Here is a 56495-nt window from a genome sequence, read left to right on the forward strand (position 1 = left end):
AACTCGAACCCGCCCGAGATGCACCATTCTCCGGTCCGGGCCGAGGAATGGAAGACGTCAATGTCGCTTTCATCGAAATGGATCGCGCGCGCCAGTTTCATCATCCGTTCTCCAACAATTCGGTCAGGGGGCGCAGGTGGGTTTCGGCACCGTCGCGGATCAGCATCCCGAACCGTTCGTCCGTGCCCAGAAAAACGCCCGTGTCACAGGGTTCACCGACACCGCGCAGCAAGCCCATCCATTCACCGTGCAGGGGCGCATTGCCGTCTTCCTGCCAGCGGTTGAGCCAGGTCAGCATATGCCGCGACCAGCTTTCGACCAGTTGCACCGGCGACACCTCGGCGCAGCCTTCATCATAGAGGGCCGTTACATCCGGAGTTTCACCCGGTGCCGCGCTGGTTTGCATTAGCGCCAATTCCCATCCGACCACCAACCAGTCGGGCTCTTCGTCCGCAGTTGCTGTGGACGCTACGACACGGAAAGCCCCGCATTTCGCACCGTTCACACAGATCAACCCGTCCCAGCCCAGGTGCACCGCAACTTCGGGCGGAGCCAGAGCGCCCAGCGCGTTCTGGAATCCGACGGCACAGAGGGGCAACATCGCTATTGCATCCTGCAACGGAACCTCGGGCGCGAAGACAATCGCCGCCCGCAACCGGTCGGCCTGAATGTTGTACACGACCGACCCGGCGTCACAGCCCAGCGCCGCCATGGACTGTGCGCGTTCGAACGGGTCTTCCCCACCCTGCACCGGATGGCCCGACAGCAAGGGGGGGAAAACAGGCTGGCTCATGCGTTGCCCTTGGCGATCATGTCGCGGGCGATCTTGCGGAATGCGTCGGCCTGAGGGCTGTCGGGTTTACTGACCACGATGGGCGCACCACCGTCCGCCGCGACACGGATATCCAGGTGCAGCGGGATTTCCCCCAGCAGCGGTACGCCCAGCGCTTCGGCCTCGGACTTCACACCGCCATGACCGAACACATGCTCCTCGTGCCCGCAGTTGGAACAGATATGTGTGGACATGTTCTCGATCATACCAACGATGGGCGTCTTGAGCTGGTTGAACATGTCGATCCCCTTGCGAGCGTCGATCAGGGCCACGTCCTGCGGGGTGGAAACAACAATGGCGCCGTCCACCTTGAACTTCTGGCTCAGCGTCAGCTGCACGTCGCCGGTTCCCGGTGGCAGGTCAACGATCAGCACGTCCAGCGCGCCCCATTGCACCTGATTCATCATCTGCTGCAGCGCGCCCATCAGCATCGGGCCACGCCAGACAACCGCCTGCCCTTCATTGGTCATCAAACCCATCGACATCATGGTGACGCCGTGATTGCGCAGCGGCAGGATGGTCTTGCCATCCGGGCTGGCCGGACGGCCCGAGACACCCAGCATCCGGGGCTGCGACGGTCCATAGACGTCGGCGTCCAACAGACCCACACGACGACCCTCAGCCGCCAAGGCACACGCGAGGTTGGCCGAAACGGTGGATTTACCGACACCACCTTTACCCGAGGCAACGGCGATAATCCGGTCCACGCCCGGAACGGCCTGTGGACCGGTTTGCGAGGGCTTGGGTTTGGGCTTAAGATCCGGCGGTGCCTTGTCGGAATGCGCGGTCAACATGGCCGAGACCTTAGCCACCCCGTCAACCATCTGCGCGGCTTTCTCGGCAGTCGCGCGAACCGGCTCCATCTGCTCGGCGTGCTTCGGGTCAATCTCCAGCACGAAACGCACCGTGTCGCCTTCGACGTTCAGCGCACGCACCACACCGGCGCTGACGATATCCTGTCCGGAAACAGGATCAGTGATCTTCTTCAGGTTCGCCAGAACCGCGTCACGAACACTCATGCCGTCACCCCTTTGACTTGCCCCACCACGAGGTTGCGTTTCATTGCACGTGTCTCCGTCTAGTTCAGTTCATTTGACGCATTCGGGGCCGGACCGTTAGGCTGGGCCATGCGCTTTGTCCTCTTGTGCCTGAGCCTGACGCTCTCTGCCAGTCCCTCTTGGTCGCAGGAGGCATTGGGTTTGGCCGCCCCGGCCGATGTGAAAGACTCTGGTCTGTTGCAACATATCCTTCCACGCTTCTCTCTCAAGACCGGGATACGCGTTATTGCGGATGATGGGGGTGTTTTAGTGCTGGAAACCGAGCCGCCGGGCGATCCGGTCTTTACCCGCGACGGAGTGATCTATCACCTGCGGATCGAAGGCGACGCCAGACACGAACGGTTCCGCGACTGGCTGTTGTCCGATATCGGCAAGAACACGGTCGAAAGCTTTACCCCTGAACACGGCGCGCCCTTCTCTGCCCGTTTCGAGGTCACAGCGGCGCAAACCGACACGATGATCGACGGTGACACCGCCCGAGGCGAGGAACTGTCGATGACCCATTGCGGACGCTGCCACGTGATCGGACCAAAGAACCGCATGAACGGATTGGGCTCGACCCCCTCTTTTGCCGTGCTGCGCGCAATGCCAGACTGGTCGGAACGGTTCGAGGCGTTCTTTGCGCTGAACCCCCACCCCGCCTTCACCCAAATCGACGGGCTGACCCCGCCTTTTGATCCCGCGCGCCCCTCGCCCATTCATCCGGTCGAAATGACATTGGAAGACCTGGACGCCATCCTTGCATTCGTCTCGGTCATCAAGGCGGCTGATCTGGGTGCGCCACTACAGCTTCAGTGATCCTTGCGTTTTGAGAAATAGTCCTCGGTCGTAACCACCTTGGGCTTGGGATTGGACTGGAACGGGTTGTCCTGCTGCTGGAACTGCGCGTTCACACGGCAATTGTCGCACATCTGGATCATCCGCGCCTTGTCCGAGGTGGCAAACATCGGATGCGTTCCTGCGAGTTTCTCCATGATCCGCTCGATAGTGGATTTCACGCCAAACAGGGCGCCGCATTCGACACAGGCAAAGGGTTCCTCTTCATTCAGCACCTGCTGAGACAGGGCCGCATCGCTGAGGTCAAGCTGCGGGACCAGCGTAATCGCGTCCTCGGGGCAGATACCCTTGCACAGTCCGCATTGCAGACAGGCGTCCTGCTGGAAGTTCAGTTGCGGCATGTCCGGGTTATCAACCAAAGCCCCCGACGGGCAGAGAGAGACGCAGCTGAGGCACAGCGTACAGGCATCCGTATTCACCGCCACCGCCCCGTAAGGCGCGTTTTCGGGCAAGGGCAAAGGAGCCTCCGCCTGCGGGTTCAGCGCCTGCGCCGATAGTCGCGCAATTTGTCTGCGGTTGCCCAAGGGCAGCACCGGATCGGCCAGCGGTGGCGGGACGTCCTGCGCGTATAGCAGATCCGCCATCGCGTCCGGGTCGGCTTCATCCATCAGCCCCACCTTGCCCGGCCCGGCAATCGCCTGCGCCAGTTCAAGTTCCCGGACTAGCGCGTCGCGTTCGGTGGTCGGAGCCAGCAGCACATCGACCCGCGCAAAGCCGTGCGCCAGTGCGGCCAACATCTCGGCATGGCCAAAGCCCGAGATCACGTTCAACTCCAGCGGAACGACATCCGCAGGCAGGCCGCGCCCGAACCGGGCGGCCAGCCGGATCATCTCGGCCTCGTGGGCGTCATGCACCAGCAACCGGGGTGTGGTGCCTCCGGCACGCCGATAGGTGCGCGCCAGTATATGCATTCGAGATAGCAGGGCCGAGACCGGTGGGTCTTCGTAAGTGATCGCGGTCGACGGGCACACTGCCGCGCATTCGCCGCACCCGGCGCAGATCATTGGGTCGATGGTCACATGCTCGCCAGCCGGAGTGATCGCACCCGTCGGGCAGATATCCAGACAGTTGGTGCAGGCCATCTGTTCTGCGCGGGAATGAGCGCAGAGCGTCTCTTCCATCCGCACATAGAGCGGTTTTTCGAAGGTCCCGACCAGTTGCACCGCCTCGAAGGCCAGTCGTTCGACTGCGACTGCATCCATGGGATCGGCGCGCAAATACCCCTCACGCTTGGCGGGGGCTTGCACAAACGGTGTTCCCCCAGTCAGGTCAATCACGATATCACAAGCTGATTTCGCACCGTCGCGAGGGGCAGACCAGACAAACGCACCGCGCCCGCCAGGTTCGATCTGTTGCAGGGCGTCCAGCCGCAGCGAGAACCCGCCCAGCGCACCGGTCAGCGACCGTACCCGCCCGCGTACCACGTCAAAGACCCGCGAGATCGGCTGGGCGTCATCTGTGACCAGCACCGTAACCGCCAGCGTCGTTGCCAGACGTTCGGCCAGATCAAAACACAGCTCCCCCGGTCCGATGATGAAACAGGTGCCCTCGCTGAAGACGTCCACGCTGGGTGTGATCGGTTGCGGCAGCATCGCCTCGGCGGCCAGCGCGGCCATCTTGGGCGTTGCATCCGCGCCCTGGTCGGACCAACCGGCCCGGTCGCGCAGATCCACAAACCCCGGCGCTTCGATATTCAGCTCTTCGGCAAGCGCGCGGAACACCTCCTGCTCCTGCCCGCAGGCAATCACGGTGTCCCCGTCCTGCATTAGCGAGGCCGCAGTTTCCAGCTCTGAAGTACACAGGGCCGTATGAACCCGGGAACACACAGTACCGCAGGACGACGCCATTTTCTCGGCGTCCAGATCCTGCGTCCCCGCGCAGTCACATAGCAGAATTTTTGTGCCCATGGCCTCCCCTCCCGGACGTCCTTCCCTTCCTGGTTCAGATTAGGGTGTCTGCAAAAAGTGGCAATCCCCGCAGGTCAAACTACCTGCGTACGGGGTCCATGAAATGGCGCAGACTCATAAACAATCGGTGATTGCGTCCATTCGGAGCAGTTCAGGCTTGGCACAAAGCCAGATTGTGTACCATAGTGGACGCAATGGAAGGCAGGGGAGAGCCTTCCGGGGAGGACTAAGTGGCGAAGGCCGCAAGCCAGATTGAAATGCCAATCGGCGTCGTCGTGCGCAAAACACCCGGTGTAACCCGCTGGGCGAAATGGAACTGGCGCGCAGTTGCCGTTTTGCCCGGTGCTGGACCTGCCGACTGGCAGGAACTGCGCCGCGAGGGTGAAGCCGTGGAGTATCACGCGGCGACCCTCCCGCTTACGTTATGGGCCGATGAGACCGAGGCCTACATGGTCAACCTCTCAGACGGCCAGCCCTCGATTTACCTTGTTCTGCGTGATGCTCTGGATGGAGAACGGCCTATGGATGCGGTGCTGGTCACGGCGTCCCCGTTCGAGGGGCAGGATTACGCGGATACCGGGGAAGAGATTGTCGAAAAAATCCCGATGACCGAAGGGCTGATCGCCTGGGTCCGGGATTTCGCACTGGAACATCACTGCGATGAGGTTTTCGTCAAACGCCGCCGCGACAAGAAGCGGACGGATCTGGTCGAGGACGGCAAGGGCGATGCCCGTATCCGTCAGGCCTCGGACGTCTACCGCGCCCCGCGGAGGATCGTGCAATGACGCAAGCCCGCGATTTCTGGTCCCGCCGCAAGGCCGCTGTTCAGGCCGAGGCTGAGGCTGAAGTTATCGCGGCTGAAGAACAGGCCCTCGCTGTGCAGCAGGCCGAGTTGGACGAAAAGCCGGATGCCGAGATACTGGCCGAGTTCAACCTGCCCGACCCCGATCAGTTGCAGGCCGGAGATGACGTCTCGGGCTTCATGGCCAAGGCGGTGCCCGACCGTCTGCGCCGACGCGCGCTGCGGAGGTTGTGGCGGCTGAACCCCGTGTTGGCCAATGTGGACGGGCTGGTTGATTATGGCGAGGACTATACCGACGCTGCCTGCGTGATCGAAAACATCCCCACCGCCTATCAGGTCGGCAAGGGTATGTTGGCCCATATCGAAGCCTTGGCAGCAGAGACCGAAGAGAGTGAGCCTGATCCCGTCACCGAAGAACCGGAGCCAGAAGTGATTGATGAACCGACGCCCGAACCGGTTGTGACAGCCGAGGCAGAAGACCCCGAAGAGGTCGACCTGCCCCCCACCCCACGCCGCATGAAATTCGAGTTTGAAGGATAACCCCATGGCCGCAAACAACGCGCAAAATCTAGATGTTTCGGCCGAGGATCGTCTGCGCGCGGATTTCTACAACTTCCTCGGACTGATGCTGGCAGCACCGCCGGATCAGTTGCTGCTGGATCAGGTGGCCGGTCTGACCGGGGATGAGACCGACTTGGGTCAGGCCATTCAGGCCATGGCGCGGGTGGCAAAGGTGACCAAACCCGAGGCGGCGGAACGTGAGTTCAACGCTTTGTTCATCGGGTTGGGACGCGGTGAGTTGCTGCCCTATGCCAGTTTCTACCTGACCGGCTTCCTGAACGAGAAACCTCTGGCCCAGCTGCGCAACGACATGGCTGCACGCGGCATCACGCGGGCGCAGAACGTGTTCGAACCCGAAGACAACATCGCCTCGCTGATGGAGATGATGGCGGGCATGATTGTAGGCCGCTTTGGCGCGCCCGCTTCGCTCGAGGATCAGAAAGCGTTCTGGAACAAGCATATCGGCCCCTGGGCCACGCATTTCTATTCGGATTTGGAAGCTGCTGAAAACTCGGTTCTCTATGCATCCGTCGGCACCGCCGGTCGGGTATTCATGGAGATAGAGCGGGAGGCGTTCCGAATGACGGCGGTATAACCCGCCACTCGCCAGCGCTCGAATTGGCGCTAAATCGCAAATGGGAAAGGAGGAGCCCATGAGCAAGACCAAGGAAGAAGGCGCCACGCGCCGCGACTTCCTCAAACTGGCCGGAACCGCAGCGCCTGCTGCCGTTGCCGCCGCCACCCTGACCGGGAAAGCCGAGGCAGACGAGTTGCCAACGGACGAAACCCGGATGCAGGACACCGCGCATACCCGCGCGTACCTGGATAGCGCGCGCTTCTAAGCCGCCTCGACCACGCCCGGCACACCGCCCGGACGTTGTCACCACCCGACTGACGGTTGCGATTGGCCCTGACGTCGGCAGCAGAAGTACCAAGCCAGCCATGGCTTACATGGCGAGCAAGGGAGGAAACCAATGCTAAGGAAAAAGACCAACGGGGTTGCGAGACGCCCCCAGCGGACAAGTATCCTGTCCCAAATCGGCGAGAAAACCGTCGATCGCCGCGCATTCCTGCGTGGCTCGGGCCTGACGATCGGCGGCCTCGCCGCGATCAGCGCCACGGGTGGAACCGTGACGCCAGCCAGCGCCCAAACAGCGGCCAACACCGCCGTTGAGAATATCAAATCCGTATGCACCCACTGTTCGGTCGGCTGTACCGTTGTCGCCGAAGTGCAGAACGGCGTCTGGATCGGGCAGGAACCCGGTTGGGACAGCCCGTTCAACCTGGGTGCACACTGCGCCAAGGGGGCCTCGGTTCGCGAGCACGCCCACGGCGAACGTCGCCTGAAATACCCGATGAAAAAGGAAGGCGGCGAGTGGAAGCGCATCAGCTGGGAAGAGGCGATCAACGAGATCGGCGACGGCATGATGAGCATCCGCGAGGAATCCGGGCCGGATAGCGTTTACTGGCTGGGTTCGGCGAAGCATAACAACGAACAAGCCTATCTGTTCCGCAAGTTCGCCGCCTACTGGGGCACGAACAACGTGGACCATCAGGCCCGTATCTGCCACTCAACCACAGTTGCGGGTGTCGCGAATACATGGGGCTACGGCGCCATGACCAACTCGTACAATGACATCCATAACTCTCGGGCCATCTTCATCATCGGCGGCAACCCGGCCGAGGCACACCCTGTCTCGCTGCTGCACGTTCTGCGCGCAAAAGAGCAGAACAACGCGCCGCTGATCGTCTGCGACCCGCGTTTTACGCGCACTGCAGCCCATGCGGATGAATATGTCCGATTTCGCCCCGGCACAGACGTTGCTTTGATCTGGGGAATCCTGTGGCACATCTTCGACAACGGCTGGGAGGATAAAGAGTTCATCCGCACCCGTGTCTGGGGCATGGACCAGATCCGGGATGAAGTCCGCAAATGGAACCCGGATGAGGTCGAACGCGTCACCGGAACACCCGGCTCGCAACTGCGCCGCGTGGCCCGCACCATGGCCAACAACCGTCCCGGCACCGTGATCTGGTGTATGGGCGGCACACAGCACACCAATGGCAACAACAACACCCGCGCCTACTGTGTGCTCCAACTTGCCTTGGGCAACATGGGCACCTCGGGGGGTGGCACCAACATCTTCCGCGGCCATGACAACGTGCAGGGCGCGACGGACCTTGGTGTTCTGTCCCACACCCTGCCCGGCTACTACGGCCTGTCCAAAGGGGCATGGGGCCACTGGGGCCGTGTCTGGGGCGAAGATTCCGAATGGCTCGCAGGCCAGTTCGCCACGATCAAGGACAAGGACGGCAAGGACAAGTCGCTGCAGAACGAGCGCGGCATCCCGGTGTCTCGTTGGATCGACGGTGTTTTGGAAGACCCGGCCAACATGGATCAGGACAACAACGTCCGCGCCATGGTTCTGTGGGGTCACGCTCCGAACTCGCAAACGCGGGGTCCGGAGATGAAGACGGCGATGGAGAAGCTGGACATGCTGGTCGTGATCGACCCGTATCCCACCGTCTCGGCCGTTCTGCATGACCGCACCGATGGCGTCTACCTGTTGCCCGCGTGTACGCAGTTCGAAACCCGTGGCTCGGTCACGGCGTCGAACCGTTCGTTGCAGTGGCGCGACAAGGTGGTCGAACCGCTGTTCGAAAGCCTGCCGGACGAGGTCATCATGGCCAAATTCGCCAACAAGTTCGGCTGGGCGGATCGGCTGTTCCGCAATATCGAGATGGACGACCCGGAAACCCCCAATGTTGAAAGCATCACGCGCGAGTTCAACAGGGGCCTTTGGACCATCGGCTATACCGGTCAGTCGCCAGAACGTCTGAAAAGCCACATGGCCAACCAGCACACATTCGATAGAACCACGCTGCAAGCCATTGGTGGACCAAACGACGGTGAGTACTACGGCCTGCCCTGGCCCTGCTGGGGAACGCCGGAAATGGGTCATACAGGGACACCAAACCTCTATGACATGTCCAAACCGGTGGCCGAAGGCGGCCTGACCTTCCGCGCTCGCTTTGGTGTGGAACGTGACGGCGACAACCTGCTGGCCGAAGGGGTCTATAGTGCAGGGTCGGAAATTCAGGATGGTTATCCCGAATTCACGATGCAGATGCTGATGGACCTTGGTTGGGACGGCGACCTGACGGCAGAGGAACGTGCGGCCATCGACGCCGTTGCGGGACCAGAGACCAACTGGAAAACCGACCTGTCGGGCGGCATCCAGCGGGTTGCGATCGAGCATGGCTGCGCGCCCTTCGGGAACGCAAAGGCCCGCGCGGTCGTCTGGACCTTCCCGGATCCGATCCCACTGCATCGCGAACCGCTCTATACCAACCGGCGCGATCTGGTGGAGGACTATCCGACCTACGAGGACCGTCAGGCCTATCGTCTGCCCACCCTTTATGCTTCGATTCAAAAGAACGACTTTTCAAAGGATTACCCGATAATCCTGACGTCCGGTCGTCTGGTCGAATATGAAGGTGGAGGCGAAGAAACTCGGTCGAACCCGTGGCTGGCCGAGCTGCAGCAAGACATGTTCGTCGAGATCAATCCGCGCGATGCCAACAACCTTGGTATCCGCGACGGATCACAGGTCTGGGTCGAAGGTCCTGAAGGCGGCAAGGTCAAGGTGATGGCGATGCTGACCAACAGGGTCGGTGCCGGCGTGGCCTTCATGCCGTTCCACTTTGGCGGCCATTTCCAAGGTGAAGACCTGCGGCACAAATACCCCGCAGGAGCCGATCCTTATGTCTTGGGTGAAAGTTCCAACACCGCCCAGACCTATGGCTACGATTCAGTAACCCAGATGCAGGAGACCAAAGCGACTCTCTGCAAAATCTCGGCAGCGTAAGGAGGACGATAATGGCTAGAGCAAAGTTTCTCTGCGACGCTGAACGCTGCATCGAGTGCAACGCCTGCGTCACCGCGTGCAAGAACGAGCACGAGGTTCCATGGGGCATCAACCGCCGCAGGGTGGTGACGATCAATGACGGCAACCCGGGCGAACGCTCGATCTCGGTGGCCTGTATGCATTGTTCGGATGCGCCTTGCATGGCGGTGTGCCCGGTCGACTGCTTCTATCAGAACGAAGAAGGGGTCGTCCTGCACTCCAAGGACCTGTGCATTGGCTGCGGCTATTGCTTCTACGCGTGCCCATTCGGCGCGCCGCAATACCCGCAGGCGGGTAACTTCGGATCGCGCGGCAAGATGGACAAATGTACCTTCTGCGCTGGCGGCCCTGAGGAAACGCACTCGACCGCAGAGTTTGCCAAATATGGTCGCAACCGGATCGCCGAGGGCAAACTGCCCCTCTGCGCCGAGATGTGTTCCACCAAAGCCCTGCTTGCCGGTGACGGCGACGTGGTCTCGGCCATCTACCGCGAGCGTGTCGTCGCGCGCGGGTTTGGCTCGGGCGCGTGGGGCTGGGGCACGGCTTACGACCAGAAAGACGGCTGATCCGTCTGTATAAAAAACAGGTGACCCGCCCATGCGGGTCGCCTGCTTTGGAATTTTGACCGAGGTTCAGATGTTCCGCTTATTCATCGCATTCCTGTTCACCCTGGGGTTAACCGGCGCCGCCCTGGCGCAGTCTACCGAAGCAGAAGCCACAACCGAAGAACGAGCCCAAACCGGGGGCGCGACCACGCTTGAGGACATCCTCGCGCGGCAACGCGGTGAGAAAGTGGACAACAGCTATCGCTCGGAAAACACCGGTCAGGGGAATGCCGAGGGCCTGCTGGGGCAACTGGGCACACGCGGCGTTGCCTCCGATAGCGATGTTTACCGCGCCATACGATATGGCTCGGCGGATACCACCGTTTCCTCCAAAGGACCCGCAGCGGGTGTTCTGATTCAGGATGGTGGCATGTGGTGGCTGAACTTCCGCACCGGGCCACTACGCGAATACGGCACATACATTTTGGGCGGGATGGTCGCCATCATCATTCTGTTCTTCCTGATCCGCGGGAAAATCCGCATCGACGGAGAGAAAACCGGTCGCACCGTCACCCGTTTCAATGGCTTTGAACGGTTCGGTCACTGGCTGTTCGCCGGGTCTTTTCTGGTGCTCGGGGTGACCGGGTTGCTTACTCTCTATGGCCGTGACTTCCTGATCCCGATCTTCGGCAAGGAAGGATTTGCGACCATCGCCCAAGGCTGCAAATGGCTGCACAACAATCTGGCCTGGTCCTTCATGCTGGGGCTGGTCATCGTCACCGTGAACTGGATCGCACACAACATCCCCAACCGCATCGACCTGAAGTGGTTGGCCGCAGGAGGTGGACTGTTCACCAAAGGCAGCCACCCGCCCGCCAAAAAATTCAACGCGGGCCAAAAAGTGATCTTCTGGGCCTGCATCCTGCTGGGCGTCTCGATCAGCTTGTCGGGGCTGTCCTTGCTGTTCCCGTTTGAACTGCCGATGTTTGCCAAAACCTTCGAGATCGCCAATTCCACCGGCATACCACAGATGTTCGGCCTGAACCTGCCAACGCAGATGTCGCCACAGGAAGAGATGCAATACGCGCAGGTCTGGCACGTGATGGTCGCCTATGTGTTCATCGCTATCATCATCGCCCATATCTATCTCGGCTCGGTCGGCATGGAAGGCGCGTTTGATGCGATGGGCACGGGCGAGGTTGAAGAGCAATGGGCGCGCGAGCACCATTCGCTATGGCTGGAAGAGGTGCAGGACAAAGAGGCCGACAAGGCTGCGGCCTCTCCCGCTGAATAGATGCGCTGGCTGGCTCTGGCACTGGCGCTGGTTCCCCTGCCCGCTTTGGCCGAGTTCTTTACACTCAAAGGTCACGGTGGGCCAATCATGGGGATCGCCGCTGCGCCCGACGGCCGGATCGCCACGGCGAGTTTCGACAACTCCGTCGGCCTGTGGTCTGACCGCAAGCCAGAATGGTTGGAGGGGCACGAGGCTGCGGTCAACTCTGTTGCCTTCAACGGTCGGGCGATCTATTCGGCCGGAGATGATTTCACCCTGCGCCGGTGGCCGGGCGGGGCCATTGTCGGCCAGCACAAGGGTAAGATCGTGGGGCTTGCGGCCTCGAAAACCCATGTGGCCACCGCCAGTTGGGACGGCACCATAGGGCTGTGGCCCGAGGATGGCTCGGCCCCGCAAGTGCTTGAGGCGGGCAGCGGCGTGAACGCCGTGACGTTTTCCCCGGATGGTTCGACGCTGTATTCGGCGGGCATGGATGGAACCCTGAGGGTGTGGGATGTGGCCAGCGGCCAGGAAACCCAGCGGCTGATCGAACACGGATTTGGGATCAATGAACTGGTTCTGAACGCCAGCGACAATTGGATCGCCTATGGCGCGGTGGACGGCGTCACCCGCATTCTGGACCTGACCACCGGGGAGGTGCGTGACTTTACCCTCGACCGCCGCCCTATTCTGGCATTGGCGCTCAGCCCGGGTCGCAGCCTGTTGGCTGTAGGTGATGGTCAGGGATACATCATGGTGATCGACACCGCCGAATGGCGTATCGCGCAGGATTTCCGCGCCACCCTGCGCGGACCGGTCTGGGCGCTGGCCTTTTCTGCCGACGGCCAGAATCTGCACGCAGGCGGTCTTGACGAGGCGATGTACAGTTGGCCCGTCACCGCGCTTGGCGATCAGGCGCAGATGACCGCCGCCGAGCCCAGTTTTCTGAAGAACCCCGACGAGATGAGCAACGGGGAACGCCAGTTCGCCCGCAAATGCTCGATCTGTCACAGCCTGAATCCTGATGGGCAAAGGCGCGCAGGTCCGACCCTGTATGGTATCTTTGGGCGCAAGGCTGGTACGCTGCCGGGATATTTCTACTCGGACACGCTGCAAGACTCTGATATCATTTGGAATGACGGAACGATAAACGCCCTTTTCGATCAGGGGCCAGATCACTACATACCGGGGTCAAAGATGCCGATGCAGCGGATTACACAGGCCAGCGACCGCGACGATCTGATCGCCTTTCTGCGCCGTGCGACGGCACCAGAAAACGAAACCGGAGGAGACCAATGAAAGCCTTTCTTGCCGCTGTGGCCGCAATGGTCGTAATCACCGTTGCCGCGCCTTTCACTTTGCAACAGATCGGATTTAGCGCCGCGGATGCGGGCTCTGGTGCGGCGGTGCGGCTCGACTGAATGTCCGAATATCTGACAACCAAAGAACTGGCCGACCTGCTGCGCATTGGCGAGCGTAAAGCCTATGATCTGGCTTCTTCCGGCGAGGTCCCCTGCGTCCGCGCCATGGGCAAACTGCTGTTTCCCCGCGCCGAGGTCATTGCCTGGCTGAATGCCTCACGTTCGGGGCCGCAGGTGGCCGAACCGCCCTTGCCCCCGATTGTTGCCGGCAGCCACGACCCGCTGCTGGACTGGGCCTTGCGCGAAAGTGGTTCGGGTCTGGCCACCTATTACGATGGCTCGTTCGACGGCTTGACCCGCCTGAAGGACCGCACAGCGCAGGCCGCCGCATTGCATATCCACGAAGACGATGGGTTCAACACGCAGGCCCTGCGCGACAATCTGGGTGAGGCCCCGGTTGTCCTGTATGAAATCGTGCAACGGCAGCGCGGGTTGCTGCTGGCGCCCGGTGTCACGGACATCGCGGGCTTTTCCGATCTTAAAGGGCGCCGGGTGATCCTGCGGCAGGACAGCGCCGCCAGCCAACGGCTGTTCGACGCACAGCTCAAGGCCCATGGCCTGGCGCGCGAGGATCTGGACGCCCTGCCAACCTGCGCCCGCACCGAAGAGGAACTGGCCATCGCCCTGCATGACAGCAAGGCCGAGGCCGGGTTCGGACTGGGTGCTTTGGCAGGCCTTTATGATCTGGGCTTTACCCCGACCCATTCCGAACGTCTGGACCTTGCGATCTGGCGCCGGGCCTATTTCGATGACCCGATGCTCAAACTGCTTGGCTTCGTTCAATCGGACCGCTTTGCCACCCGCGCCGCCGAATTTGGTGGATATGATCTGTCCGGTCTGGGCACGATCCACCACAACGGCGCAAGCGGTTAGCCTCGGTTACTTGGCGTTGGGGAAAAACAGCTGCTGGCCTTCCAACTTATAGGACTCGATCGCCGCCTGCCCGTCCGGACCAGTCAGCCAGTCGATGAACCTCTGCCCTGCCGCAGCCCGCACACGTGGGTGCTTTTCGGGGTTCACAAGGATGACACCGTATTGGTTGAACAGACGCGGGTCGCCTTCGACCAGAACTTCGAGTTTGCCTTTGTTCCCAAAGGACTGCCACGTAGCGCGATCCGTCAGCACGTAGGCGTCCATTCCGCTGGCCACATTGAGTGTCGCCCCCATGCCCGAGCCTGTCTCTCGGTACCATTCGCCCGACGCCTCGGTCGGATCGGAACCGGCAGCACCCCACAGGCGCATCTCGGCCTTGTGGGTGCCGCTGTCATCCCCGCGAGAGGCAAAGGGCGCTTCGGCCTCGGCAACAGCACTCAGGGCCGTCACGATATCCGCGCCGCCCTTAATCTTGGCCGGGTCCGATTTCGGCCCGACCAGGACGAAGTCATTGTACATGACGTCAAACCGTTCAACGCCCCAACCATCCGCGACGAACTTCTCTTCTGCGTCTTTGGCGTGCACCAACAATACGTCACCATCCCCGTTGATCGCGTTGCGGATCGCCTGCCCGGTGCCAACCGCGACGACACGAACGTCAATGCCCGTCTCTGCCTCAAACCCCGGCAGGATGTAATCCAACAGGCCCGAGTTTTGGGTTGATGTGGTCGATTGCACGACGATGAACGGCTCTTCGGCGCTGACCGACGTTGCCGTCAGGCCAAGAGTTACCAATGCTGCCCGAACAATATTCCGGATCATTTCGATCTCCGTATTATTTTGATTAAGTCACCAGCCCACCGGCCAAATACCGACGCGACGCGTCACTTTCGGGGGCATCCAGTATCTGTTTGGCGGCCCCATGTTCAACCACATGGCCACCCTGCATCATCACGATATCGGCGGCCAACCGCCGAGCCTGCCCGATGTCATGCGTGACCATGACAATACGCACACCGCGGGTCGAGGCGCGCAGGATCATCCGTTCGATCATCTGCGTCGCACTTGGGTCAAGCGCACTGGTTGGTTCGTCCAGAAACAGCGTTTCGGGGTCCAAGGCGAGAGCGCGCAGGATCGCCAACCGTTGCGCCTCACCCCCGGACAGGGACCGCGCGGATTGCCGGGCCTTGCCGTCCAACCCGCCTTCGGCCAGCAATTCCTCGATACGGGCTTTGCGGGTGCTGCGGGGCAGACCCTGCCGCTTCAGCACAAAGTCCAGATTGGCCGCTACCGACCGGCGCAGCAACACAGGCTGCTGAAACACCATCGCTTGACGCGCTTTGTGTTCGGCATTCAGGACCACTCCGTCCTGCCGGACCTGCCCGCGATCGGGCATGATCAGCCCATGCAGGCAGCGCAACAGCAGACTTTTGCCCGACCCGTTCGGCCCAAGGATCAGCGTCGGCCCCGGCCCATCTAGCGACAGGTGCTGTACATCCAGCAATGCCTTGCCTTTGCGGGTGATCCGCACCCCGTCGACCGATAGACAGCTAGCCATTTCATGGACCAGATCACGCATGGCGCAACCCCTCCTGCTCGGCCCGCAGGCTGAGCGTGCTGACCATGGCATTCACGGCTATGGCAATCCCGATCAGGATAGCCCCCAGCGCCAAGGCTAGCGCTAGATTGCCTTTGGACGTCTCAAGCGCGATGGTCGTCGTCATCACTCTGGTCACATGGTTGATATTGCCGCCCACAATGATCACCGCCCCGACTTCGGCAATGGCGCGGCCAAACCCAGCCAGCAATGCGGTCACCAGCGCCAGCCGCGCATCCCACAGCAGCACCGGTACCGAGGCCAGTCGCGACACGCCCAACGAGCGCAACTGTTCCGAATATTCCTCGGCTAGCATCTCGACCACTTGCCGGGTCAGCGCAGCGATAATGGGTGTGACCAGCACTACCTGCGCAATGATCATCGCGGTAGGCGTATAGAGCAGTTCAAGAACACCCAACGGCCCCGAGCGCGACAGCATCAGATAGACCAGCAAGCCCACAACAACCGGTGGGAACCCCATCAGGGCGTTCATCAGCACGATTACAGCCCGCCGCCCCGGAAACCGCGCAACCGCCAGCGCGGCCCCGACCGGCATCCCGATCAGAGCGGATATAAGCACTGCAAAGATCGAAACTTTCAGGGACAACAGCACAATCGCCCACAGCTCTGCATCCCCTTGGAGGATCAGAGACAAGGCTGAATTGAATTCTGATGCAAATCCCTGCATTTTTTTCCTGTTGATCGGCATTTCGTATGAAATGCGTCTGATTACAGGATAATACTAGCCTGACTGCACACCAAGTACAGACACGTTTCCGACATATCAAAAAGAAAACGCGGCCCCGATTGGGACCGCGCATGTTCAAGGATTAAGGAGGGATCAGTTCAGAGCCGCATCCGTGATCTGGTGCGTCCACGCGCCCTCGGGCTGCTTGGTGATCACCGGATCGGAACCACCAGCCAGCAGAGTGCCAACAGTGCGTTCGAAATCCGCCGGGTCCAGCGCGCCGTTCGAACCGGCGGTCAGTTTGGCGATCTCACCCATCATGCGTTTCTGATGCTCTTCCGTTTGGGCACCGGTGGCATCGTTTTCCAGCACGATATCTGCGGCCTCGTCCGGGTTCTCCTCGGCGTATTTCCAGCCTTTCATCGAGGCGCGAACAAAACGTTCCATCTTGTCGGTGAAGGCGGCATCGCTGAGGTTTTCCTCCAGCACATAAAGACCGTCTTCCAGCGTGGCGACGCCCTGATCTTCGTACTTGAAGGTCACCAGTTCATCGGGGTTTACGCCTGCGTCGATCACCTGCCAGTATTCGTTATAGGTCATGGTGCTGATGCAATCAGCCTGACGCTGCAGCAGAGGATCGACGTTGAAGCCCTGCTTCAGAACCTCGACACCGCTTTCGCTTTTGCCACCGGTGTCGATGCCCAGCTGGCTCATCCAGCTCATGAACGGAAATTCATTGCCAAAAAACCAGACGCCCAGCGTGCGGTTCTTCAGATCCTCGGGTGAGGAAATCCCGGCGTCCTTCCAGCAAGTCAGCATCATGCCCGAGCTTTTGAACGGCTGCGCGATGTTGACCAGCGGCAGACCCTTTTCGCGCGCGGCCAGCGCCGCAGGCATCCACTCAACGGTCACATCGGCACCACCACCTGCAATGACCTGCGTCGGCGCGATATCAGGGCCACCCGGCAGAATGGTGACGTCCAGCCCTTCTTCTTCGTAGAACCCCTTGTCCTTGGCCACGTAGTAGCCCGCGAACTGCGCCTGCGTGACCCATTTGAGCTGCAATGTCACCTCATCCGCCGCCAGCGCCGCGCTGGCTGCCAGACTGAAGGCGGCAACCGCCCCGCTGAGTAGCTTGTTCATCTTCATATCTCCTAGTTGTTGTTGGTGCCCCGTTTTCGGGGTCTGTTGAAGTTTTGTTATCCTCTTTGCGACGGGTGCCAGAACGTCACCGCTTTCTCGATCATGGCGACCAACCCATAAAACGCCGTCCCGGCCAATGCGGCCACGACGATCTCGGCCCAGACCATGTCCAGCGAGAGTTGTCCGACGCTGGTCGAGATCCGGAACCCCATGCCCAAGGTTGGCGAACCAAAGAACTCGGCCACGATAGCGCCGATCAGCGCCAGAGTGGTAGAAATCTTTAGGCCATTGAAAATAAACGGCATCGCAGCTGGCAGGCGGAGTTTAAGGAAACTCTGCCAGTATGTCGCCGCGTAGGTCTCCATCAGGTCGCGCTGCATGGCCGTGGCCTCTCGCAAACCCGCCACAGTGTTCACCAGCATCGGGAAGAAGACCATCACCACGACGACGGCCGCTTTGGAGTGCCAGTCGAACCCGAACCACATCACCAGAATGGGCGCCGTGCCCACAATCGGCAGCGCCGCTACGAAGTTCCCCACCGGCAGCAACCCGAGGCGCAGGAAATCCCAGCGGTCTACGGCAATCGCCATTAAGAAAGCCGCTCCGCAGCCAATGATGTAGCCACTGAGCGCACCTTTGATGATGGTCTGCACGAAATCGACCCACAGCACCGGCAGGCTGTCGCCAAAGCGCACCGCGATCACAGAGGGTGCTGGCAAGATGACCAAGGGCACTTCAAGCCCCCGCACCACCAGCTCCCAGATGCCGATCACGGTCAGACCGAACACCAGCGGTGCCACGAACCGCACCATCCGCGTATCGGCATAAGGACCGCTGGCCAAGCGACTGTTTAACCACCAGCCGAAAAGCCACAGAAGGATTGCACAAAAAACAAGGGTCATTGCGCCATCCCCATCCGCTTAAGAACTGTCCGCTCGACCAATCCCAGCAATCCGACCAGACAGGCTGCCAAAATGGCTGCGGCAAACAGCGCCGACCAGATTTGCACCGTCTGACCGTAATAGCTGCCCGCCAGCAGACGCGCGCCCAAACCTGCGACCGCCCCTGTTGGCAATTCACCTACGATGGCTCCGACCAGCGAGGCCGCGATACCGATCTTCAGCGAGGTGAACAGGTACGGCATCGACGCAGGCAAACGCAGCTTCCAGAATCCCTGGGACCGGCTGGCGTTATAGGTCCGCAGCAGGTCCAGTTGCATCGCATCGGGGCTGCGTAGGCCTTTGACCATTCCAACCACGACCGGGAAAAAGCTCAGATAGGCCGAGATGATGGCCTTGGGAATGATCCCTTGAATCCCTACCGAGTACAAAACCACGATGATCATTGGTGCCAGTGCGATTATCGGAATGGTCTGGCTGACGATGGCCCAAGGCATCACAGACAAGTCCATCACGCGGCTATGCACAATCCCCACGGCCAGCAAAATGCCCAGCCCGGTGCCAATCGCAAAACCCAGCATCGTCGCGCTGAGTGTTACCCAAGAGTGATAGATCAAAGACCTTTTCGAGGTAATCTTCTTCTCAACCGTTGTGTCCCACAACTCCTCGGCTACCTGATGTGGAGCAGGCAGACGCGGTCGCTCCTGCTCCCATGTTTCGTCGATGGCGTAAGGGTTGTCGATGACCAGCTCAATCTCGCTCATGTCACGCCGGTCCACCGCCTTGGGAGGATCAACCTGCTCGCCTGCCCGTTCGAATTCGTTCAGCACGCCTTTGATGTTCATTGGCACGCTGGCGGCGTACCAGAACAGAATTATGACGCCAACAACAGTGAGGACAGCGCAAACAGCTCTGATACTGGCACTAGTCATCCGAATGCCCCGCCCGTAAGCCCTCGCGCACGCGATGGGCAACTTCGATGAACTCAGGCGTGTCACGGATATCCAACGGGCGTTCCTTCGGCAGAGGGCTATCGATCACATCCGTAATCCGCCCGGGTCGAGGGCTCATAACCACAATCTTGGTGCTGAGATACACCGCTTCGGGGATCGAGTGGGTCACAAAGCCGATGGTCTTGCCCGTCCGCGCCCACAGCGCCAAAAGCTGTTCGTTCAGGTGGTCGCGCACGATCTCATCCAGCGCCCCAAAGGGTTCGTCCATCAACAGGATATCGGCATCGAACGCTAGCGCCCGCGCGATACTGGCCCGTTGCTGCATCCCGCCCGACAGCTGCCACGGGAACTTGCCACCAAACCCTGCAAGATCAACAAGTTCCAGAACCTTGCTCACCCGCTCTTCCTGTTCGGCAGACGAATAGCCCATGATCTCAAGCGGCAGTTTGATGTTCTTGGCAATGGTCCGCCACGGATACAGACCTGCCGCCTGAAACACGTACCCATAGGCCCGGTTCCGCCGTGCCTCGTCCGGGGTCATGCCATTGACGGTCAGGGCCCCTCCGGTTGGTGTTTCCAGCGCCGCGATACAGCGCAGAAAAGTGGTCTTGCCGCAGCCCGAAGGGCCGATGAAGCTGACGAACTCGCCTTTTTCGATGGTCAGATTTACGTCTTTCAGCGCGTGGACCGGTCCATCATTGGTTTGGAAAGTAAGGTCCAGTTGCCTTGCCTCGATCACGGGCTGGGTAGTGCTTTCAGTATTCATTCCATTGCCTTGAAAAGGTTGGGCTTTGGGCCGCCCAGGGGACGACCCGCGCACAATCAGACGCCCGTCGCCGGGATACCCGTCCGCTCGACCGGCCGCGGCGCGGTCAGCTCTTTCCAGGTGCTCAGCGCCTTGTTCACGTGGCCGTTGGGTTCGCGCGCAACAAACTCACCATGCCCTTCCTGAGTGCGAACTTCACCGTCATGCACCGCCACCTGACCACGTGTCAGGGTAAAGCGCGGCAGACCTTTGACTTCTTTGCCCTCGAACACGTTGTAGTCGATCGACGATTGCTGTGTGTCCGCACTGATCGTCTTGGTCTTTTCCGGATCCCACACCACGATATCCGCATCTGCGCCGACAAGGATCGCACCCTTTTTCGGATAGCAATTCATGATCTTGGCGATGTTTGTTGACGTCACTGCAACGAACTCGTTCATGGTCAGCCGTCCGGTGTTCACGCCATGGGTCCACAGCATCGGCATCCGGTCTTCCAAACCGCCCGTGCCATTCGGAATCTTGGTGAAATCCCCCACGCCATAGCGCTTCTGCTCAGTCGTAAAGGCACAATGGTCGGTCGCCACTACGCTCAGAGTACCCGAGTGAAGGCCATTCCACAGACTGTCCTGGTGCTGCTTGTTCCGGAACGGAGGGCTCATGACCCGCCGCGCCGCGTGATCCCAATCCTGGTGGAAATACTCGCTCTCATCCAATGTCAGGTGCTGGATCAGGGGTTCCCCCCACACCCGTTTGCCGTTCATCTTGGCCCGGCGAATGGCCTCATGCGCCTCTTCGCAGGACGTATGCACCACGTAAAGCGGCACACCCGCCATGTCGGCGATCATGATGGCGCGGTTGGTGGCCTCACCTTCCACCTGCGGCGGGCGCGAATAGGCATGCGCTTCGGGGCCGGTGTTGCCTTCGGCCATCAGCTTGGCCTGCAACTCGGCCACCACGTCACCATTCTCGGCATGAACCATGGCAATACCGCCCAACTCGGCCAGACGCTTGAACGAGGCAAAAAGCTCGTCATCGTTCACCATCAGCGCGCCTTTATAGGCCATAAAGTGCTTGAACGTGTTGATGCCGCGCGTCTCGATCACTGTCTTGATGTCGTCGAACACCTGCTCGCCCCACCATGTCACCGCCATGTGAAATGAGTAGTCGCAATTCGCCCGCGTCGATTTGTTGTCCCAGCGTTTCAGCGCATCCAGAAGACCCTCACCGGGGTTTGGCAGTGCGAAATCCACCACCATTGTGGTGCCCCCGGCCAGTGCCGCACGCGTACCGCTTTCAAAATCATCGCTGGAATAAGTGCCCATGAAGGGCATTTCCAAATGGGTGTGCGGGTCGATCCCGCCCGGCATGACATAGCACCCGGTCGCATCCAGTTCCTTGTCACCTTTCAGATCCATCCCGATCTCGGTGATCACCCCATCTTCCACCAAAACATCCGCCTTGTAAGACAGATCGGCGGTCACGACGGTCCCGTTCTTGATAACAGTGCTCATTTTAATCTCCCTGATGCGGTCTGCGCCGCTTGCTTCATCTGGCCAAAAATATCCCGGGGGAGTCGCCCAGAGGGCGACGGGGGCAGAGCCCCCTATTCCACGATTTCCGCCATCTCGACGACTGCATGAAACAGAACATCCGCCCCGGCTGCAGCCCATTCCTTGCTGATATCCTCGGCCTCATTGTGGCTCAGCCCGTCCACGCACGGGCACATGACCATAGCGGTCGGCGCCACGCGGTTGATCCAGCACGCATCATGCCCGGCGCCCGAGATGATGTCCCGATGCGAGTAGCCCAGCCGCTCGGCCGCATCCCGCACGGCGGCGACGCAGCCATCGTCGAATTTCACCGGATCAAAACCACCGACCTTCTCCAACTCGATCTGCAGACCCATCTCATCAATGATTTCATGGGCGGCGACACGCAGGCGGTTCTCCATATCGGTGATCACATCCAAATCAGGCGAACGGAAATCGACCGTGAACACCACCTTGCCCGGGATCACATTGCGCGAGTTTGGATAGACGTCGATATGCCCAGCCGCACCAACGGCATGGGGCGCATGTGACCACGCGATCTCGTCCACCTTTTCCAAAATCCGCGCCATCGCCAGCCCGGCATTCTTGCGCATTGGCATCGGGGTCGAGCCGGTATGGGCGTCCTTGCCCGTCACCGTGATCTGCGTCCAGCTCAGGCCCTGCCCGTGAGTAACAACCCCGATATCCTTGCCCTCGGCCTCAAGGATCGGCCCTTGTTCGATATGCAGCTCAAAAAAGGCGTGCATCTTGCGGGCACCAACCTCTTCGTCGCCGCGCCAGCCGATACGCTGCAGCTCATCGCCGAATTTCTTGCCTTCGGCATCCTCGCGGTCATAGGCCCAATCCTGAGTGTGCACTCCAGCAAACACGCCTGAGGACAACATCGCTGGCGCATAGCGCGTGCCCTCTTCGTTGGTCCAGTTCGTGGCCACAATCGGATGTTTGGTCTTGATCCCCAGATCGTTCAGAGTGCGGAGAACTTCCAATCCGCCCAGCACCCCCAACACACCGTCATACTTTCCGCCCGTCGGTTGCGTATCCAGGTGCGAGCCGACATAGACCGGCAGTGCCTCGGGGTCGGTACCCTCGCGGCGGGCAAACATGTTGCCCATCTGGTCCAACCCCATCGTGCAACCCGCATCCTCACACCATTTCTGAAACAGCGCTCGCCCTTCGCCATCCTCATCCGTCAGGGTCTGGCGATTGTTGCCGCCCGCCACACCGGGGCCGATCTTGGCCATCTCCATCAGACTGTCCCACAACCTGTCGCCATTGATCCTGAGGTTCTGCGCCGGAGCTGCCATTTTCTTCTTCCCTGTTGCTTGCGATTTAGCTCGCTTTTGGTGTCTTGATTTGACCATCTGGTCAAACTCACGCTATCACGGGTTGGTCATCAGTCAAGAAATTGCGAGACGCCGTCGATAATTTTGGCATAAACGGCGCCTGCTTGCCGGAAAAAGAGACAGCCTGAGAAAATGCCCAAAGACCGCGCCCCAACCAGAATTCAGAAAAAAAACCGAGCAGCGATTCTGGACGCTGCCCTGAATGTGTTCTCGGCACACGGGTTTCGCGGATCGACCGTTGATCAGATCGCAACCGAAGCCGGGCTGAGTAAACCAAACCTGCTGTATTATTTCCCGTCAAAAGAGGCGATTCACACTGCCCTGTTGTCCGGCCTGCTAGACGTCTGGCTAGCCCCGCTGCACGACTTGGACGAGGCCGGCGACCCGATGGAGGAAATCCTTTCTTACATCCGTCGCAAACTGCAGATGAGCCGTGAATTGCCGCGTGAAAGCCGTCTGTTCGCCAACGAACTGGTCCAAGGTGCCCCACGCATTCACGACGCGCTGTCGCAGGACCTGAAACAGCTGGTAGATGAAAAAACCGCGATTCTGAAACAATGGATGGACGATGGCAAAATTGCGCAGGTTCATCCGTACCACCTGATCTTTTCGATCTGGGCGCTGACGCAACACTATGCCGATTTTGATGTGCAGGTGCGCGCGATTCTGGGCGACGAAGACCCGTTCGAGGGTGCCGAGCCCTTTATTGACACGCTGTATCGCAAACTGCTGACACCATAGAAAAAGGGGCCGAATTCCGGCCCCTTCTTGTTTCTGTATTCCGAATTACTCGGCGGCTTTTGCCATCGGATTGTTCGGATGCGTCGTCCAGTTGGCATAGTCGGGTTGCACCTCCAAACCAGTGCGCGGATCGACCTCTCCGGCCGCCATTTGCTCCATCGAGATGCACCCATCGACCGGGCAAACATCCACGCAAAGGTTACAGGCAACGCATTCGTCATCCATAACCTCGAACACCCGGTCTTCGGACATCGAAATCGCTTGGTGGCTGGTGTCTTCGCAGGCGGCATAGCAGCGACCGCATTTGATGCACTGGTCTTGATCGATCTTGGCCTTGGCCACGTAGTTCAGGTTCAGATACTGCCAATCGGTGACGTTCGGAACGGCCAGACCGACGATTTCCGAGACGTCCTTGTAGCCTTTTTCGTCCATCCACTTGGACAGGCCAGCCGTCAGTTCGTCGATGATCTTGAACCCATAGGTCATAGCAGCGGTGCAGACCTGAACGGTGCCGCATCCCAATGCCATGAACTCTGCCGCATCGCGCCATGTGGTCACGCCACCGATACCCGAGATCGGCAGCCCATGCGTGGCCTGCGCCCGCGAAATCTCGGACACCATCGACAGGGCAATCGGCTTCACCGCCGGACCGCAATAGCCGCCGTGGCTGCCCTTGCCATCAATCGACGGCTCGGGGCTGAAAGTGTCCAGATTAACGCTCGTGATCGAGTTGATGGTGTTGATCAGCGACACCGCATCCGCGCCACCATTCTTGGCGGCTTCGGCAGGCTTACGAATATCGGTGATGTTCGGCGTCAGCTTCACGATAACCGGACGGTCATAGTATTTCTTACACCAGCGGGTGACCATCTCGATATATTCCGGCACCTGCCCCACAGCCGAACCCATGCCGCGTTCGCTCATCCCGTGTGGGCAGCCGAAGTTCAGCTCAATCCCATCCGCGCCGGTCTCGGCCACACGCGGCAGGATGGCTTTCCACGCCTCCTCCTCGCACGGCACCATTATCGAGGCGATCAGAGCGCGATCGGGGTAGTCGGCTTTGACCCGCGCCATTTCCTCGAGGTTCACCTCAAGCGGGCGGTCAGTGATCAGTTCGATGTTGTTCAGGCCCAGCAACCGGCGATCAGCGCCATAGATCGCGCCATAGCGCGGTCCATTCACGTTCACGACCGGAGGCCCCTCGGATCCCAGCGTTTTCCACACAACACCGCCCCATCCGGCCTCAAAGGCGCGGCGGACGTTGTATTCCTTGTCAGTCGGCGGCGCCGAGGCCAGCCAGTACGGATTCGGGCTTTCGATACCCAGAAAGTTCGTTTTCAAATCAGCCATTTATCCGGCCTCCCTGATGCAATTCAGCATCTTTGTCTTTGAGTTTTACGCAGTCAGGCTCGCGTGGATATCCATCGCGGCGTCGCGGCCTTCGGCCACGGCAGTCACGGTCAGGTCTTCGCCCCCTGCCGCGCAGTCGCCCCCGGCCCAGACACCGGCCAGCGAGGTACGGCCAGCCTCCGTCACGGCGATCTTGTTGCCGTCCAGCTTCAGCCCCTCGGGCGCGCCTTCCAGTTTCTGACCGATCGCCTTGAGGACCTGATCTGCAGGCAGGCGGATCATCTCTCCGGTGCCCGAAAGCTGACCGTTGTGGCTGGTAGTGTACTCCAATTCGATCTCGGCCGCCGCACCGTTTCCATGCACAGCTACGGGCTGCACATTGGTCATGATTTTCACACCATGCGAGGCTGCCAGGTCCTGCTCGTACCGGCTGGCGCCCATCGCGTCACGGCCGCGCCGATAGGCGATGGTCACATGCTCGGCGCCCAGCAGCTTGGATTTCACCGCCGCGTCCACGGCGGTCATACCGCCACCGATGACGACAACATTGCGACCCACCGGCAGGTCCGCCAGATCAGATGCCTGACGCACATCCGAAATGAAGTCGACCGCAAAGCGCACGCCGTCCTTTTCAGCCCCTTCAGCACGCAGGGCGTTCACCCCGGCCAGACCGATGGACAGGAATACTGCGTCGTAGTTTTCGACCAGGCCGTCCAGCGAGACGCTCTCGCCCAGCACTGAACCGGTCTCAATCGTGATACCACCGATGTTCAGCAGCCAATCCACCTCGGCCTGCGCAAAGTCATTGGTCGATTTGTAGGCGGCGATGCCGTACTCGTTCAGACCACCCGGTTTGGGTTTGCTTTCGTGGATCACCACGTCATGCCCAAACATCGCCAGACGATGCGCGCAGGCCAGGCCCGCAGGCCCTGCCCCGATCACGGCAACGGTTTTGCCGGTCGGCGCGGCACGTTCGAACGGGTGGCCCCCTGCAGCCATTACGCTGTCCGTCGCATAGCGCTGCAGGCGACCAATCTCGACCGGAGCACCCTCGGCGGTTTCGCGAACGCAGGCTTCTTCACACAGTGTCTCGGTCGGACAAACGCGGGCGCACATGCCGCCCAAGATATTCTGCGCCAGAATGGTCTCGCCCGCGGCCTCCGGTTGTCCGGCCTGAATCTGGCGCATGAACAACGGAATATCGATATCCGTCGGACAGGCCGTCACACATGGCGCGTCATAGCAGAAATAGCACCGATCCGCGGCCACAGCGGCCTCATGCGCAGCCAATGGCGGATGAAGATCGGTAAAATTCGAGGTCAGCTCATCGCTGGAAAGCCGCCCGGAGACAATGCCGGGGGCAATCTGGCCCTGTGCCATCGCTCTACTCCCTGTGTAGATATGTTTGTTATGCTCTCAGCTTGCCACAATCTGATTTTTTATCAATTGGTAAAATTTAGAAAATCGTCAAAAACCGCAAATCCAAGGCGGATTGCCCGGGATTCACAGGCAAATACGCCTGTTTTTCTTGCATTCTGAAAACGTGCAACACATGGGATGTGCCGATACGGCCTCTGGTTGCATGGAAACAAAAGATTCCCCGCATCTGGTTTTGACGGGCCTTGCAACGTGCTGTAGGTCAAACACAACGAGCAGTGCCGAACGACGGCCAGATACGTGAAAGTCACCTGATGCAGGCCAGTCCTTCGAAGTTCAACATCGTCATCATCGGGCAAAACAACCGGCTGCAATACGAGGCTCTGCTGTTTGCGGCCTCTCTGCGGCACAGCTCACCAAATTTTCAGGGGCGGCTGTTTGTGGCGGTGCCACAGCCTGGGCCGCGCTGGCGTCAGGACCCGAGCATCCGGAACGAGGACGTACTGAAAGCCTTGCGACAATTGGATGCCGAGATACTTCCTTTCGACACACACGTCTTCGGCGACAGCTATCCCTATGGCAACAAGATCGAGGCCCTTCTGGCCGTACCCGAAGGCGAGCCGTTCGTCTTCTTTGACAGTGACACGCTGATCACCGGTGACCTGACCACGGTTCCGTTTGACTTCGACCGTCCCGGAGCCTCGCAAAAGGTCGAGGGAACATGGCCCAAGCCAACGCTCTATGGTCCGGGCTTCGATGGCATCTGGAATGCTCTGTACCATCGCTTCGGGCTGGATTTCGAAAGCTCTCAGGACACCAGCCAGCCGATGGATTACTGGCGGCGGTATCTGTATTTCAACGCGGGCTATTTCTTCTATTCCTGCCCGCGCAAGTTCGGAGAGCGATTTCTGGACTATGCCTGCACGATCCGGGATGAGGAGATTCCTGAACTGGCCGGGCAGAACCTTGACCCCTGGCTGGACCAGGCCGCTCTGCCGCTTGTCATCCATTCGTTTGGCGGCGGCCGTGATGCCCTGCCCCCGGGCTTGCTGGACGGATCGGTCAGCTGCCACTATCGGCTGTTCCCCCTGCTCTATGCACGTGAGAGCGACCACGTGGTCGAGGTGCTTGAAACCGTCGTGGCACCGAACCGGATCAAGAAGGTGCTCAAAGGGTACGAGCCGATTAAAAAGCTGGTTCTGCAGCGCAAGGGCCACAAAATCCGCGACCTGTTCGACCGTGAAAACTTGCCCCAGCGCGAACAGGCCATTCGCAATACGATCCGCAACAACGGCCTGTGGATGCGCTGACAGGATTGTTGTGCGCGCGCGCCGGATCGCCTAGAGATTCTGCAACACACATTCCAACAGGAGATTTCGACGATGTCTGACGGCCCCACCTACGGTTTCGACACATTGCAGATTCACGCGGGCGCACGACCCGACCCGGCGACGGGAGCACGTCAGACTCCGATCTACCAGACCACGGCTTACGTGTTCCGTGACGCCGATCACGCCGCGGCCCTGTTCAACCTGCAAGAGGTTGGCTTCATCTATTCCCGCCTGACCAACCCGACCGTGGCCGTTCTGCAGGAACGTATCGCCACGCTTGAGGGCGGCGTTGGCGCAGTTTGCTGCTCTTCGGGTCACGCGGCGCAGATCATGGCACTGTTCCCGCTGATGGGACCGGGCTGCAACGTGGTGGCCTCAACCCGTCTGTATGGCGGCACGGTCACGCAATTCAGCCAGACCATAAAACGCTTTGGCTGGTCGGCCAAGTTTGTGGACACCGACGATCTGGACGCCGTGAAAGACGCCATCGACGAAAACACCCGCGCGGTGTTCTGCGAATCCATCGCCAACCCCGGCGGCTATGTCACCGACATCCGCGCGCTGGCCGATGTGGCCGACGCGGCGGGCATTCCACTGATCGTCGACAACACCTCGGCCACGCCATACCTGTGCCGCCCGATCGAACAAGGTGCCACTCTGGTGGTACATTCGACCACCAAGTACCTGACCGGAAACGGCACCGTCACCGGCGGCTGCATCGTGGATTCGGGCAAGTTCGACTGGTCGGCGAATGACAAGTTCCCCTCGCTCAGCGAGCCGGAAGCGGCCTATCACGGTCTGAAATTCCACGAGACGTTCGGCCCGCTGGCCTTTACCTTCCACGGCATCGCCATCGGCCTGCGCGATCTGGGCATGACCATGAACCCGCAAGCCGCCCATTATACGCTGCTGGGGATCGAGACCCTGTCCCTGCGGATGGAGCGTCACGTCGAAAACGCCCAGAAGATCGCCGCCTGGCTCGAGGCTGACGACCGCGTGGATTATGTGACCTATGCCGGTCTGCCCTCTTCGCCCTATCACGACCGGGTTCAGGCGCAGTACAAGAAAGGTGCGGGCGCCCTGTTCACCTTTGCGGTCAAGGGCGGCTATGACGCCTGCGTCAAGCTGGTGAACTCGCTTGAGATTTTCAGCCACGTCGCCAACCTGGGCGATGCGCGGTCGCTGATCATCCACTCGGCCTCGACCACCCACCGTCAGCTGACCCCGGAACAGCAAGAGGCTGCAGGCGCTGGCCCCAACGTGGTGCGTGTGTCCATCGGCATCGAAGACGCCGACGACCTGATCGCTGATCTGGATCAGGCGCTGGCCAAAGCTTCGGCCTGACGGATGAGCGGTCACGACACCAATGATCTGGGCCAACCCATCGGCCAACCCGTTTCGGGCGACTTCCCGCGCCCGACGCCGCCCTATACGCCGATGGATGGCCAGTATTGTTCTGTCGTACCGCTGGACGTGAATCGGCACGCGCCCGGGCTATACCGGGCGTTTGCCAACGATACAGACGGTCGCAACTGGACCTACCTGCCCTATGGACCGTTCGAGTCGGAGCACGATTTTGTGGAATGGACACGCGCGACCTGCATGGATGCCGATCCGATGTTCCACACGGTGCTCGATGAAAACGAGACACCGGTGGGCATGGCCTCATTTCTGCGGATTGAACCTGCAGCGGGTGCGATCGAAGTGGGGCACATCCACTTCTCGCCCCTGTTGCAGCGCAGCCCGAAATCGACCGAGACCATGTACCTGATGATGCGCCGCGTCTTCGACGAGTTGGGCTATCGCCGATACGAGTGGAAATGCGACGCGCTGAATGCCGCGTCCTGCCAAGCGGCAGAACGGTTGGGCTTTACCTTCGAAGGTATTTTCCGGCAGGCAACCCACTATAAAGGCCGCAACCGGGATACGGCGTGGTATTCGATCCTCGACAGCGAATGGCCAAGCATCAAGAGCGCGTTCGAGGCCTGGCTGTCGCCGGACAATTTCGACCAGACGGGCCAGCAGCGGCAATCACTGCAGGCCCGCGCCAAAGACTCTGGATCAGTCGGCAATCCCGAATTCCATGGACACGTTGACCGAGACTGAAATCTCGCCCCCAGCCACCGGTACGCCGCCCGCTTCGGCCATGCTCATCGCGCGCATCTGAGGCGCGGGACGAATGCCGCCAGCCTGTTCGCTGATCGTCTGAACCTGCCCCAGAGTCACGTTGGCCGCCTGCGCCAGTTGCTCGGCTTTTGCGGTGGCCTCGGCCACGGCCTTGGCACGCGCTTCTGCCTGCAGCGGCGCGGGGTCCTGCACGCCAAAGCTCAGCCCACCAAAATCATTGGCACCATCCTGAATGACCGCATCCATGATTGTTCCCAGATTGGTCAAATCACGCACACGCACCTGAACATTGTTGGACGCAACAAACCCCGAAATCTCGGGGCGTTCGCCATTGGGGTTATTGCGCCCGGACCAGACCGGCGACAGCGATAGGTCGCGGGTCTGTACATCGCGGGATTCGATGCCCATGTCTTCCAGCCGCTTCAGAATCTGCGCAACCGCATCCGAGGTTGCCTGCATTGCATTCGACGCCTCGGGGTCTTCGTTCGTCACACCCAGAGTGATGGTCGCCATGTCAGGCGCGGCCTGAACGGTGCCGGCGGCATCCACCGTGATGCGACGTTCTTCCGCATGGGCAATGCCTGCGGCTGTCACGGCCATCATCGCGGCCAGAAAAGCGATTTTCTTCAAGGTCTTCCCTCCAATTTCTCTGGCGCCAACATGGGGATGCAGGGGCCGATCAGACAAGGGGAATGTCCGGCTTTTTCTTTCCCTCGGCGGGAACCTGCTTTAATGTCACTCTGCGAACGAGATGTCGTTTGCAATGATGCTGACAATTATGGTTCCTCGGGAATATGAAACCCGCCTTTGCGCTGACTTTTTCTGCGACCGGAATATCTGTGCACCACCAGTCGGATGACGACTGGTTCTGCATTGGTGAGGTTTCACTGGATGCGCCGGACCTGAACGCTCAGCTACATGCCCTGCGGGACAAGGCCTTTGCATTGGAAAACAACCTAAACTGCAAGGTTGTGATTCCGGCCGAACAGGTCCGATTTCTGTCGATGGAAACAGGCGCCGAAACCCCGGATGAAAGCGCGAAACAGGCCCGGTCCGCGCTGGCGGATTCGACACCCTACTCGGTCGAAGAGCTTGTCTTTGATAGTGCAACGGTTGGCGCCACCACCCATGTTGCGGCTGTCACGAGACAGACACTGGACGAAGCACGCGATTTCGCTGCCGAACACGGCTTTATCCCGGTTCAGTTCACAGCAGACACCGATCAGGCCCAGTTCCCGTCTGAGCCGCAGTTTTCGGACCAGAAAAGCGAAAGCCCAACAGTGGCGCAGGACAGCGATACCGTAGCGCCAAACGTCCACGCGATTGCGGACACAACGGCGCCAGATGTGTTCCGCACGCCGTCCGATAGCGCGGCCCCAAAGCCGACCGCTGACGCATTGGTCAAACGATATGCCCTACCAGGAGCTGCGGCGCTTGCCGTCGTGGTTGCGTTGGGGGCTTGGGCTCTGATCTCGTCGGATGGTGGCGAGGAGCCGGAAACCGCGCAGGACGACTTCACCCTGCCCGAACCTGACACTCAAGTCAGTGAAACCACGCCGGAGATTGAGGCCGAACTCGAAACACCGCCTACAGAAATCGTCGAGCGCGAACCGGATGTTGCGCCAGTAGAGGACGCTGGCCCGTCGCCCACGGATGCCGCCATCCTCGAAGCGTTGAACGTGGAACCTACGCTGGTCGAAGAGGTCGACCGTGAACCCGAACCGCAGGACATCCCGGCGCAACCCGCCATTGAGATCACGACGCCCGCCCCTTTGACATCCCCGCCGCTGACCCCGGAGGACGATCTATATCTGGCCTCCATCGACAATTCCGACCTGTCCAAAGACGCGATTGCGCAACCTTCCGTCGAAAGCTTTGCCACCGACACGCCCTTCGATCAGGTCGCCCTGCCCAGCGTTGCCGGCTCCCGGTTCGATCTGGATGACCGCGGGCTGGTCATCCCCAGCACCGAGGGGACGTTGAATCCCGAGGGGATTGCCGTCTATCTCGGGCGCCCGTCAAAAGCACCTCCTGCCCCGCCGCTCCGATTCGAGCAAGAACCAAGCCTGGAAGAGCCCTCTGACAGGCTGGCCGGGTTACGCCCCAAGCCGCGCCCCGATGACCTGGTCGAACGGTTCGAACGTCAACAATTGGGCGGGAGATCGCGCGAGGAACTGGCGGCGCTGCGCCCCAAAGTTCGCCCTGCGTCCTTGCTTCAGCCAGAGATTGAAGAAACCCCTGCCTCCGCTGTGTTGGGCGGGATGCGCGTGCCACGTCCTAAAACGCGCCCTGCCGGTCTTGCTCGTTCACCCAGCACACAAACCGCCAGCTTGGGTTCGGCTGCCGGTATTGGTCAGATCGACACCGACGGTTTCAAGCCCAAGGCCGTAGCCCCCAAGATTCCCTCATCGGCCTCGGTCGCGCGTCAGGCGACGATCGACAATGCGCTGAACCTGCGAAAGCTGAACCTGATCGGCGTCTACGGCACGCCCGCAAATCGTCGGGCGTTGGTCCGCTTGCCCAGCGGTCGCTACAAGAAACTGAAAGTGGGTGACAGGCTGGACGGCGGCAAGGTCATCGCCATCGGTGACAACGAGCTGCGCTATCAGAAAAAAGGCCGGAACGTGACGCTGAAAATGCCGCGGAGCTAAAGCGGGCGATAACGCCCGCTTTACGTTACTCAATCAAGCCGCTGAAATCTCGCCGCTTTCGATCTGCTCACGCTCGATGGACTCGAACAGGGCCTGAAAGTTCCCCTCGCCAAACCCATCGTCGCCCTTGCGCTGAATGAACTCGAAAAAGATCGGCCCAATCACGGTCTTCGAGAAGATTTGCAACAGGATTCGGGTCTCGCCACCGTCTACTACGCCTTCACCGTCGATCAGGATGCCATGCTTCATCATCCGGTCCAGCGGCTCTTCGTGATCGGTGACGCGATCCTTGGACATCTCATAATAGGCCTCGTTCGGGCCCGGCATGAACTTCAACCCTTTCTCGGCAATCGCATCGGTCGAGGCATAGATATCATCGCTGCCTACCGCGATATGTTGGATGCCTTCACCCTTGTACTTGTTCAGGTAGGACACGATCTGCCCGGTCTCGCCACGATCTTCGTTGATCGGAATGCGGATACGGCCACAGGGCGATGTCAGGGCACGGCTGAAAAGGCCGGTATATTTGCCCTGAATGTCAAAGAACCGGATTTCGCGGAAGTTGAATAGGGTCTCGTAGAACTTGAACCATTTGTCCATATTCCCGCGATAGACGTTGTGCGTCAGGTGATCGAGGTAATAGAACCCGTCACCGCTCGGCTTGGACTGTTTGGTCCAGGTGAACTCGTGATTATAGGGCGACGTGTCATGGTATTGGTCGATGAAATAGATCAGCGAGCCTCCGATCCCCTTGATCGCCGGTACATCCATGGTCTTGTCCGCCGCGTCATAAGGTTCTGCGCCCTTGGCGACCGCATGGTCATAGGCTTTCTGCGCATCCACAACACGCCAGCCCATCGCAGATGCGCAGGGTCCATGCTCGGCCACAAAGCGGGCGGCAAAGCTTTCGGGGTCGGCGTTCAGGATGTAGGTCACGTCGCCTTGCTGCCACAGCTCAACCGCGGGTCTGTCCGTGTGGTAGCCGACATGTTCAAAGCCCATTCTGGCGAACAGATCGCGCAGTTCCTGCGGTTCAGGATGCGCAAATTCCACAAATTCAAACCCGTCGGTTCCGACCGGGTTTTCCTTGCTGATGACAGATTTCGGGGCGTTGTGAGGGAAAGGACCCATGGCGCACCTCCTTTTAAAAACAGGAAATTCTTTGCTGATTCCAAAATACGCCTTAATCAGCGCTGTTTCTGCGCGTAGTTTTCGTGTAACCTTATAAAAAACGCGTAAAAACCGCATCATTTCGAGCTTTAATGAAGAAAGTCCGCATATGCTGGATGCCACAGACACGCGCCTACTGTCCGCCCTTCAGAAAGACGCCCATCTGACCGCGCATCAATTGGGGGAAATGCTGAACCTGTCACCCAGTCAGGCCGGGCGGCGGCGGCAAAGGCTGGAGGCCGAAGGGTACATCACCGGATACACCGCACGTTTGGACGCGCTGAAGCTGGGCCTGCATGTGCAGGGATTCGTTCAAGTGCATCTGGGCACCCATGGCCCCGAACAATCGGAGAGTTTCGCCCGCATGGTCCACTCGCGCCCCGAGATCACCAGCGCCTGGACGATGACCGGTGAGGCAGATTACCTCTTGCGCGTCTACTGCGATGATCTATCTGCGCTCAACAGCTTGCTTCATCAGGTGATACTGCCGCATCCTGCGGTCGCACGGGTGCAAAGCCAGATCGTGATGGACCAGCTCAAGCGCGACGCACCTTTGCCCACCTGACCTGACCGAAAGGACTGACATGGACGATTTCCTCTACCAGGCCTCGATCTATCTGGCAGCCGCGGTGATCGCCGTGCCCCTGTCGGCACGACTGGGGTTGGGGTCCGTGTTGGGGTATCTGGCCGCCGGTATCGTCATCGGCCCCGTATTCGGTCTGGTTGGTGCCGAGACCGAAAGCCTTCAGCACGTGGCCGAGTTCGGCGTGGTCATGATGCTGTTCCTGATCGGGCTGGAGCTTGAGCCTCGCGCGCTATGGGATATGCGGGACCGGCTGTTGGGCCTGGGCGGCCTGCAGGTCGGCCTGTCCACGGCCGCTATCGCTTGCGTCGCCATGTACGCAAACCACCCCTGGTCGGTCGCGCTGGCGGTCGGGTTGACCCTGTCACTGTCTTCAACCGCAATCGTACTGCAAACGCTGTCAGAAAAGGGGCTAATGCAGACCAACGGCGGCCGGGCCACGTTTTCTGTGCTGCTGACGCAGGACATCGCGGTCATCCCCATTCTGGCGCTGCTGCCGCTGTTGGCGCTGCCTTCCATACCGCATCTGCAAAGCGACGGGTCGATCGACCGGGGAGTGAAAGACCTGCACGAGGCGGGCCATCACAGCCTGTCTCTGGTCGAAGGCCTACCGGGCTGGGCCGTGACACTGGTCACCATCGGTGCAATCGCGTTTGTGATCCTTGCGGGTGTCTACCTGACGCGCCCCCTTTTCCGCTTTATCCACGCCACCCGCCTGCGCGAGATGTATACGGCGCTGGCGCTGATGATCGTGGTTGGGATTTCCTTCCTGATGACACTTGTTGGCCTCTCCCCCGCCCTTGGAGCCTTTTTGGCGGGCGTCGTTCTGGCCAGCTCGGAGTTCCGCCATGAAATGGAAAGCGACCTTGAGCCATTCAAGGGCCTGTTCCTGGGCCTGTTCTTCATCACTGTCGGCGCCGGGATTGATGTTGCTTATTTCTTCAATGATCCGCTTGAACTGATCGGCCTGGCCCTTCTGGTTATTCTATTCAAAGGGATCATTCTGTTCCTCGTCGGGCGCGCTTTCAAGCTGCGTGGGCGGGATCACTGGCTGTTTACTCTGGGCCTCGCGCAAGCGGGCGAGTTCGGCTTTGTCCTGCTGGCCTTCTCGACCCAGCAGAATGTCATCCCGTCCGACCTGTCGCAGAAACTGCTGATGATCATCGCCCTGACCATGCTGATCACGCCGCTGCTGTTCATCATCTATGACCTGCTATCCCGCCGGATTCGGGACAGCGGACCGCAGCCGGAACCGGATAAAATCGACGAGCAAGGCCCCGTGATCATCGCGGGTATCGGCCGCTTTGGTCAGATCGTGAACCGTCTGGTGCGCGCCAGCGGCTTTAAAACCATCGTTCTGGACCATGATATCGAAACGATCCAGCTGATGCGCCGCTTTGGCGTCAAAGGGTTTCTGGGCGATCCAACCCGGCCCGAGTTGCTACGCGCCGCAGGGCTTGAGAAAGCGGCCGTGCTTGTCGCTGCGATGGATGACCGCAAACAGGTGACACGGATCGTCAGCTTTGCCCGGCGTCAGCGCCCGGACCTGCACATCATCGCCCGCGCCCACGACCGCACCCATGTGTACGAGCTGTATCAGGCGGGCGCGAACGATATCGTGCGCGAGATGTTCGACAGTTCACTTCGTGCGGGGCGTTATGTGCTCGAGAATATCGGTCTAAGCGAATATGAGGCAGCGCAAGCTGAGCAGACCTTCTACCACCACGACCGCACATCGATCCGGGAACTGGCCGAGTTGTGGATCCCCGGGATGCCGACGGCGGAAAACAAGAAATACATCGAACGCGCGCAGCAGTTCGAGAAAGATCTGGAAACCGAGCTTTTGGAACTGGCCGAAAAGCACGCCAAAAAATCGGCCTGACCGGGGCGATCCGGTCAGGCCAATGGGCTCAGCCGTCAGAAACTCCGGCCTCGGCAAAGGTGGCCATGCCAGAATGGCAGGCCACCGCGCTTTTCAGAATGTTGATCGCCAGTGCCCCACCCGAGCCTTCACCCAGTCGCAGGCCGAGGTTCAACAACGGTGCCTTGCCGAGTTTCTCCAGTACAGCGCCATGTGCGCCTTCGGCGCTCTGGTGTCCGGCAATAGCGTGATCCAAAGCCCCTGCGGAGACATTCGCCAGACAGGCCGCAGCCGCCGAGCAGATGAAACCGTCCAGAATGACCGGAATGCGTAGAACACGCGCCGCCGCAATGGCACCAGCCATAGCGGCTATCTCGCGTCCGCCGAGGCAGCGCAGGATGTCCAGCCCGTCACCTGAGGCCGCGTGCAAGGACACGCCCTCGGCTACGACACGAGTTTTATTAATCAGCCCAGCGTCATCCACACCCGTGCCCCGCCCGGTCCAGTCGGCGGCGTCTCCGCCGAACAGAGCGCAAGCGATTGCGGCGGCCGGGGTGGTGTTTCCAATCCCCATTTCTCCGACAACCAGCAGGTCAGCCTTGGGATCAACGGCGTTCCAACCGGTCCGCAGCGCCTGCAACAGCTCGTCCTCAGACATGGCCGGGCCTGCGGTGAAATCGGCGGTGGGTGTGTCCAGATCCAGCGCGTGCACATCCATCGTGGCACCAGCCGCTTTGGCCAACTGATTGATCGCGGCGCCACCATGTTCGAAATTCATCACCATCTGCACGGTGACTTCCGGCGGGAAGGCGGAAACGCCCTGCGCCGTGACACCGTGGTTGCCGGCAAACACAATTACCTGAGGTGCGTTGATTTGCGGGCGGGCATCCCCACGCCATCCCGCATACCAGATCGCCAGATTCTCGAGCCTCCCCAATGCGCCGGGCGGTTTGGTCAACTGACCGTTGCGGTCAGTTGCGCCGGCCAGCGCGGCATCGTCAGGACTGGGCGCTTGCGCCAAGACATCACGGAGTGTTTTCAGGTCATTAAGTTCGGGTAGCATCGAAAGCCTCGTTGCATCAGAGTGGTGCTGTGTGTTTAACCGAAGCGTTCGATCCAACAAGACCCGGAAAGGCGCGGAAGTGCATAAAAACGACAACCCCCTGATTTCCGCGTGGGATATTCCACTGGCGCTGGTGCTGCTGACGCGCCTGCCGGTACCGCGCTTGCCCGAGAATGTCTTTGCGCGCCAAGCCGATTCCGCCTGGGCTTTCCCGGTGGTCGGACTGGTGGTGGGCCTGCTGGCCTGCGCCGTTGGTTGGGTTTCGATGGCATTAGGGCTGCCCGCGATGGTCGCGGCCGTACTCGTCACCGCGACGCTGGTGATTTCAACCGGGGCAATGCACGAAGACGGGCTGGCCGACACGGCAGACGGGCTCTGGGGCGGGTTCACGCGGGAACGCCGCTTGGAAATCATGAAGGACAGCCATATCGGGGCCTATGGCGTTCTGACGTTGGTCTTTACCCAATTGATGCGCGTCGCCCTGATCGCGGCCCTGCTTACAGCTGGAGCTTACGGCGCTGTTCTCGCCGCCTGCATCGTATCGCGCACGTTCATGCCAGTACTAATGAGCACCCTACCCAACGCCCGCAACAGCGGCCTGAGCCATTCAGTCGGCGGGCCACGCGGCACAACAGTTGCGGCCGGGCTTGTACTGGCCGTTTTCTGCGCCGCGCTTTTGATGGGGTTCGCAGCCACCCTTCCCGTCCTCATTGCTGCTCTGGTCGTCGCTATGCTTGCCATGGTCGCGAAGACCAAAATCGGCGGTCAGACTGGTGACACTCTGGGTGCGACGCAACAACTGACCGAACTGGCCTTTCTGGCCACAACTGTGGCGGCACTTTAGGTCGTACCGCCGGTCTCGATCCTCAGGGTTTCGCCGCAATGCTTGCAATGCACGGCATCCGGGTCGTGACGGTAAAGGCCGCAACTTGGGCATTTGTGCCGGACTTTCTGCGGCATGAAAATCGCCTGAGCCAATCGTACGAACAGCGCCACGCCCACCACCATGATGAACACCGAAAACAACTTACCGCCCGGCGTTACCAAAGTGATATCACCGAACCCGGTCGTGGTCAGCGTTGCCATGGTGAAATAGAGGGCATCAATATAGGCAGTCTGGCTGTTGTCGGGGATGAAAAACACCAGAACTGCGGTGGAGGTCGCAAACACGAACACCATCAGGTTGATCGCTGCTATGACGGCATCCTCGTGCGTCCGAAAAAACTGACTATCGCGCCGCAGGTCGCGCAACAGGTGATAGGAGTGGATAAGACGCAACGCACGCAGAATCCGCACGAAGGCCAGGTTTCCGGGCAAGAACGGCTCGAGCAGCAACGAGGCGATCACCACGATATCGGCCAGCGTGTAGACCTTGCACAGCAGCTTCCACCGGTCCTTTGCAATCCACATCCGGGCCAGAAAATCCAGCAGGATCAGAAACCCGACGCACAGGCTGGCAATGGTGATCCCCGGACCATGCGGGATGTTTGCCGTGGCCACAAAAAACACGATCGACGCCGCGTCGAACAGGATCAGACCATAGCGGAACCAAACCGAAACCGGTTCATGCGCGACGTACAGAAACTTTACGGTTTGCTTTATCCCGGTCATGTATCCGCCTCTGGTTACTGAAAAATTAGCGGCAAACGCGAAATTCACCAAGACCAGAGACGAAAAAGGCCACCCCTTACAGGAGCGGCCCCAATATTTGTGTTGGCAGCGATCAGGCGGCGGCGCGCGAGGTTAGAACCTCATCCACCTGCTTGGCGGCCGAAACCTCGCCTGCGCCGGATACGGCTGCCACTTCGCGGGTCAGACGTTCAAGCGCGGCTTCGTACAACTGACGCTCGGAATAGCTCTGCTCGCGCTGGTCGTCAGTGCGGTGCAGGTCACGAACCACCTCGGCGATCGAGATCAGATCGCCCGAGTTGATCTTTTGCTCATACTCCTGCGCCCGTCGAGACCACATGGCGCGCTTGACCTTGGCCTTGCCCTTCAGGGTTTTCATCGCCTGGCTGATGACATCAGGCGAGCTGAGCGACCGCAGACCGGATTCGGTGACCTTGTTGGTCGGTACCCGCAGGGTCATCTTGTCTTTTTCAAAGGAGATGACGAACAGCTCAAGAGAATATCCCGCGACTTCCTGCTCTTCGATCGAGATGATCTGACCTACGCCATGCGCAGGGTAAACAACATAGTCGTTCGGGCGGAACTCAAGCTTTTTCGACTTAGACATACAGGTTCATCCTTGGTTACAGAGCGAGATACGGAACAACAAAACACCCATGCCGGAGCCTTTGTTCGGCTCCGCCAGGCGGCTGGTTTGTCACTAAATCAGAACTCCAAAGCAGTCATACTTACGGAGTACATCCCCATCTCATTCAACATTCAGCTTCCGATTATATCACAAAATTACGACGCCTGAAAGGTCACGCCCTTATTCGGCCGTGAAACCCTTTGTTTTTCAAGGCGATGCAACCTGTTTCTATACCTGAACGAACAAGTTCAGAGAGCGAATCGCTTAGCCGCCTTCGCCGGGCGCTTCGGAGAAATACTTCTCCATCTTGCCCTCTTCACCGTCGCGTTCCTCGGCTTCGGGCAACGGGTCTTTCTTGGTCACGATCACCGGCCATTGTTCCGAATACTTCCGGTTGAATTCAACCCACTGATCCATCCCTGGCTCAGTGTCTGGGCGGATAGCATCGGCGGGGCACTCGGGTTCGCACACGCCGCAGTCAATGCATTCGTCGGGGTGAATGACCAGCGTGTTCTCACCTTCATAGAAACAGTCCACCGGGCACACCTCGACACAGTCGGTGTATTTGCAGGCGATGCAGTTTTCAGTGACAACATAGGTCATAGTCGGATTCCCATTAGCGGTTTGGGCGTCTAGCTAATCCAGTATTATACCGTCTTCAAGGGCGGATCAGCCCTCTTTAGTACGAGAAAGATCAAGTGCGCGTCGATCTTTCTTAGTCGGACGACCTTTTCCCTCGAATCCGGGGTTCTTGGGAGGCGCGTCCTTCTTTTCCGTCATGTCAAAGTACAGCGTCTGTGCCTCGGGGGCCGGACCACGGCGTTCACCCAGTTTTTCGACGCGGACCACCCGCACGGTGCGGCCCTGCGGGAAAGTCAGAACATCACCGGGCCCCACGGCTTGCGCCGGTTTCAGAACCCGGTTTCCGTTCAAGCGGACGTGGCCGCCGCTGACCTGTTTGGCGGCCAGGCTGCGGGTCTTGAAGAACCGCGCCTGCCACAACCATTTGTCGATCCGCAGCTTGGCCTCGGCCATCGGTGATCAGTTACCGTCTTTCAAACCCATCAGCGCAGCTGCGAACGGGTTATCGGGATCGATAGCCTTTTCCTTCTTGGGCGGACGGGACGAGAAGGACTTGGCGCCTTGTGGCTTGCCCCCCTTCTTACCCTGCGGTTTTCCGCGCCCATCCTGAGGCTTGCCGCGCGGCTTGCCCTTGCCCTGCCCCTGCTCTCGACGCGGGCCACGGTTTTGCCGGCGCTGACGCCCCCAGGTAAAGGTATAGAGCACCTCGACCTCGGGCTCATCTGCCGTCGGAGCCTCGGCTGCCACCTCGGTGCTTTCGGTGGCTTCGGCTGGCGCCTCGGCGGGTGCAGCAGCCTCTTCTGTTGCAGCCTCAGTCGCCGACGTTTCTTCGGCTGACGGTTGCTCGGTCGCTTCGGCAGTGGGTTGCTCTGTCGGAGTTTCTTCAGGCGCGGCGACAGGCGCTGGCTTCACCTTTTCACGCTCGCCGCGCTCGGCGTTGTAGCCCAGCCCCTTCATCAGGTCGGCGAACTGTTCCAGCGTCATGCCGGTGATCGACAGCATATCGGGCTTGGCTTCGAACCCGCCGCGGCTGTCTTCGGCGCGCAGCATGTCGGCCAGACGTTCCAGCATGTCGATCCGGATCGAACGGTCGCCCGCATCGCGGTAGCCGCACATGGTGTCGTAGCCCTCGGGCGCGTCCTTGGCGACCGGTACGGTGACCAGACCCGGAGGCGGCGCGTCGGGGAATTCCTGTAGGCCGTTGGCCAGCGCCCACAGAACCAGACGCAGGCGCGTCGGCGCGGGTTTCAGCAGCAGCGGCATGAAGATGGTGAACTGGCCGAACCGGATGCCGTGCTTGCGCAGCGCGCCACGGGCGTCCTGATCCAGATCCTTGACCTCTTGCGCGACACCGCCGCGGGGCAGCACGCCCAACGCTTCGACCATGCGGAAGGCAAAGCCCTTGGCCAGGCCGGTCAGTTCTTCGTCGCGCGACAGGTTTAGCAGCGGCTCGAACAGCGCGGCAACCTTGCGGTCGATGAAATGCTGCAGACGGCGCTGCACTTTTTGTTCGACATCCGGCCCTGCGGCCTCGTCCACGAAAACCTCGACCATCGGCTTGAGAGGCTCTGCCCCGGCAACCAGTTTGCCGACGGCGTATTCGCCCCACATCAGGCCACCCTGATCCGTGAAATCAATTTCGGTATCGGGCGCGTTGTAGAAGCGATCGGCACGCAGATGGAATTGCGGCGCTAGTGCTTGCAGGGAGGCCGATTTCAAAGCTTTCGCCTCGGTTCCTTGCGCGCTTTTGTCCGGACTGAACCGGAACCCTTCCAGACGACCGACGAATTCGCCTTCGACGGTCACTTCACCCTTGTCATTTACTTCGGCCAAAAGGGCCTCCTTCTGTTTGAGCCGGCGCAGCAACACTGATGTGCGCCGGTCCACAAATCTTTGCGTCAGTCGGTCATGCAATGCGTCCGACAGCCTGTCTTCTACAGTGCGCGTTTCGTCGCGCCAATGTGATTCGTCACGCACCCAACCGTTTCGCTGCGCAACATATGTCCAAGTGCGAATATATGCCAACCTTTTGGACAGTGCATCAATATCCCCATCTGTGCGGTCGATCCGACTGACTTGCCGCGCCATAAAGTCATCCGGGATCGAACCGCGCTCGTGCAGGTGACCATAGATCACTTCGAGCAGACTGGCGTGTTCGGCATGGCTGATGCCGCGAAAATCGGGGATTCGGCACACATCCCACAGCAAACGGATGGATTGCGGGTCACTGGCGCGGGCCATCACTTCGGTGACCTGCGACAGAGATTTCAGCACGTTCAGATCGTCCGCAGGTCGCGCTTTGATCAGATGTTCGTCATTCGGACTGACCTCAAGCGAGTCGATCAGCGCCTCAATCGATCCGAACCGCAGGGCGGCATTCCGCCAGTTCAGCTTTTTCATCGGCGTGAACCGGCTGTCCATGATGGCCTGCGCCACGCCTTCATCTAGTGGAGGGGCCTCTCCGGTCACGCCGAAGGTGCCGTCGGACATACCGCGTCCCGCTCGCCCGGCGATCTGGGCCAGCTCGTTGGGTGCAAGCGGGCGCATTCGGCGCCCGTCGAACTTGCTGAGCGACGAGAACGCCACGTGGTTCACGTCCAGATTCAGCCCCATACCGATGGCATCGGTGGCCACGAGATAGTCAACTTCACCGTTTTGATACAGCTCGACCTGTGCATTCCGCGTGCGCGGGCTGAGCGCGCCCATCACCACGGCTGCCCCACCCTTTTGACGGCGCAGCAGCTCGGCAATGGCATAGACACTGTCGACCGAGAACCCGACGATGGCGCTGCGGGGCGGCATCCGACTGATCTTTTTCGACCCCGCATAAACCAGCTGAGACATGCGTTCGCGCCGGACGAACTGTGCCTCAGGCACCAGCGCGGCGATGGGGCCACGCATCGTGTCCGCGCCAAGGAACAGCGTTTCACTTGTGCCGCGTGACCGCAACAGCCGGTCAGTGAAGACATGACCGCGTTCGGGATCGGCGCAAAGCTGGATTTCGTCGATGGCGACGAAGTCCGCACCCATCCCTTCGGGCATCGCCTCGACCGTGCAAACCCAGTACTGGGTGCGCGGCGGCACGATCCGCTCTTCGCCCGTGACCAGAGCCACAACGGACGGGCCGCGAATGGCGACGATCTTGTCATAGACCTCACGCGCCAGCAGACGCAGCGGCAGGCCGATCACACCGGTCCGATACCCGAGCATCCGCTCGATCGCGTAATGAGTTTTACCTGTGTTGGTCGGGCCGAGTACGGCCACGATTCGGGATGACCCGCTCACCTTTGCCCCCTGCCCCGGTTCTTTAGAGGGCCGAGCCCTCGACCTGAGGCTTCAGTCGATTCACGGCATTGGTTACTTCTTCATGATGCGGATGTATAGCCAGCGCGCGCTCATACGCGTCCAGCGCCTTGTCGGGCTGTTCGATGATCTCGAAGATCAGGCCCAGCCCAAAGATCGCCTCATAATTATTCGGGTTCAGCGTCAGCGCGTGTTCCAGATCGGCTGCGGCCATGCCAAAGCGATCCATTCCGAAAAACGCCGAGGCCCGCATGTGCCACCCTTCGGCAAAGCCGGGCGCGTGATCGGTCAATGCCGTCAGATGTTCAATGGCAGCCAGTGTATCACCGTCTTCCAACGCCTCCCGGCCGCGCTCCAACAACAAATCCGCCGAGGCCGAGCCCGACTGCGCCCACAGCGCCTTGAGCTGACGGTCCAATCCAATCGCCTGTTCGGGCGTGGCCTCCGCCAGTTGCTGCAGCAAGGCAGCCTCATCCCGCAGGTCCGCTTGTTGCGCGGCGGAACTGGTGGAAAACATGACCGTGACAAAAAATGCCGCAACGGTACCTTTGAGATTGTTTGTTGCAATGCCCATAACAATATTCAGTGTAGCGTTGCGACCGGGGATGTCCATTCACGGCGCACAAACAATATGAGGAACACCATGAGCGACACTCTTGAAAAAGCCGCGGCCGCGCTGAACGAAAAACTGTCCGGCGGCGCATTTGACGCTTCGGCCAAGTTTGCCATCGCCGATCTGGGCGCAATCGTTCTGGATGCAGACGGCGCACGCGTCAGCGACGAAGATGCCGACGTAACCCTGAGCGCAGACGCAGACACGTTTGAACAGATCCTCAGTGGCGATCTGAATCCGACCGGTGCGTTCATGTCCGGCAAGCTGAGTGTTGACGGCGACATGGGTATTGCCATGAAACTCGCCTCGGTGCTGGCCTGATGCAGATCTCGCCGGCCCCTTTCTATGAAGACGTGGCCGGCGGACCCGCCGGTGGTGCCGCCCATTGGGTGACAACCGCGGACGATATCCGTATTCGCGTGGGCCACTGGCGCCCTGACGGCGAAGCAAGCGGCACGGTGATGATGTTCCCCGGCCGCACCGAATATATCGAGAAATATGGCGATGCCGCGGCCGAATTCGTTGGTCGCGGGTTTGCATTTCTCGCCGTCGACTGGCGCGGACAGGGGCTGGCGGATCGCCTGCTGGATGACCCACGCGTAGGACATGTCGAAGAATTCACCGACTACCAGCATGATGTGAAGGCAACGCTTGACCTTGCCGAAAAGCTGGACCTGCCGAAACCATGGTTCGTGATTGGCCACTCGATGGGCGGCGCAATCGGCCTGCGTGCGGTTCTGGAGCGCGACTGCTTTGCCGCCAGCGCCTTTACCGGGCCAATGTGGGGCATCTTCTTTACTCCGATCATGAAACCGCTCAGCCGGTTAACCGCATATTGGGGGCCGCGGATCGGGCTTGGGGAAAAGACCCCTCCGACCACTTCGCTGGATAGCTACGTTGCCTCGCAGCCCTTTGACGGCAACGTGCTGACGCGTGATCCGGCGATGTATCAGATGATGAAAGATCAATTGACGGCGCACCCCGAACTGGCCCTTGGCGCGCCTTCTACAATCTGGCTGCGCGAGGCGCTTGACGAATGCGCCTGGTTGATGGAGCAAACCGCCCCCGCAACACCCGGTCTGACCTTCCTCGGCAGCCATGAGCAAATCGTTGACCGCAAAGCGATCCGCACGCGGATGGCGAACTGGCCCAGTGGTACACTGGTTGAAATCCCCAACGGCGAACACGAAGTGCTGATGGAGGCGCCCGAGGTGCGTGGCCCGGTCTATGACCAGTTGGCAGCGCATTTTCTAGCCGCACAATCGGACTCTGCACCCGCACCTGCTCTGTCGAGCTGAAGAAAACCTCACGCAAAGGCGGCTTGTGATCCGGGCCGCCCGCGCCTAGATGTTTGCGAAAGCAGATATACCGAGGTGATCCATGCGCGACCTTCCCTTTCCCGTCCGTGACGCAAACGCAGCCGGAGGAACCGGCGATCTTGGCAACCTGCCGGAATGGGATCTGTCCGATCTGTATAGCTCGGAAGACGCGCCGGAACTGTCGCGGGATCTGGACTGGCTAGAGGGCGAATGCGCATCCTTTGCTGCGGACTACGAAGGCAAGCTGGCCGATCTGGATGCCGAGGGCCTTTTGACCTGCGTGAAGCGCAACGAGAAAATCAACTCCATTGCAGGCCGCATCATGTCTTTCGCGGGCCTGCGCTATTATCAGCTGACCACCGATGCCGAACGCGCCAAGTTCCTGTCGGACATGCAGGAAAAGATCACCGTTTTCACCACACCGCTGGTGTTCTTCACACTGGAAATTAACCGCATCGACGATGACGTGCTGAAAGCGCATTTCGACGCCAACACCGATCTGGCCCGGTATGAGCCGGTGTTCCGCCGCATCCGCGCGATGAAGCCATACCAACTGTCAGATGAGCTGGAAAAGTTCCTGCACGATCTGGGTGTTGTCGGTGATGCGTGGGAACGTCTGTTCGACGAAACCATCGCCGGATTGACCTTCACCGTCGACGGCGAAGAGCTGAACATCGAAGGTACTCTGAACCTGCTGACAGAACAGGACCGTTCGAAACGCGAGGCTGCCTCGCGCGAGCTGGCAGCTGTATTTCAGGACAACATCAAGACCTTTGCCCGTGTCCACAACACGCAGGCCAAGGAAAAGGAAATCGTTGATCGTTGGCGCAACATGCCGACCGCTCAGACCGGTCGTCACCTGTCAAACGACGTCGAACCCGAGGTGGTCGAAGCCCTGCGCGAAGCCGTCGTGGCCGCCTACCCCAAGCTGAGCCACCGTTATTACGAACTGAAACGCAAATGGCTTGGGCTGGACGTGATGCAGGTCTGGGACCGCAACGCGCCACTGCCGATGGAAGATACGCGCATCGTCGGCTGGGACGAGGCCGAAAAGACCGTAATGGATGCCTACAACGCCTTTGATCCTCGCATGGGTGAGATTGCCGCGCCCTTCTTCAGCAAAGGCTGGATCGATGCGGCAGTGAAGCCCGGCAAGGCGCCGGGCGCCTTTGCGCATCCGACCGTGACCGAGGTGCATCCCTATGTGATGCTCAACTATCTGGGCAAACCGCGCGACGTGATGACCCTTGCGCACGAACTGGGCCACGGCGTCCACCAGGTACTGGCCGCCGATCAGGGTGAGATGCTTTCGTCGACCCCGCTGACACTGGCCGAAACCGCCTCGGTCTTTGGCGAGATGCTGACCTTCCGCAAGATGTTGGATCAGGCCGAAACCCAGGAACAGCGCAAGGTTCTGCTGGCCGGTAAGGTCGAGGACATGATCAACACGGTCATCCGCCAGATCGCTTTCTACGACTTCGAATGCAAACTCCACGCCGCCCGCCGCGAAGGCGAGCTGACCCCGGACGACATCAACGCCCTGTGGATGAGCGTTCAGGCCGAAAGCCTTGGCCCGGCATTCGAATTCATGGACGGGTATGAGACCTTCTGGGCCTACATCCCGCACTTCGTCCACTCACCCTTCTACGTCTATGCCTATGCGTTCGGCGACGGCTTGGTGAATGCGCTGTATTCGGTTTACGAGAGCGGATCGGAAGGGTTCGAGGACAAGTACTTCGAAATGCTGCGCGCAGGCGGATCGAAGCACCACAAGGAACTGCTGGCCCCGTTCGGGTTGGACGCTAGTGATCCGAAATTCTGGGACAAGGGCCTGTCAATGATTTCGGGATTCATCGACGAGTTGGAAGCAATGGAAGCGTAAACCCTCGCTCACAAACCTATCAGACGCGCTCGGATGATCTCCGGGCGCGTTTTGTTATGCGACAACGCTTCTGAGCTGCTCGAGATCGTGAATGATGACGGATTTGTATTCACTCTCAACACCGATATTGCGCAACTTGCCAAACGCACGTGACAGGCTCTCTGGTTTCATCCCGAGCATTGATGCCAGAACGACCTTGTCGAATGGCAATTCCAGCCTGTTTTGACCGCCGTGCTTGTCGGACAACCGAAGCAGAAAATTGCACAAACGCTCATAGCCGGTCAGAACCTTCAATTCCTCCACCTCGTGCATCATCTCGTGCAAATGAGATGACGCCGCGGACAGCACGGCCACGGCGATCTCGTGCGCGGCATCGTGGCAAGCGCACACAGCAGAGATATCAAGATACAGAATTTCGCAATCCGAAACGGCCTCGACATTGGCTGCGCTTGGCGCACCATGCAGCGCCGAGATTTCATCAAAACTCTGCCCGTTTGTAAGCATCGCCAACATCGCCTCGTGACCTGATGGCGAAACCCGGTAAAGTTTGACCCACCCTTCCAGAACGATCTTCAACTTACGGCTCGGTTCGTCTTGCAAACAGATCGTCTGACCACGGGTGAAAAACCTTTTTTGAGCACGAGACAACAGGCACTTGCGCACTTTTGGCGACAATTGCTCCAGCAATGGGCTGGACTGTTGATCGTCTTGGCTAAAGTCAAACATGGCGGCTTCCGGCTGAGAACTTGACCTGTGCTAGCGGAAACAAACAAATATCAGTTTGATATGGATCAATTTTTAACTAATTGTAATCTAGAGGCAAATTCAGAATCGGCAACGAAAACGCTTAAACAACAAGCGATTAAAGAGCTCAAAAAACAGTCATTTCAATTGACTATCTTTTGACCCTCGTCGGTTTATTCCGCCCCGGAATTGAACTGCGCCGTCGCGTTCCTGCTAGCAGTCCAGGCACAATTTAACGCCCGGAATGGCGATTCGGCGTTTTTCGGGAATCGGCTCTTCGCATTCGGCACAATGAGTCAGGCTTTCCCCCACGGGGCGTTTTTGCGCCTGCATCCGGGCCAGTTCGTCCGAGAGGGACGCTTCAATCTGTTCACTCACCGCGCCATCGCGCACCCAACCGCCTGCCATGGACTTTTCTTCTGAATTCGAAGCAAAACAAGAAACTGCTGGCACTGTTCCGGCAGAACGCAAGTGATCCCAAATTCTGGGGCAAAGGTCTGTCGATGATCTCGGGTTTCATCGACGAACAGTAAACAATGGAAAACTGATCACTTCTGGCTTTTGGTCGTCAGAAATACGGCGGCCACGATCAACATGGCTCCGATGGCTGCAATCGGTGTGATTGCAGCCCCCAGAAATATGGCCGAGTTGATGAAGGTGAACACGACGGATGCAGCAAACATCAATGTTGCGGTCAGCGTCGACACCCGTGCGGCGGCCTCATACCAAAGATAGTAGGCCAGCGCGGTTGGCAGCACCCCCAGCAAAAGCAGGAACACCACGTCATTAACCGTCGGCACCTGCAGTGAGAACATGGCCAGAGGCAGCAACAACACACCCGAGCACGTGAAGATGCCGAACAGGAAATTCAACCTTTCCCCCGTCGATTCCGAGTTGCGCATCGCCCGGCTGCTGGAGATCAGAAACACCGCCCAGCTGAGCCCCGCCCCGATTTCCAGAAGATCGCCGAACAAGGGTTCTCCGCCCCCCTGAAAATCTTGGTAGACGGTCAGAAAAACACCCAGAATGGCCAAACCGGTGGCCAGAACGTCGGTGCGTGTGACCGGCGTGTCGGCAAAGAAATACAGGAATACCAGAACAAAAAACGGTGCTGTGTTCTCTAGCACCATGGCGTTGGCGGCACCGGTATGCTCGAGCCCGATATGGAAGAGTATGTAGTTGACCACGGTGGACAAAACGGCCAGTCGAAAATTCCAGTCCCCCAGCCGGATCGAGACGGAAACCCGCATCACACGTAACATGCAATAGATCGCCAGAGCCGCGATAAACAGGCGCGTAACAGCGATTTGCAGCCCACCCAGATCGCTGGTCAGATAACGGACAATGACGCTGTGCGTGCCCCACAGGAATGCGGCGAGAAACCCAAGAACCAGACCGTTTTGCAGAAGGTTGGTTTTGGGCATCCCTCTGCCCGCTTATTTCAGCTGACTGTCTTTGGAGCCGCGCCGGTTGATGCCCGCGCGCGCCTTAAAGGACCCGTCGCGCTCTTGTTGGCAATCGAGGCACAGCTTGACGCCCGGCAAGGCCAAGCGGCGTTTCTCGGGGATTGGTTCCTCGCATTCGGCGCAATGGGTCAGGCTGTCCCCCACAGGGCGCTTTTGCGCCTGCATCCGGGCCAGTTCGTCCGAAATGGACGCTTCAATCTGTTCACTCACCGCGCCATCGCGCGCCCAACCGCCTGCCATGGGCCTCTCTCCTGATCAGGTGCCCGACAGATTAGCGCGACGGCGCGGGAAGTGGCAAGTCAGAGGGACACGGCCCCTTCCAGAACCCGATCAATCATTTCCTGCGTCCCGCGCGAGAATTCCAGCGGGCACGGATAGTCTGCCCCTTCGCGTACCGAACGGCAGAACGCCTCAACCTGCAGTTTGTAATGGTCGTCACCCGGAAAGCGCGTGACCTGAACCTCAAGACTCGGGCGGTGCAACTCCACCCGCGCCTCGCCAAAGACCCGCGCATTGAACGGCGCGGTCAGACGGATCACACCGCCTTCACCGTGAAACACCATCTCCTGATGCGGGTGCATCCGGATCGAGACATAGCTGGAATAGGTAAAACCCGGAAATTGCGCGCGGATTTCGGTGAATGTGTCGATCCCGTCCTCCCACCGGATAGCAGAGTTGACCTGTACCGGCTCCTGCCCCGTCGCATAGCGCGCGCTGCCGATCACATAGACACCAATGTCGCGCAGCCCGCCACCACCTGTTTCTGCGCGGTTGCGGATGTTTCCGGTATCCGCGCGATTGTCAAAACTGAACGCACCGGTCACATGCACCAGCTTACCGATGGCCCCATCCGCAATCAGCTTTCGCACCAGCTGCCACTGTGGATGGTGCACAATCATATAGGCCTCGGCCGCCAGTAGCCCGGTCTCATCCCGCTTTTGGATCAGTGATGCGAACTCGGCCGCAGTCATGGCCATGGGCTTTTCGCACAGCACATGCTTGCCTGCGCCCATCGCCTTGAGGGCCCATTCCACATGCAGGTGATTGGGCAAAGGAATGTAAACCGCTTCGATCTGAGGATCGGCGAGTAGAGCTTCATAGCTGTCATAGACCGTCAGATCGGGGCAATAGGCCTGAAACGGTTCAGCCTTGGCCGCGCTTGACGTGGCCAGCCCTGCCAGACGCGCGCCACCCGCTGCGTGAATCGCCGGCGCCATGAATTGGCGCGCAAACTTGGCAGCGCCCAGAACACCCCATTGAACTGGTTTTTGCATATGTTCCTCCGACAGTCGTGATTTCGCTCGAATCTTAAAGTTACCGCTAACAACTCTTTTCTCGCCCTTCTAACAACCCGCGGACGTTAAGTCAGGCTTTTATCTGTACCGAACCGCCCTAATCTGCCCCCAACAGTCGGGAGGGAGTGAGAATGAAGAGGGTCTTCAAATGGATAGGCGGTCTGCTTGTGCTTGCAGTAATCGTTGGCGCTGTGGTGTTTTTCGGATTTCTGCCGCCTTACATCGAAGCAAAACGCAACGGTGTGATCGACCATGCCCCTTTTGATGTATCAGGTGACGCCGAAGCCCTGCACGAAACCCTGATTATTGGCGACTTGCACGCAGACCCGCTGTTGTGGAGCCGTGATCTGACCGAGCGCGGCACACGGGGTCAGGTCGATATCCCCGCCTGATCGAAGGCAACGTTGCCCTGCAAGTCTTTACCGCCGTAACCAAATCCCCCACTGGACAGAATTACGAGGCAAACTCGGCCGAGGCGTTCGACAACATCACTCTTCTTGCAATCGGACAGCTTTGGCCCCTGCGCACCTGGGATAGCTTAAAGGAACGCGCCATCTATCAGGCCGAAAAGCTGCACCAGTTCGAGGCTGCCTCGGACGGGCAATTGAAGGTCATAAAAACCCGGGCCGATCTGGACACTGTGCTGTCCGCGCGTGCCGCAGGCCAACCGGTTGTCGGAGGCATTCTGGGCATCGAAGGTGCGCACGCATTGGAAGGTGACCTGAACAATCTAGACACCCTGTTCGACGCCGGGCACCGCGTCTTTGGCCTGCACCACTTTTTCGACAATGAACTGGGCGGATCGCTGCATGGCTTTGGCGACGCTGGCCTGACCGAGTTTGGCCGTCAGGTAGTAACCGAACTGGCGCAGCGCCCCGTTGTCATCGACCTTGCCCATTCCAGCCCGCAGGTTGCGCAAGAGGTGATCGCTATGACCGACGTCCCGCTGATTGTCAGCCATGGCGGTCTTCACGGATTCTGCCCGGTCAAACGAAACTTTCCGGACGATCTGATGCAGGATATCGCCGCAACAGGTGGTTTGATCGGCATGGGCTATTGGGCGGATGTGACCTGCGGCGATATCACTCCGACGGGCATCGCCAAGATGATCAAAGCCGCGATCAAGACCGTGGGCGAGGATCACGTATCACTGGGGTCGGACTATGACGGCTCGGTCGAAACGGCGTTTGACACCTCGGAACTGGCTGCTTTGCCATCGGCCTTGCTGGCGCAGGGTCTCACCGAAACGCAGGTTCGTAAGGTGATGGGCGAGAACATGGTTCGCGTTTTCAGGCAACAATTGAACTAGATTAAATTTTCGCCGTAACCGCATGATTTCACGATTAGTATTCATGCCCGAACCGGTGGGAAACCCCACCGTTTTAAATCTCGACATCCGAATTTCGTGATCCGTTTTTCGGCTCTCTCCGTACCAATTGTATCGACGATGGGAACAGGTGCTCTTGCAGGCTCTTTCCCAGTCAAAGGTGGCAACCAGGGTGGGAGATTAACCGAAATGCCAGACATGACAGACGGACCAACGATCACAGAACGCGTTATTCAAATCAGCGGAGACCCGGGAACATTCGACAACGACGGCGGGGATTTTGACATCCTCCGCGAAGCAGTTATCGCGGCGGGACTTGCCGGAACACTGGACAGCGACGCGGTCGATCTGACCGTGTTTGCGCCGACAGATGCGGCCTTTGTGGCCCTAGCTCAGGCCTTGGGTTACGGCGGCTCGGATGAGGCCGGTGCGCTTGGGCACATCGTGAAGGCGCTAACCCTGCTGGGCGGCGGTGACCCCCTGCCCTTGCTGACCAACATCCTCAAATATCACGTCGTCGATGGGTCATTTACCAAAGAAGCTGTCGTCAGTCTTGGGGACGGTGCCCAGATCGAAACCTTGCTGGGTACAAATTTGGAGTTGAACCTGTTGAGCTCTCCTCCGAGCCTTGAAGACGCCGACCCCGGCATTGCTGACCCCGGTCTGATTGCCTTCGACGTCGAGGCCTCGAACGGGATCATCCATGTGCTTGACGGAGTGCTGTTGCCGGTTTCGGTAACCGGTATTCTGGGGCAGAAGAACACGGATTTCATCATTGGTGACGACTCAGACGAGTTTCACTTTACCGGGCGCGGTCAGGACTTTGTGCATGGCGGTGGCGGCAATGACTTCATCATCACCGGGCGTGGCAATGATGTTGCCCTGGGTGGCACGGGACATGACATCATGTTTGGTGGCCGCGGAAAGGACATCCTGCGCGGCGACGAAGGCGACGACTCTATCTTTGGCGGTCGCGGCAAGGATCTGATCGATGGCGGTGCCGGCGATGACTTTCTGATCGGCGGCCGCGGGCACGACACCTTCTTCTTCGACGATGGCGACGGAGAGGACCTTATCCTCGACTTCAAGGTCGGCAAGGACAAGATCGACCTCAGCGCCTATGACGGCATTCACAGCTTTGAGGACATCAAAGACCACATCTCGGGCGGGTTCTACGGCGCAACGATCGAATTGGGAGATGGCGACAGCATAGACCTGATTGGCGTAAGGGCCGGTCAATTGTCCGAAAGCGATTTTGTCTTCGCCTAACGAAAAAGCCCGCCATTCAAGGCGGGCTTTCTTTGCTTGGGCCGGTATCAGACCGTGCCCAGCATTCCTTTTTCACGCGCCAGTTCACGCATCTTCTTTTGCAGCTTTTCAAAAGCGCGGACTTCGATCTGACGAATGCGCTCGCGGCTGACGTTGTACTGTGTGCTCAGCTCTTCCAGCGTGACGGGCTGATCCATCAGACGGCGCTGAGTCAGGATGTCTTTTTCCCGGTCGTTCAGCACGTCCAGAGCAGCCGCCAGCAACTCGCGCCGCGCGTCCAGTTCATCGCGCGCCTCATAGTCGCCGGCCTGATCGGCATCTTCATCCTCAAGCCAGTCCTGCCACTGCATCGTGCCTTCGCCCTCGGACCCGACGGTCGCGTTCAGCGAGGCATCGCCGCCGGACATCCGGCGGTTCATGCTGATGACTTCCTCTTCGGTCACACCAAGGTCATTGGCGATCTGCGCGACGTTTTCAGGACGCAGGTCACCCTCTTCCAATGCACCGATGCGGGCCTTGGCCTTGCGCAGGTTGAAGAACAGCTTCTTCTGCGCCGAGGTCGTACCCAGTTTCACCAAAGACCACGACCGCAGGATGTATTCCTGGATCGAGGCGCGGATCCACCACATCGCATAGGTTGCCAGACGGAAGCCCTTTTCCGGGTCGAACCGTTTGACCGCCTGCATCAGGCCCACATTCGCCTCGGAAATCACCTCGGCCTGCGGCAGGCCGTAACCGCGATAGCCCATGGCGATCTTGGCCGCCAGTCGCAGGTGCGAGGTGACCATTTTATGAGCCGATTCAGTGTCTTGCTCTTCCACCCAACGCTTGGCGAGCATGTACTCTTCTTCCGGTTCCAGCAGCGGGAACTTGCGAATTTCCTGCATATAGCGGTTCAGACCGCCTTCCGGCGTCGGCGCGGGGAGATTTGCGTAATTTGCCATGTTTCATGTCCCTCCGACAAATGTTTAAGTCGTTAACATGGATATGGGAAGCCACCCCTATCCGTTCAAGAGGTACCGTTAACAGTTTGGAATTAACGAACGATAAAGGAAACCTAAGAAAGCCTTATTCACGTAACTTTGCGCATTATGTCAGCGGCGCGCGCAGCTGTTCAATCAGTTTCTGCATATCTTCCGGCAACTCGGCCTCAAAGCGCAGGTTTTCACCGGTTACAGGGTGTTCAAAACCCAAAACAGCAGCGTGAAGCGCCTGACGTGGAAAGGCACGCACGGCGTCGGAGGTTGCGGCACTGAACGCCTTGGCCGCCAGCTTGCGCTTGCCGCCGTAGACCGGGTCCCCCACCAGACCATGCCCGGCATGGGCCATGTGGACACGAATCTGGTGCGTTCGGCCGGTTTCTAGCCAGCACTCGATCAGTGCCAGCCCTGCGGGATTTCCGAATGTCTCAACCAATCGCGCGCGCGTGACAGCGTGACGCCCACCGTGGAACAACACCGCCTGTCTTTGCCGGTCGGTCTTGTGGCGCGCCAACTGAGTGGTCAGACGCATGATATTGCCGGGTTCAAAACTGACGCCTTTCACCCCACGCAGGCGGGGGTCGTTGGCATCAGGCACGCCGTAGCAAATCGCGCGGTAATACCGCTCGACCGTGTGCGCCTCGAACTGAGCAGCCAGCCCGTGGTGTGCCGCGTCCGATTTTGCGACAACCAGAAGGCCGCTGGTCTCCTTGTCGATGCGGTGCACGATACCTGGACGTTTTACCCCGCCCACCCCAGACAGGTCATCGCCACAATGATGCAGCAACGCATTCACCAGTGTCCCGTTCGGTGAACCCGGTGCAGGATGCACGACCATGCCCGCCGGTTTGTTGATGACGATCAGGTCAGCGTCCTCAAAAACAACCTCCAGCGGGATGTCCTCGGGGCCGATATGGCTATCCTCGGCCTCGGCCACGGTGATCGATACCGAGGCCCCTTCGGCAACTTTGGCCTTGGGGTCGCGCACCTCTGTTCCGTCTATCAGAACGACGCCTTCGTCGATCAGCTTAGCCAACCGTGTCCGCGACAGGTTTTCCTCGGCTGGCACATCCCGCGAAAGCGCCTTATCAAGGCGAGGCGGCGGATCGGCCGCGATCTGAAATTCAATCTGACGGGTGCCCATGACTGTCCCTTCCGAACCCCAAGAACCGCAGGAAACGCCACAGCTTCGCCTGCTGCGGAGAATGGTCATGCTGCTGACCGCGGTGATGATTGGCGGGGTTCTAGTGACATTCGCACTGATTGTCATCCGGCTATCGGACAGAACCCCCACACTGCCCGATCAGGTCGAGCTGCCCGACGGCGCAAAGGCGCAGGCCGTGACCATCGGCAACAACTGGTATGCGGTGGTGACAGATGACAACCGCATTCTGATCTTTGACAAGACAACCGGCCGTCAGCGTCAGGAAATCACCATCGAGCCCTGACGCTCAATTCTCCAGCGCCATGCGGAACACGATCTCGGACGCGCGGCGCAGGGCGTCATATTCCTGGGCCGTGTCCCGGCGGAATTTCTGATCGTCTTCGCTCAGCTCAACGGGGTCGAACAACTGAGGCCGCTCGGGGAAAAACTCCTGCTGGAACGCGATATCATGGCTGGCGACAAATTCGTCCAGCCAGGCCCGTTCCTGCGGCTCCAATACATCGTAGCTTCGGATCATGACCGGATCTTCGACGACACGTCGACGCAGACGCCGACTTGCCTGACGGCCCAGCGCTCGGGACACTATGCCAAAGGCCTCGCTGGCGGCTCGCGACTGCGACAAGTTTGAGGGCCGTTCCGCCACACCGCCATCGGGCAAGGACACTCCGATACGCGACATGAAATCGTCGACTACATTCCCCTGCACCATCTGAGACCGATCATAAAGAATCGGCACGATGGCGACACCTGGAAAGGCCTGGCGGATTCGATCCAGTTTTGCTGCAAAACCGTAGATACTCGGGTCAGCCTTGATCCTGCTCAGCAAGTTCTCGACATAGTCGGTCGCACTGCCCCCCAAACGACCGTTCTTGGCGCGTTGCTTGTAATCAGCTTCGAGGAAATCGGAATACCTGCGGCAATAGTAGGTGATCCGCAACTCGCGCGAGGGGATTTCCGCGAAGACCTGCGCCAGCCTGCTCAGGTCGCAGCTATAGAACATTTCGGATGACACCAGACAGGTCTGATCTCTGTGCGCCTCGTATTCGACGGCCATTGCCTCACGAAACGTGTCCATCGGCTGAC

General features: G+C 59.6%; 57 protein-coding genes and 1 pseudogene (2 of these 58 only partly in view). 26 read left to right on the forward strand and 32 right to left on the reverse strand.

Translation table 11 applies throughout. The features are described from left to right. The 3 genes in view from ACR0KW_RS02495 to ACR0KW_RS02505 are tightly spaced (each overlapping or abutting the next) and all read right to left on the reverse strand, a layout consistent with a single transcriptional unit that may run on beyond the window. Positions 1–101, reverse strand: the beginning of a protein-coding gene (locus ACR0KW_RS02495) for a DUF6505 family protein (protein WP_480803588.1). 379 nt of this gene lie to the left of the window's left edge; only the first 101 of its 480 coding nucleotides appear in the window; its start codon is at positions 99–101; its stop codon lies beyond the left edge, outside the window. Further along, positions 101–793 (reverse strand): biotin/lipoate--protein ligase family protein, encoded by a 693-nt coding sequence (locus ACR0KW_RS02500; RefSeq protein WP_480803589.1) that lies wholly within the window; start codon positions 791–793, stop codon positions 101–103. Before ACR0KW_RS02500 ends, ACR0KW_RS02495 begins: the two co-directional genes overlap by 1 nt. Next, positions 790–1851, reverse strand: a complete 1062-nt coding sequence (locus ACR0KW_RS02505; protein ID WP_170324628.1) for an Mrp/NBP35 family ATP-binding protein — start codon at positions 1849–1851, stop codon at positions 790–792. The genes ACR0KW_RS02500 and ACR0KW_RS02505 overlap by 4 nt, the downstream gene beginning before the upstream one ends. A gap of 108 nt (positions 1852–1959) precedes the next feature. Between ACR0KW_RS02505 and ACR0KW_RS02510 the strand changes: the two genes are divergently transcribed. Then, entirely contained in the window at positions 1960–2688 is a 729-nt protein-coding gene (locus tag ACR0KW_RS02510) for a c-type cytochrome (protein WP_480803590.1), read from the forward strand. Here the strand turns inward: ACR0KW_RS02510 and ACR0KW_RS02515 are convergent. Continuing rightward, entirely contained in the window at positions 2682–4634 is a 1953-nt protein-coding gene (locus ACR0KW_RS02515; protein WP_480803591.1) for a 4Fe-4S binding protein, read from the reverse strand. The genes ACR0KW_RS02510 and ACR0KW_RS02515 overlap by 7 nt on opposite strands. Positions 4635–4864: 230 nt before the next feature. Here ACR0KW_RS02515 and ACR0KW_RS02520 point away from each other — a divergent pair, with 230 nt between their 5' ends. The 10 genes from ACR0KW_RS02520 to ACR0KW_RS02565 all read left to right on the forward strand — a co-directional run bounded on the left by ACR0KW_RS02520 (position 4865) and on the right by ACR0KW_RS02565 (position 14017). Beyond that, entirely contained in the window at positions 4865–5419 is a 555-nt protein-coding gene (locus tag ACR0KW_RS02520; protein WP_480803592.1) for a DUF3305 domain-containing protein, read from the forward strand. Beyond that, positions 5416–5976: a DUF3306 domain-containing protein gene (locus tag ACR0KW_RS02525; protein WP_480803593.1), complete on the forward strand. Its 561-nt coding sequence runs from the start codon at positions 5416–5418 to the stop codon at positions 5974–5976. The genes ACR0KW_RS02520 and ACR0KW_RS02525 overlap by 4 nt, the downstream gene beginning before the upstream one ends. 4 nt (positions 5977–5980) lie before the next feature. After that, on the forward strand, positions 5981–6592 hold the full coding sequence (locus ACR0KW_RS02530; RefSeq protein ID WP_480803594.1) for a TorD/DmsD family molecular chaperone: 612 nt from the start codon (positions 5981–5983) through the stop codon (positions 6590–6592). Between the two features lie 58 nt (positions 6593–6650). Beyond that, positions 6651–6839, forward strand: coding sequence for a ubiquinol-cytochrome c reductase iron-sulfur subunit N-terminal domain-containing protein (locus tag ACR0KW_RS02535; RefSeq protein ID WP_480803595.1), 189 nt, complete (start codon positions 6651–6653; stop codon positions 6837–6839). 132 nt (positions 6840–6971) lie between these two features. After that, a complete protein-coding gene (locus tag ACR0KW_RS02540) occupies positions 6972–9866 on the forward strand; it encodes a formate dehydrogenase subunit alpha (protein WP_480803596.1) in 2895 nt (964 codons plus the stop codon). 11 nt (positions 9867–9877) lie between these two features. Next, complete coding sequence (gene fdh3B, locus ACR0KW_RS02545) at positions 9878–10471, forward strand: formate dehydrogenase FDH3 subunit beta (RefSeq protein ID WP_170324620.1); 594 nt, start codon at positions 9878–9880, stop codon at positions 10469–10471. A gap of 70 nt (positions 10472–10541) precedes the next feature. Continuing rightward, positions 10542–11744: a formate dehydrogenase subunit gamma gene (locus tag ACR0KW_RS02550; RefSeq protein ID WP_480803597.1), complete on the forward strand. Its 1203-nt coding sequence runs from the start codon at positions 10542–10544 to the stop codon at positions 11742–11744. Continuing rightward, complete coding sequence (locus tag ACR0KW_RS02555; protein WP_480803598.1) at positions 11745–13022, forward strand: c-type cytochrome; 1278 nt, start codon at positions 11745–11747, stop codon at positions 13020–13022. Beyond that, positions 13019–13144 (forward strand): hypothetical protein, encoded by a 126-nt coding sequence (locus ACR0KW_RS02560; RefSeq protein WP_302478164.1) that lies wholly within the window; start codon positions 13019–13021, stop codon positions 13142–13144. The genes ACR0KW_RS02555 and ACR0KW_RS02560 overlap by 4 nt, the downstream gene beginning before the upstream one ends. Next, entirely contained in the window at positions 13145–14017 is an 873-nt protein-coding gene (locus ACR0KW_RS02565; RefSeq protein ID WP_480803599.1) for a substrate-binding domain-containing protein, read from the forward strand. Between the two features lie 6 nt (positions 14018–14023). On the opposite strand, the gene ACR0KW_RS02570 is transcribed toward ACR0KW_RS02565, so the two are convergent. The 9 genes from ACR0KW_RS02570 to ACR0KW_RS02610 all read right to left on the reverse strand — a co-directional run bounded on the left by ACR0KW_RS02570 (position 14024) and on the right by ACR0KW_RS02610 (position 22917). Beyond that, positions 14024–14839, reverse strand: a complete 816-nt coding sequence (locus ACR0KW_RS02570) for an ABC transporter substrate-binding protein (RefSeq protein WP_480803600.1) — start codon at positions 14837–14839, stop codon at positions 14024–14026. Between the two features lie 22 nt (positions 14840–14861). Then, positions 14862–15596, reverse strand: a complete 735-nt coding sequence (locus ACR0KW_RS02575; protein WP_480803601.1) for an ATP-binding cassette domain-containing protein — start codon at positions 15594–15596, stop codon at positions 14862–14864. Further along, complete coding sequence (locus tag ACR0KW_RS02580; protein ID WP_480803602.1) at positions 15589–16302, reverse strand: ABC transporter permease; 714 nt, start codon at positions 16300–16302, stop codon at positions 15589–15591. The genes ACR0KW_RS02575 and ACR0KW_RS02580 overlap by 8 nt, the downstream gene beginning before the upstream one ends. Before the next feature lie 153 nt (positions 16303–16455). Continuing rightward, complete coding sequence (locus ACR0KW_RS02585; RefSeq protein ID WP_170441991.1) at positions 16456–17445, reverse strand: ABC transporter substrate-binding protein; 990 nt, start codon at positions 17443–17445, stop codon at positions 16456–16458. Between the two features lie 56 nt (positions 17446–17501). Then, complete coding sequence (locus ACR0KW_RS02590) at positions 17502–18347, reverse strand: ABC transporter permease (protein WP_480803603.1); 846 nt, start codon at positions 18345–18347, stop codon at positions 17502–17504. Then, a complete protein-coding gene (locus ACR0KW_RS02595) occupies positions 18344–19276 on the reverse strand; it encodes an ABC transporter permease (RefSeq protein ID WP_480442563.1) in 933 nt (310 codons plus the stop codon). The genes ACR0KW_RS02590 and ACR0KW_RS02595 overlap by 4 nt, the downstream gene beginning before the upstream one ends. Beyond that, the gene (locus tag ACR0KW_RS02600; protein ID WP_480803604.1) at positions 19269–20063 is read right to left on the reverse strand and encodes an ABC transporter ATP-binding protein; all 795 of its coding nucleotides are present in this window, start codon (positions 20061–20063) and stop codon (positions 19269–19271) included. Before ACR0KW_RS02600 ends, ACR0KW_RS02595 begins: the two co-directional genes overlap by 8 nt. 56 nt (positions 20064–20119) lie before the next feature. Continuing rightward, positions 20120–21574 carry a dihydropyrimidinase gene (gene hydA, locus ACR0KW_RS02605; RefSeq protein WP_480803605.1) on the reverse strand — a complete coding sequence of 485 codons (1455 nt, stop codon included), beginning with the start codon at positions 21572–21574 and terminating at the stop codon, positions 20120–20122. A 92-nt stretch (positions 21575–21666) separates the two neighbouring features. Beyond that, a complete protein-coding gene (locus ACR0KW_RS02610; protein WP_480803606.1) occupies positions 21667–22917 on the reverse strand; it encodes a Zn-dependent hydrolase in 1251 nt (416 codons plus the stop codon). 171 nt (positions 22918–23088) lie between these two features. Between ACR0KW_RS02610 and ACR0KW_RS02615 the strand changes: the two genes are divergently transcribed. Beyond that, entirely contained in the window at positions 23089–23697 is a 609-nt protein-coding gene (locus ACR0KW_RS02615) for a TetR family transcriptional regulator C-terminal domain-containing protein (RefSeq protein WP_480803607.1), read from the forward strand. A 45-nt stretch (positions 23698–23742) separates the two neighbouring features. Here ACR0KW_RS02615 and preA read toward each other — a convergent pair whose 3' ends face one another. Both preA and ACR0KW_RS02625 read right to left on the reverse strand, forming a co-directional pair. Then, the gene (preA, locus tag ACR0KW_RS02620; RefSeq protein ID WP_480803608.1) at positions 23743–25047 is read right to left on the reverse strand and encodes an NAD-dependent dihydropyrimidine dehydrogenase subunit PreA; all 1305 of its coding nucleotides are present in this window, start codon (positions 25045–25047) and stop codon (positions 23743–23745) included. A gap of 45 nt (positions 25048–25092) precedes the next feature. Further along, the gene (locus ACR0KW_RS02625; RefSeq protein WP_480803609.1) at positions 25093–26427 is read right to left on the reverse strand and encodes an NAD(P)-dependent oxidoreductase; all 1335 of its coding nucleotides are present in this window, start codon (positions 26425–26427) and stop codon (positions 25093–25095) included. Positions 26428–26738: 311 nt separating this feature from the next. Between ACR0KW_RS02625 and ACR0KW_RS02630 the strand changes: the two genes are divergently transcribed. The 3 genes from ACR0KW_RS02630 to ACR0KW_RS02640 all read left to right on the forward strand — a co-directional run bounded on the left by ACR0KW_RS02630 (position 26739) and on the right by ACR0KW_RS02640 (position 29861). Further along, complete coding sequence (locus tag ACR0KW_RS02630; protein ID WP_480803610.1) at positions 26739–27734, forward strand: hypothetical protein; 996 nt, start codon at positions 26739–26741, stop codon at positions 27732–27734. 72 nt (positions 27735–27806) lie between these two features. Next, positions 27807–29099, forward strand: coding sequence for an O-acetylhomoserine aminocarboxypropyltransferase/cysteine synthase family protein (locus ACR0KW_RS02635; RefSeq protein WP_170324605.1), 1293 nt, complete (start codon positions 27807–27809; stop codon positions 29097–29099). A 3-nt stretch (positions 29100–29102) separates the two neighbouring features. Further along, positions 29103–29861 (forward strand): GNAT family N-acetyltransferase, encoded by a 759-nt coding sequence (locus ACR0KW_RS02640; protein ID WP_480803611.1) that lies wholly within the window; start codon positions 29103–29105, stop codon positions 29859–29861. On the opposite strand, the gene ACR0KW_RS02645 is transcribed toward ACR0KW_RS02640, so the two are convergent. Continuing rightward, the gene (locus ACR0KW_RS02645) at positions 29817–30512 is read right to left on the reverse strand and encodes an SIMPL domain-containing protein (RefSeq protein ID WP_480803612.1); all 696 of its coding nucleotides are present in this window, start codon (positions 30510–30512) and stop codon (positions 29817–29819) included. The genes ACR0KW_RS02640 and ACR0KW_RS02645 overlap by 45 nt on opposite strands. A 164-nt stretch (positions 30513–30676) precedes the next feature. Between ACR0KW_RS02645 and ACR0KW_RS02650 the strand changes: the two genes are divergently transcribed. Beyond that, positions 30677–32533 carry a hypothetical protein gene (locus tag ACR0KW_RS02650; RefSeq protein ID WP_480803613.1) on the forward strand — a complete coding sequence of 619 codons (1857 nt, stop codon included), beginning with the start codon at positions 30677–30679 and terminating at the stop codon, positions 32531–32533. Between the two features lie 33 nt (positions 32534–32566). Here the strand turns inward: ACR0KW_RS02650 and hppD are convergent, their stop codons facing one another. Beyond that, on the reverse strand, positions 32567–33664 hold the full coding sequence (hppD, locus tag ACR0KW_RS02655; RefSeq protein ID WP_480803614.1) for a 4-hydroxyphenylpyruvate dioxygenase: 1098 nt from the start codon (positions 33662–33664) through the stop codon (positions 32567–32569). A 148-nt stretch (positions 33665–33812) separates the two neighbouring features. Between hppD and ACR0KW_RS02660 the strand changes: the two genes are divergently transcribed. After that, entirely contained in the window at positions 33813–34268 is a 456-nt protein-coding gene (locus ACR0KW_RS02660; protein WP_170324600.1) for an Lrp/AsnC family transcriptional regulator, read from the forward strand. Positions 34269–34287: 19 nt separating this feature from the next. Continuing rightward, positions 34288–36168, forward strand: a complete 1881-nt coding sequence (locus tag ACR0KW_RS02665) for a monovalent cation:proton antiporter-2 (CPA2) family protein (RefSeq protein ID WP_480803615.1) — start codon at positions 34288–34290, stop codon at positions 36166–36168. 28 nt (positions 36169–36196) lie between these two features. On the opposite strand, the gene cobT is transcribed toward ACR0KW_RS02665, so the two are convergent. Further along, entirely contained in the window at positions 36197–37210 is a 1014-nt protein-coding gene (cobT, locus tag ACR0KW_RS02670; RefSeq protein ID WP_480803616.1) for a nicotinate-nucleotide--dimethylbenzimidazole phosphoribosyltransferase, read from the reverse strand. A 79-nt stretch (positions 37211–37289) separates the two neighbouring features. Here cobT and cobS point away from each other — a divergent pair, with 79 nt between their 5' ends. After that, positions 37290–38054: an adenosylcobinamide-GDP ribazoletransferase gene (cobS, locus tag ACR0KW_RS02675; RefSeq protein WP_480803617.1), complete on the forward strand. Its 765-nt coding sequence runs from the start codon at positions 37290–37292 to the stop codon at positions 38052–38054. Here cobS and ACR0KW_RS02680 read toward each other — a convergent pair. The 6 genes from ACR0KW_RS02680 to ACR0KW_RS02705 all read right to left on the reverse strand — a co-directional run bounded on the left by ACR0KW_RS02680 (position 38051) and on the right by ACR0KW_RS02705 (position 43926). Then, positions 38051–38821 (reverse strand): ion channel, encoded by a 771-nt coding sequence (locus ACR0KW_RS02680; RefSeq protein WP_480803618.1) that lies wholly within the window; start codon positions 38819–38821, stop codon positions 38051–38053. The two genes, cobS and ACR0KW_RS02680, sit on opposite strands and share 4 nt — an antisense overlap. A 112-nt stretch (positions 38822–38933) precedes the next feature. Beyond that, entirely contained in the window at positions 38934–39446 is a 513-nt protein-coding gene (locus ACR0KW_RS02685; protein ID WP_170324595.1) for a CarD family transcriptional regulator, read from the reverse strand. Between the two features lie 285 nt (positions 39447–39731). Next, positions 39732–40070: a ferredoxin FdxA gene (gene fdxA / locus ACR0KW_RS02690; protein WP_170324594.1), complete on the reverse strand. Its 339-nt coding sequence runs from the start codon at positions 40068–40070 to the stop codon at positions 39732–39734. 66 nt (positions 40071–40136) lie between these two features. After that, positions 40137–40502 (reverse strand): RNA-binding S4 domain-containing protein, encoded by a 366-nt coding sequence (locus ACR0KW_RS02695; protein WP_480803619.1) that lies wholly within the window; start codon positions 40500–40502, stop codon positions 40137–40139. A gap of 6 nt (positions 40503–40508) precedes the next feature. Beyond that, on the reverse strand, positions 40509–43334 hold the full coding sequence (locus tag ACR0KW_RS02700; protein WP_480803620.1) for a helicase-related protein: 2826 nt from the start codon (positions 43332–43334) through the stop codon (positions 40509–40511). Positions 43335–43356: 22 nt separating this feature from the next. Further along, a complete protein-coding gene (locus tag ACR0KW_RS02705) occupies positions 43357–43926 on the reverse strand; it encodes a tetratricopeptide repeat protein (RefSeq protein ID WP_480803621.1) in 570 nt (189 codons plus the stop codon). 69 nt (positions 43927–43995) lie between these two features. Between ACR0KW_RS02705 and ACR0KW_RS02710 the strand changes: the two genes are divergently transcribed. From ACR0KW_RS02710 to ACR0KW_RS02720, 3 genes are all read left to right on the forward strand, one after another. Next, positions 43996–44286 (forward strand): SCP2 sterol-binding domain-containing protein, encoded by a 291-nt coding sequence (locus tag ACR0KW_RS02710; RefSeq protein WP_480803622.1) that lies wholly within the window; start codon positions 43996–43998, stop codon positions 44284–44286. Beyond that, positions 44286–45263, forward strand: a complete 978-nt coding sequence (locus ACR0KW_RS02715) for an alpha/beta fold hydrolase (protein WP_480803623.1) — start codon at positions 44286–44288, stop codon at positions 45261–45263. The genes ACR0KW_RS02710 and ACR0KW_RS02715 overlap by 1 nt, the downstream gene beginning before the upstream one ends. Positions 45264–45345: 82 nt before the next feature. Next, positions 45346–47166: a M3 family oligoendopeptidase gene (locus ACR0KW_RS02720; protein ID WP_480803624.1), complete on the forward strand. Its 1821-nt coding sequence runs from the start codon at positions 45346–45348 to the stop codon at positions 47164–47166. A gap of 54 nt (positions 47167–47220) precedes the next feature. On the opposite strand, the gene ACR0KW_RS02725 is transcribed toward ACR0KW_RS02720, so the two are convergent. The 5 genes and pseudogenes from ACR0KW_RS02725 to ACR0KW_RS02745 all read right to left on the reverse strand — a co-directional run bounded on the left by ACR0KW_RS02725 (position 47221) and on the right by ACR0KW_RS02745 (position 50650). Next, on the reverse strand, positions 47221–47892 hold the full coding sequence (locus ACR0KW_RS02725) for a Crp/Fnr family transcriptional regulator (RefSeq protein WP_480803625.1): 672 nt from the start codon (positions 47890–47892) through the stop codon (positions 47221–47223). Between the two features lie 156 nt (positions 47893–48048). Beyond that, a pseudogene (locus ACR0KW_RS02730) lies at positions 48049–48318 on the reverse strand (DksA/TraR family C4-type zinc finger protein). Positions 48319–48458: 140 nt separating this feature from the next. Further along, a complete protein-coding gene (locus ACR0KW_RS02735) occupies positions 48459–49334 on the reverse strand; it encodes a DMT family transporter (protein WP_480803626.1) in 876 nt (291 codons plus the stop codon). Positions 49335–49346: 12 nt separating this feature from the next. Further along, complete coding sequence (locus ACR0KW_RS02740) at positions 49347–49616, reverse strand: DksA/TraR family C4-type zinc finger protein (protein ID WP_170324585.1); 270 nt, start codon at positions 49614–49616, stop codon at positions 49347–49349. A 59-nt stretch (positions 49617–49675) separates the two neighbouring features. Next, the gene (locus tag ACR0KW_RS02745; protein WP_480803627.1) at positions 49676–50650 is read right to left on the reverse strand and encodes a Gfo/Idh/MocA family protein; all 975 of its coding nucleotides are present in this window, start codon (positions 50648–50650) and stop codon (positions 49676–49678) included. 152 nt (positions 50651–50802) lie between these two features. Between ACR0KW_RS02745 and ACR0KW_RS02750 the strand changes: the two genes are divergently transcribed. The 3 genes from ACR0KW_RS02750 to ACR0KW_RS02760 all read left to right on the forward strand — a co-directional run bounded on the left by ACR0KW_RS02750 (position 50803) and on the right by ACR0KW_RS02760 (position 53267). Then, entirely contained in the window at positions 50803–51063 is a 261-nt protein-coding gene (locus ACR0KW_RS02750) for a hypothetical protein (RefSeq protein WP_480803628.1), read from the forward strand. A 17-nt stretch (positions 51064–51080) separates the two neighbouring features. After that, the gene (locus ACR0KW_RS02755; protein ID WP_480804188.1) at positions 51081–51980 is read left to right on the forward strand and encodes a dipeptidase; all 900 of its coding nucleotides are present in this window, start codon (positions 51081–51083) and stop codon (positions 51978–51980) included. 207 nt (positions 51981–52187) lie between these two features. Next, positions 52188–53267, forward strand: coding sequence for a fasciclin domain-containing protein (locus ACR0KW_RS02760; protein WP_480803629.1), 1080 nt, complete (start codon positions 52188–52190; stop codon positions 53265–53267). A 47-nt stretch (positions 53268–53314) separates the two neighbouring features. Here the strand turns inward: ACR0KW_RS02760 and rpoH are convergent, their stop codons facing one another. Beyond that, on the reverse strand, positions 53315–54211 hold the full coding sequence (rpoH, locus tag ACR0KW_RS02765; RefSeq protein WP_170324581.1) for an RNA polymerase sigma factor RpoH: 897 nt from the start codon (positions 54209–54211) through the stop codon (positions 53315–53317). A 145-nt stretch (positions 54212–54356) separates the two neighbouring features. Continuing rightward, positions 54357–55391 (reverse strand): RluA family pseudouridine synthase, encoded by a 1035-nt coding sequence (locus ACR0KW_RS02770; protein WP_480803630.1) that lies wholly within the window; start codon positions 55389–55391, stop codon positions 54357–54359. Between ACR0KW_RS02770 and ACR0KW_RS02775 the strand changes: the two genes are divergently transcribed. Next, the gene (locus tag ACR0KW_RS02775; RefSeq protein WP_170324579.1) at positions 55390–55695 is read left to right on the forward strand and encodes a DUF6476 family protein; all 306 of its coding nucleotides are present in this window, start codon (positions 55390–55392) and stop codon (positions 55693–55695) included. The genes ACR0KW_RS02770 and ACR0KW_RS02775 overlap by 2 nt on opposite strands. 3 nt (positions 55696–55698) lie before the next feature. On the opposite strand, the gene ACR0KW_RS02780 is transcribed toward ACR0KW_RS02775, so the two are convergent. Beyond that, on the reverse strand, positions 55699–56495 hold the 3' portion of the coding sequence (locus ACR0KW_RS02780) for a hypothetical protein (RefSeq protein ID WP_480803631.1). 187 nt of this gene lie beyond the right edge of the window; the window shows 797 of its 984 coding nt (coding positions 188–984); its start codon lies beyond the right edge, outside the window; its stop codon occupies positions 55699–55701.

It is taken from the genome of Ruegeria sp. CG11, assembly GCF_056537245.1.

Bases quoted from the DNA above. Each gene is read 5' to 3' on its own strand.
- ACR0KW_RS02500 (WP_480803589.1), bottom strand. From the start codon at position 793: ATGAGCCAGCCTGTTTTCCCCCCCTTGCTGTCGGGCCATCCGGTGCAG.
- ACR0KW_RS02505 (WP_170324628.1), bottom strand. From the start codon at position 1,851: ATGAGTGTTCGTGACGCGGTTCTGGCGAACCTGAAGAAGATCACTGAT.
- ACR0KW_RS02510 (WP_480803590.1), top strand. From the start codon at position 1,960: ATGCGCTTTGTCCTCTTGTGCCTGAGCCTGACGCTCTCTGCCAGTCCC.
- ACR0KW_RS02515 (WP_480803591.1), bottom strand. From the start codon at position 4,634: ATGGGCACAAAAATTCTGCTATGTGACTGCGCGGGGACGCAGGATCTG.
- ACR0KW_RS02525 (WP_480803593.1), top strand. From the start codon at position 5,416: ATGACGCAAGCCCGCGATTTCTGGTCCCGCCGCAAGGCCGCTGTTCAG.
- ACR0KW_RS02530 (WP_480803594.1), top strand. From the start codon at position 5,981: ATGGCCGCAAACAACGCGCAAAATCTAGATGTTTCGGCCGAGGATCGT.
- ACR0KW_RS02535 (WP_480803595.1), top strand. From the start codon at position 6,651: ATGAGCAAGACCAAGGAAGAAGGCGCCACGCGCCGCGACTTCCTCAAA.
- ACR0KW_RS02540 (WP_480803596.1), top strand. From the start codon at position 6,972: ATGCTAAGGAAAAAGACCAACGGGGTTGCGAGACGCCCCCAGCGGACA.
- fdh3B (WP_170324620.1), top strand. From the start codon at position 9,878: ATGGCTAGAGCAAAGTTTCTCTGCGACGCTGAACGCTGCATCGAGTGC.
- ACR0KW_RS02550 (WP_480803597.1), top strand. From the start codon at position 10,542: ATGTTCCGCTTATTCATCGCATTCCTGTTCACCCTGGGGTTAACCGGC.
- ACR0KW_RS02555 (WP_480803598.1), top strand. From the start codon at position 11,745: ATGCGCTGGCTGGCTCTGGCACTGGCGCTGGTTCCCCTGCCCGCTTTG.
- ACR0KW_RS02560 (WP_302478164.1), top strand. From the start codon at position 13,019: ATGAAAGCCTTTCTTGCCGCTGTGGCCGCAATGGTCGTAATCACCGTT.
- ACR0KW_RS02565 (WP_480803599.1), top strand. From the start codon at position 13,145: ATGTCCGAATATCTGACAACCAAAGAACTGGCCGACCTGCTGCGCATT.
- ACR0KW_RS02570 (WP_480803600.1), bottom strand. From the start codon at position 14,839: ATGATCCGGAATATTGTTCGGGCAGCATTGGTAACTCTTGGCCTGACG.
- ACR0KW_RS02575 (WP_480803601.1), bottom strand. From the start codon at position 15,596: ATGCGTGATCTGGTCCATGAAATGGCTAGCTGTCTATCGGTCGACGGG.
- ACR0KW_RS02580 (WP_480803602.1), bottom strand. From the start codon at position 16,302: ATGCAGGGATTTGCATCAGAATTCAATTCAGCCTTGTCTCTGATCCTC.
- ACR0KW_RS02585 (WP_170441991.1), bottom strand. From the start codon at position 17,445: ATGAACAAGCTACTCAGCGGGGCGGTTGCCGCCTTCAGTCTGGCAGCC.
- ACR0KW_RS02590 (WP_480803603.1), bottom strand. From the start codon at position 18,347: ATGACCCTTGTTTTTTGTGCAATCCTTCTGTGGCTTTTCGGCTGGTGG.
- ACR0KW_RS02595 (WP_480442563.1), bottom strand. From the start codon at position 19,276: ATGACTAGTGCCAGTATCAGAGCTGTTTGCGCTGTCCTCACTGTTGTT.
- ACR0KW_RS02600 (WP_480803604.1), bottom strand. From the start codon at position 20,063: ATGAATACTGAAAGCACTACCCAGCCCGTGATCGAGGCAAGGCAACTG.
- hydA (WP_480803605.1), bottom strand. From the start codon at position 21,574: ATGAGCACTGTTATCAAGAACGGGACCGTCGTGACCGCCGATCTGTCT.
- ACR0KW_RS02610 (WP_480803606.1), bottom strand. From the start codon at position 22,917: ATGGCAGCTCCGGCGCAGAACCTCAGGATCAATGGCGACAGGTTGTGG.
- ACR0KW_RS02615 (WP_480803607.1), top strand. From the start codon at position 23,089: ATGCCCAAAGACCGCGCCCCAACCAGAATTCAGAAAAAAAACCGAGCA.
- preA (WP_480803608.1), bottom strand. From the start codon at position 25,047: ATGGCTGATTTGAAAACGAACTTTCTGGGTATCGAAAGCCCGAATCCG.
- ACR0KW_RS02625 (WP_480803609.1), bottom strand. From the start codon at position 26,427: ATGGCACAGGGCCAGATTGCCCCCGGCATTGTCTCCGGGCGGCTTTCC.
- ACR0KW_RS02630 (WP_480803610.1), top strand. From the start codon at position 26,739: ATGCAGGCCAGTCCTTCGAAGTTCAACATCGTCATCATCGGGCAAAAC.
- ACR0KW_RS02635 (WP_170324605.1), top strand. From the start codon at position 27,807: ATGTCTGACGGCCCCACCTACGGTTTCGACACATTGCAGATTCACGCG.
- ACR0KW_RS02640 (WP_480803611.1), top strand. From the start codon at position 29,103: ATGAGCGGTCACGACACCAATGATCTGGGCCAACCCATCGGCCAACCC.
- ACR0KW_RS02650 (WP_480803613.1), top strand. From the start codon at position 30,677: ATGAAACCCGCCTTTGCGCTGACTTTTTCTGCGACCGGAATATCTGTG.
- hppD (WP_480803614.1), bottom strand. From the start codon at position 33,664: ATGGGTCCTTTCCCTCACAACGCCCCGAAATCTGTCATCAGCAAGGAA.
- ACR0KW_RS02660 (WP_170324600.1), top strand. From the start codon at position 33,813: ATGCTGGATGCCACAGACACGCGCCTACTGTCCGCCCTTCAGAAAGAC.
- ACR0KW_RS02665 (WP_480803615.1), top strand. From the start codon at position 34,288: ATGGACGATTTCCTCTACCAGGCCTCGATCTATCTGGCAGCCGCGGTG.
- cobT (WP_480803616.1), bottom strand. From the start codon at position 37,210: ATGCTACCCGAACTTAATGACCTGAAAACACTCCGTGATGTCTTGGCG.
- ACR0KW_RS02680 (WP_480803618.1), bottom strand. From the start codon at position 38,821: ATGACCGGGATAAAGCAAACCGTAAAGTTTCTGTACGTCGCGCATGAA.
- ACR0KW_RS02685 (WP_170324595.1), bottom strand. From the start codon at position 39,446: ATGTCTAAGTCGAAAAAGCTTGAGTTCCGCCCGAACGACTATGTTGTT.
- fdxA (WP_170324594.1), bottom strand. From the start codon at position 40,070: ATGACCTATGTTGTCACTGAAAACTGCATCGCCTGCAAATACACCGAC.
- ACR0KW_RS02695 (WP_480803619.1), bottom strand. From the start codon at position 40,502: ATGGCCGAGGCCAAGCTGCGGATCGACAAATGGTTGTGGCAGGCGCGG.
- ACR0KW_RS02705 (WP_480803621.1), bottom strand. From the start codon at position 43,926: ATGGGCATTGCAACAAACAATCTCAAAGGTACCGTTGCGGCATTTTTT.
- ACR0KW_RS02710 (WP_480803622.1), top strand. From the start codon at position 43,996: ATGAGCGACACTCTTGAAAAAGCCGCGGCCGCGCTGAACGAAAAACTG.
- ACR0KW_RS02715 (WP_480803623.1), top strand. From the start codon at position 44,286: ATGCAGATCTCGCCGGCCCCTTTCTATGAAGACGTGGCCGGCGGACCC.
- ACR0KW_RS02720 (WP_480803624.1), top strand. From the start codon at position 45,346: ATGCGCGACCTTCCCTTTCCCGTCCGTGACGCAAACGCAGCCGGAGGA.
- ACR0KW_RS02725 (WP_480803625.1), bottom strand. From the start codon at position 47,892: ATGTTTGACTTTAGCCAAGACGATCAACAGTCCAGCCCATTGCTGGAG.
- ACR0KW_RS02735 (WP_480803626.1), bottom strand. From the start codon at position 49,334: ATGCCCAAAACCAACCTTCTGCAAAACGGTCTGGTTCTTGGGTTTCTC.
- ACR0KW_RS02740 (WP_170324585.1), bottom strand. From the start codon at position 49,616: ATGGCAGGCGGTTGGGCGCGCGATGGCGCGGTGAGTGAACAGATTGAA.
- ACR0KW_RS02745 (WP_480803627.1), bottom strand. From the start codon at position 50,650: ATGCAAAAACCAGTTCAATGGGGTGTTCTGGGCGCTGCCAAGTTTGCG.
- ACR0KW_RS02750 (WP_480803628.1), top strand. From the start codon at position 50,803: ATGAAGAGGGTCTTCAAATGGATAGGCGGTCTGCTTGTGCTTGCAGTA.
- ACR0KW_RS02760 (WP_480803629.1), top strand. From the start codon at position 52,188: ATGCCAGACATGACAGACGGACCAACGATCACAGAACGCGTTATTCAA.
- rpoH (WP_170324581.1), bottom strand. From the start codon at position 54,211: ATGGCAAATTACGCAAATCTCCCCGCGCCGACGCCGGAAGGCGGTCTG.
- ACR0KW_RS02775 (WP_170324579.1), top strand. From the start codon at position 55,390: ATGACTGTCCCTTCCGAACCCCAAGAACCGCAGGAAACGCCACAGCTT.
- ACR0KW_RS02770 (WP_480803630.1), bottom strand. From the start codon at position 55,391: ATGGGCACCCGTCAGATTGAATTTCAGATCGCGGCCGATCCGCCGCCT.